Source organism: Paenibacillus aceti (assembly GCF_003614185.1).
Taxonomy (GTDB): Bacteria; Bacillota; Bacilli; order Paenibacillales; family Paenibacillaceae; genus Fontibacillus; species Fontibacillus aceti.
Window position 1 is genome coordinate 2,977,513 of record NZ_KZ987724.1, and the last position, 57,671, is coordinate 3,035,183.

Below are 57,671 nucleotides of genomic sequence, written 5' to 3' on the forward strand. Positions count from 1 at the left end.
GAAGCAGCCCGCAATCCCCAGCGTGCCCGCCATTTGACCATGCAATCTGGCTCCCGCCGCCTGCGCGCTATCTTCCACAATAGCGATATTCCGCGCTTCAGCCCAGACTGTTAATTCCGACAGATCCACCATCTGGCCATATAAATGGACGGGGAGGATCGCCTTTGTCCTTGGGGTCACGGCCTGCTTGGCCCGCTCCAAATCGATCAGATACGTATCGGGATCACAGTCTACCAAGACCGGTGTTGCCCCCGTATGATGAATAGCTTCGACCGTCGCAATAAAGGTATTGGCCGCGGTGATCACTTCATCTCCCGGTCCGATCCCAAGCGCTTTCAACGTTAAAAACAAGGCATCTGTTCCGTTACCGACACCGATCGAATAAGCACTGCCCGTGTACTGTGCAAATGCTGACTCGAAGGAGGTCACCGGTGTTCCGCCAACAAAGACACCTCTGCGAGCTACTTCCTCTACCCCTTCAAGCCATTCGTCTCGAATCACTTGAAATTCAACCTGTGGACTTGAAAACAATATCCCCATGAGATTTCCTCCCCTGTTATGATCGATGCGACTGACGGTTCCTCGATATTTCCTCCAATATGCGCATACTATCCACTGCTTCCGGCAATGTAACAGCCAACGGACCATCCCTTAGAAGATGATCGCAGACCGATTGATAGATCGGCAGAGCCGACTCTCGCGAGACAGGCTCCAGCACCAGCGGTTCAGGCTGCTTTCCTTTCTCCAGCACATAAGCTTCACTGGGAGATACAACGATCACCGTCCCTTTATCCCCTCCCACTACCCACATAGGGGCAGCTGCCAGAGAGCCGAAATTCACTTCCATATTCAAGATGATATTGTTGTCCAGCACTATATTGGCGCGAGCATAATCATCTACCTGATTCTGATCCCAGTCATAGCAATGCATGAAGGAGCTAATTTCGCGGACAGTTCCCAATTTCAGCTGCAGCAGTTGGTCGATCAAATGCACTCCCCAATCAAAAAGAGCGCCTCCGCCATATTCGGTAGTATTTCGCCATCCTTCATGGAAGGACTTGACCCCAAAGGTCGCCCCGGAACCGAACATGTGATGACGGCGCTCCACGAACAAAATGTCCCCGATTGTCCCTTCATCCAGCACTCGCTTGACCAGCTTGAAATCTGGATCATAACGCCGATTTTGAAATACCGTCACGAACCTTCCAACCTGTTCCGAGGTCTTCAATAGCGATGAGGCTTCCTCGTAGGTTACGGTGACCGGCTTCTCGATGATGACATGCTTGCCAGAGTGCAGCGCCTGATTAGCAATCGCATAATGTGAGTTGGGAGGTGTCGAGACCAGGATGATATCGGCATCGCTTGCCAGCAAGTCATCCAGGCTGTCCAAGGTATGAAATCCTCGTTTGGCCGCCAAGGCCTGCCGTTGTTCGGTTATATCATGCACTCCGCTCACTTCTATTTCAGGGAGCCGCTTAATTAAAGGCAAATGAACCAATTCTACAATTCTGCCGAAGCCGACGATTCCAAGCTTGATTTTACGCTCCATCATGTTCTCCTAAGCCGCATTCGCTTGCAGTTCTTCGATGAAGGTAACCAATGAGCCGAGCGTCTGAAATACCGCTGGATCTACGTCCTCTTCAGGGACATCTACCTGGAATTCCTCTTCGATATATACAACCAATTGAAGCACCATAATCGAATCGATGTTCAGATCCTCGTAAATGCGATCAGCCTCATGTATTTCCGCTGGAAGGGAATGCTCCAGGCTATCCGTAATCAGCTCTTTTAACTTATCCATAATCTCCGTTCTACTCATTAGGTCTTCTCTCCTTTTGGATTAATAGTTCTCGCTTAACCATTTTCTGCTGATCTTGCCTGATGCTGCTCTAGGTATCTCTTCTACAATGTCAAAAGCGCTGGGGATTTTGTACTGGGGAAGATGCTCTATGCACCATTGCTTTGCCAGCTCTGACGACAGGCTAGAGGTGCCCACGATCATCGCCTTCACCGCTTCCCCCCAAACTTTATGTTTAGTCCTGTAGACGACTACCTCTTGGATTTCTTCCATCCCGAGCAGTACCTGCTCGACTTCATAAGGAATGACCTTCTGCCCGCTGACATTAATCAGATCATCGATTCTTCCCTCAACCTGAATTCTCCCTGCGGAATTTATCCAGCCCAGATCGCGGGTAAACACAGGACTTCCGTCCATCATCACAATGATTTCATCCGGTGACTCCGCATGACCATCGACGGTTACTTCAAGATGCTGCAATGGCGTGCCCACATCTGCGTGGGTAGCCGGATCGAAGCCTAGCGAGATACAGCCGAGCTCAGAGCATCCGTACTGCTGAATGACCAGCTCAGAGCGAGCTTTCACGGTATCGAATACTTTTCCGGTAAAAGGGGCGCCCGAACTGATGATTTTATGGAATGCCCTTTCATTTCTCATGACGGACAGCAAAATATGAAACAGATAAGGCACACCATAAACGATAGATTCTCGTGTTGATTGAATAACATGGGCTGCGAATTTAGGGTTCTTGTCGGTCACAATCACCGGCTGCGCCTTTCGCTCCAAGGCTGCAAGTACACCTGTAATCAGACCAAAGGAATGTGAGACGGGAACGAGAATAATTGGCACTTCTGAGGAATTGGATGATAGTCTAGCATTATAATTGGCAATCTCTCTTTCTACTTGCTGCCAGGATCGCCTTATAATCTTGGGGGTGCCAGTTGTTCCGGAACTGAATTGAAGCAATGAGGGAGTATCGATCACGGTGCTGTCGGAGAGGAATTGGACTGGTTCTGACAAACTCCCGTATAACAGTGCAGTGCTGCCAGCTTCCTGAGCCAGCTTCAAGGCTTGTCCTCTTGGCATTTCGCCGTTGATTAGAAGAACGGAGCCGTGACAGAAAATCACTTGCCTGAGTACAGACATAATTTCTGGAGGATCCTTCAAGCATATGGCTGTGATCCGGTGCATCATTTGCTGATGCGGAATCATATCGGCAACATGCCTCCTGATCCGTTCCAGATCATCGACGGCGAAAAATTTCGAGTTTACAAATAACATAAATTTTCCTTTCGTGGAAGGATGTCATTTTTCGTCAATTTTCTAGTTGGTAGAATCAAGTTTATATTAATCTTATTTATCCAGACAGGAGCTGTCAATATCTGCCTGATAAATGACACGTATTTGTCGACAGTTCATGAGTTACAAATTGGGTTCAATATGGGTCCGCACCTGATCCGGCGCCTCTAATTCCTTGCCAGGGATTTCGTCAGCAGTATGGAGCATTAGCTCATTCGTCCCCCACTGCATGACCAGTGAAATAATCAGTACCTTCCCTTCATAATACATGCGAGAGAAATTATCGGCGGGCTTGGAGGCGCAAATCTGCTTCACTACCGAGGCTTTACCTCTGGGCATCGATACGATTGATGGTGAGACGGGAATTCAAGGAGCTGAGAACAGCAAAAACCGAGGAGTCCGAAGCAGCAGGGCAGCTTAGTTGTACTTAGACTAAGCTGGCTGGCGCTCGGTCTCCTCGGCCGTTGTGTCTTATAGAAGATAGAAGTAGTCGAAGCTTACAGTAATGAACTCAGTAGTTCCACATTCAATCCCGCGGTATTCGGGAGCACGATATCGGCGCCAGCAGCCTTCAATGCCTCTGCTTCACCGATGCCGACAGCCTTCATACCAGCGGCCTTGATCGCTTCGATTCCAGCGGTGGCATCCTCGATGCCGACGCAATGCTGCGGATTCGCTCCTACTTCTTCGGCGCCGCGCAGGAACAGGTCTGGCGCTGGCTTGCCCTGCTTCACGGAATCCGGGTGCACGACATAGCGGAATAGCTTGTCGATCTCCAGCGAGCGCAATATTTGCGGCGCATTTTTGCTTGCCGACGCGATAACGGCCGGGATTCCTTGAGCATTGAGCTCGCTCAATAACTCCGTGATCCCCGGATAAGTATCAGCCGGAGTAAGATTAACCAGCAAGGAGACATAATGCTCATTCTTCTGCCGAGCCAGCTCCGCCTTTTCCTCCGCAGTGTAGTCATTCTCCTTGCCGCCCAGCCGCAAGATGCGCTCCAACGATTCACCGCGGCTGATGCCCTTCAACGTCTCGTTAAAAGCACGGTCGAATGGAATGCCAATCGATTCGCCCAGCTGCTTCCAGGCTACATAATGATATTCCGCGGTATCGGTAATGACTCCGTCAAGATCGAAAATAACTGCTTCCAGCTTCATGCTCTCTCTCCAACTCCTCTAGTTCATTGAAATTATGTCTTTGCGTATGGCCTCTGTTATCCGAAAAGCCTGCAATTCTGCAGGTATTTCGGACATTTTCCGATCCAAGCTGGTAAATAAACTCCCACTCAAACTCGACGCAGGCTCATGTTCGTTCCCCTGCTAGGGTACGGTACCTTCGCCACGCAATTAAGATGATTGCCCTGACATAGTCAGTTCAATTAGCTTGTCTTCGCTCGATATAGTCTGTCCATTCCATTCCACAGTTACTTTCCAACCCGCTTCATTGCGGATATACCCCGTCAAGGCGCCTGACTTCTCAGTCAGAGACAGGTCGAACTCAGCGTCGGCGATCACCAGTTGCTCAAGTGAGCAAGCTTTACCGCTCCAAGCGGAAGGCAACTGCGGACGCAGCTTCAGCTCCCGGCGGGAGGCAAATGGCTCTACGCCGAAGAAATGGCGTACGAACGGTACGGCCAGTGCATAGATCGTCCAGGCCTGCACCACACAGCCATAGTCCGGCGACATCTCGGAAAATGAGCCCGGCAGCACGCGTGAGAAGCTGCGACGCATCCGGTTCAGAAGATCGAGCGCAGCGTTTGCATTTCCATTGACTGCCTCGGCCACTGCATGCACGCCGGTAGAGATCGTCATCGTACCTTGCTGGAATGTTCCAGACAAATAGGTCCCGTATTCCCCGATAAATGTGTCGTTACGCATATGATTCAGCGCTCTGCGCGCTTTATCAGGATCGGCGATCCCCGCTTCCATCGGGGTCACGATAACCCAGTTCTTGTTCAATAGCCAGCCGCGATCCTCGCTAGCCGTCCCGTTAGCGTTGGCCTCCGCCAGCAGGCCCTCTACATATTCGCGATAGCCCGTCACACCCTGTGCCTCTGCTAATGAAACCAGATAGTCGACCTTCGGAGCTACATCGCTGGCCGGGGCTACTGCATCAGCGTACAAGCCTTCCTCCTCTTGCCAGAACGAGCGGTTAACAGCTTCAATGCAGCGCGTTGCCAGTTCACGGTACTTGCTCTCTGCAGTAGCGTCCTGCAAAAAAGCGCTCATTTCCGCCATAGCTTGCAGCGCCTTTGCTGTATACACAGCACTGTCGACCAACTCCATATTTAGCCCGGCGATTTCAATTATGCCGTAGCCGGATGGGAATAGATCTTGATCCGGGTCCATCTCCTCTAGCAGCCAATCGATACCCTTCACACAATAGGCATAGTGACGACGAAGCAGTTCTTCATCCCCGGTCCAGCGGAATAAATCCCAGACAAAGGCGATATAATGCGCTGTCTCCTGCGTATTGCCCGGATTGGATACAGCACCGAGCGTTGTCACCTCATGAATGAAGCGGCCGTTGCCGTTCACCTCTTCGGACTTCTGCAGCAGTAAATTCAGTGTATCCTTGGCAAGCTGCGGGTCGCCAATCGCTAGCACACCTTGCAAGGAATACGTATTGTCACAGCCGAACCACCAAGGATAAGTCGGCCCACCAGCAGTCAAAGCCCGTCCGACCCCGTCTACCTTCTGGATCAGCCATTGATTATTCCATTTGGCCCAGGTGAATACCTCGTTCCAAGCGTCTTCTCCTTCGATGGTAAGCCTGGCTCGGTCAGCTACAGCATGGTATACCGCCAGCTTCTCGGCAAGCAGCTCTTGATGCCCCACAGCAAGCTGGCGGTAAGAAGCAGTGCATTCCTCTGCGGAAACATAGGAACCGGCGACGAACAGATTGAAGCGGCGGCTCTCGCCTGCCGGAATCGTCAACTCCGTGTGGAAGGCGATGCCACAGCCCACACCGGTCGTAAATTCTGGCCCGTACAGCTCGGGGCCCACCTCCAATTGATCTCCCGGCAAATCTGTGCCAACCTGCACGAACCAGTCATTCTCAGGATCGCGAACCAACACTTCACGCGGGTTCAACACCTTAGCCTGATCTCCGCTTCCCTTGTGAACGCCGACTTCATCCGAGAACCAGACCGCCCGCAGATCGGTACGCACGAGCAGTTCCACCTTCAGATGAAGCTCACCCTCACCGTAATGACGAAGCTCATAGCCCGCGGTCATGCCTTTAACTTGCTCAGGTGCAAACTGTGTCCGCTCCATCGCAATCGGAATATGGCTGAGACCATGGTCATACTGGAATCGGCTGCCCCACGGCTCGCTTGTAAAGCCGTCAGCCCGGGACCAGACGGAAATATTCCGTTTCGTGTCGGTCAGCTTCAGCCAGAAGCCATCCAGCAGCTTGATCGGATGCAGCCAGATCCCGCCCATTTCATTCGCCACATGATGGCCGAAATCCGGAAAATAACCGTCCTGCGAGCCACAAATTTTAACGTATTCTCCGCCGTTATAATACAAATTGAATGGATGTTTGCTAGTGATGCCAGCCATCAATATTTTCTCCTCCATTTATAAGAACATGAACGCATTTCGCCGCATCAGCCTTTCACAGCCGAAGAGATCGAGATGCCTTCGATGAAATATTTTTGCGCAATAAAGAACAGGATCAACGCCGGTAGCATGATTAGAATCGTCGCCGCCATCAGCATGTTCCACTCGACATTATACATCCCCTTAAACATAGATAGTCCAAGCGCCAGCGTATATTTCTCATTGGAGTTCAAATAGATCAACGGTCCTTGGAAGTCATTCCATACCCCCATGAAGGTGAAAATGGAAACCGCGATGAGCGGTGCCTTCGAGAGCGGAACCATAATCCGGGAGAAAATCTGCCACCGGTTCGCCCCGTCCACAAACGCCGACTCATCCAGCTCACGTGGAATACCGCGCATGAACTGACGGATCAAGAAGATATTAAACGCCCCACCGCCGAAAAATGCAGGTAAAATCAACGGTAAGAAGGAATTGGTCAAGCCGACCTGTTTGAAAAGCAAGAACGTCGGGATCAGGGTGACCTGGCTTGGCAGCATCATCGTAGCGAGCAGGATGAGGAACAAGGTTTGCTTGCCGCGGAAATTAAAGCGCGCGAAGCCATAGGCACTAAGCGCCCCTGTAAAGACGGTCCCGATCATCGTAGGAACGAGAATAATCAGTGTATTGCGAAGAAATAAAAAGAACGGAATGGCCTGAACTGCATCCGAATAGTTAGACCAGATCCACTTCTGTGGAAAGAAAGAATCGCCGAATACTTCGGCTGGTGTCTTCAATGAAGTTGATACCGTCCACAGCAGCGGTACCAGTACAATAGCCGAGCCCGCGATCAGAATAAGAAGAGCGAGCCACTGGGATGGATTGAATTTTCTCTGTGTTGCTTGCATAGTAGGGCCTCTCCCTTCCTTTTAGTCTCGATCATCGCCCTGGTAATATACCCAGAAGGACGAGCTGCGGATAACCAGAAGCGTGAATAATAGAATGATAATGAACAAAATCCAGGAGAGCGCGGAGGCATACCCCATATCGAATTCGATAAATGCTTTGTTATACAAATACAGATTGTAGAACAAGGTAGAGTTGAGCGGGCCCCCATTCGTCATCACGAATGCCTGGGTAAAGTATTGAAATCCGCCGATAATCCCCATAATCAGGTTGAAGAATACTGTCGGCGTAATCAGCGGCAAAGTGATGCTGAAGAAACGGCGGAATACGCCAGCGCCGTCCAGCTCCCCGGCCTCATACAAGTCCTCAGGCACGCCCTGCAAACCTGACAGATAAATAATGATCGTATTGCCGATGCCCCATAACCCCATGACGATCAGCGCGCCGAGCGCATAGTTAGGGTCCTGCAGCCAAGCCGGACCTTGAATGCCGAACCAGCTTAACGCTTGATTCAGAATCCCGTATTCCGGATTGAAGATCATCACCCACATCATCGAAGTGGCAACAGCTGGAATTACAGATGGCATAAAGTAAATAAGGCGGAAGAACTTCATTCCGCGTGAACGCATATTAAGCAGTACGGCGATCAGAATCGAAGCGATCTGGAACAGCGGCACCGACACCAAGGCGAAGATAAAAGTAACTTTTAAAGATTGATAGAACAGTGGATCGTGAAAGATAGCTTTAAAATTGTCCAATCCTACGTATTGAATGGATTCAACGCCGGTGATAACATCCCATTTGCTGAAGGACAGGATCAGCGAAAAGATCATCGGTCCAAGCGTGAAAATGATCAGTCCCAGCAGCCACGGGAGAATAAACCAGTATCCCGCCCGATCCGATTTGGTATTGTTCATGACAGCCTCCTTGATGGGAAGCGGGCGAGGCACTGATAGTAGCACCTCACCCGCAACTATTTTTACTTAACTTTGGAATCTGCGGTTTTAGCCGCTTCATCGAGTGCACTCTTCACGTCCACCTTGCCAATCAGGATCTTCTCAAGAGCTTGAGTGAATGCATCCTTGAAGATCGGACCGTTAGCAGAGCGCATAGTTACCGGCTTGCGGGCAAAGCTCATCATCTCAATGACCGGTTTATCCTTCTCTTCCGTCGCCTTAACTTGATCCAGTTCTGCTGTAGTAGCTGGCAACACTAGACCGTCTTTGGAACGAAGCTTCTGAGCGTCGGTACCGGATAACCATTTCATCAATTCGAAGGCTTCTTCTTTATGCTTCGTCTTCGAGTTCATCGCCCAGCCTGCAGCTGCGATAATACTTGCGCGGTCACCATTCGGGCCCTCTGGAATTAGCGCGGAACCATACTCTACATTCGATTTATCCAAGTCAGACTTGATCCAGCGTCCCGTAATCATCATAGCCAGCTTATCCGTCATGAACATCGAGGAGTCGCCGCCCATCGTCTCCGTATCTTGCGGAGTCGGGGAGACTCTGTTCGCGCCGATGGACAGGTCTACGTATTGCTCCATCGCTTGAACCGTCTTATCGCTATTCATGAAGCCTTCCGCCTTAGTGCCTTCTTCGTTCGCAATATCTGTTCCATATGCCCACAGATAAGTGTAGATCGGGTATTCCCAAGTTCCTGCGTTAAAGCCGAATTGGGTGTACTTGCCGTTCTCTTGCTTCGTCAGCTTCTTCGCTGTCGTGATCAGATCATCCCAAGTCCAGTCATCGCTTGGATAAGCTACGCCCGCTTCGTCAAAGATACGCTTGTTATACCATAGAGCCAGCGGATTGAAGTCCTTCGGCAGGTAGTACAATTTGCCGTTGATACGCTCCATATCGATCAGATCCTGCTGATACATGTTCAAATCGAAGGATTGATCCTTCGCAACATAATCATCAAGCGGCTCAACCACGCCTTTATCTACATAAGCGTAGAAGTCGCCTTCGCCGATCAGGAACACGTCAGGAGCCGTACCACTAGCGAGCGAAGTCGTCAGCTTGGTCGCATAACCGTCGCCAGGGACTGGCTCGAACTTCACTTCGATATTAGGGTGAGCGGCATTGAATTCATCAGCCAGCTTTTGTTCACTGGAGCTGCTGTTTACGTCTCCCCAAGTAGTGAAGGTAAGCTGAACCTTCTCTTTGCTACCGCTGTTGCCCGCAGCCCCATTGCTTCCTGTATTAGCTGCATTGCCACCTGAAGAACAAGCGGACAGTAACAGAACCGAGCTTAGAATCGTTGCCATTGCAATAGACCATTTCTTTTTCATTTCAATGACCTCCCTTAATATTTGAATATATGATTAAAAAATAGCATGACCTAGAACTTCCTGGAGTTCACCGTTAACGAATAGTTGTACCGGCTCGCTGGCCGTATTCATGATGGAAATCTCCTGGGGCGTGATGCTGATCTCCAATAGCTTGCCCTGCCAGTGCAGCGGGAAGCTCAGTTTCTCCCAATGCTCTGGCAGCTTAGGCGCCAGATGAAGCTGGCCGTCCAGCATTCTCACTCCGGCAAAGCCCATCACGACACATTCCCAGATTCCACCGAGAGATGCGGAATGAATACCGGCATCTGATGAGTGCACCTTCGGCCCCAGATCGATTTCAGCCGCTCTCTTGAAGAGATGATAAGCCAATTCTTTGTCACCGAAGTCGCTGGCCAGAATCGAGTGGGTCGACAAGGACAAGGATGAGTCATGCAGCGTCTTCTCCTCGTAATACTCGTAGTTTGCCAGCTTCACTTCAGGGGGGAATTTATTTTCCAGCAAGAAGAACAGCATCATGATATCCGCCTGCTTCGAAATCTGCATATTCCCAACCTGATCCAGGTTGTAATCATTGAATATGCTGCCCACTTTTTCCTGATCCTAGTAAGGCGTAAGATCTATAATTTCTTTTTGCAAATACGTATCGTCCTGCGGAATAATCTTGTTCTCATTCGGCTGTGGCAGATAGATCAGATCCAGCTTGCTCTCCCATACCTTCCGCGCCTCCTGCAAGTTAAGCAGCTCATCATAACGCTGGAACAGCTCAGGGCGTTCTTCTTGTAGCTTGCTGTAATATTCCAACGCCAGCTCGATATTGAAATGTGCCATGTAATTCGTGAAGGCGTTGTTGTCCACATGCTCTTTGTATTCGTCCGGACCAACGACCTCGTTAATCTCATACCGTCCTTCGGCTTCGTCCCACTCCAAGCGACTAGCCCAGAATATCGCCGTATCGAAGATCATCTCGTAACCGTAGCGCTCCATGAAATCCTCATCCCCAGTTGCCCGGAAATAATGCCATACGGCATAGGCAATATCGGAGGTAATATGCTGTTCGATAAAGCCGGACCAGATCTTCGTCTGCTCGCCTGTGACAATATCCACCGCGCCCCAGACCGGCGTCACTTCACCATCGGATGGCCAAGCAGCTTCCCAAGGATACATCGCTCCGGCATAGCCGTTCTCCTTCGCCTTGCGACGTGCCCCTTCAAGACCCAGATAACGGTATTCCAGCAGCGAACGTGCCGTCCTCGGATTACTGTAAATGTAGAATGGCAGGATGAAGATTTCCGTATCCCAGAAGGAATGTCCCTTGTAGCCTTCACCGCTCAGCCCCTTCGCGCCGATTCCCATTCTCCGATCATGGGCTGGCGTCATAACAACGAGATGGTACAGAGCGAAGCGTAGGGCCAAAAGGTCAAAGGAATTCTTCGATTCGATCATAATTCCGTATTCCTTCCACACCCTCGCCCAAGCGGCAGCATGATTACGGAACAGCGCATCATAGCCTGTAGCATACATGCTCTTCAAATCGTTAAGCGCATGCTCTCTCATCACTGGCAAGCTGTATTCTTGCATATAGGCTTGATCACGACTGGTATGAACCGTTGATATCTTCTCGAAGCTGAGGGTCTGTCCTTCTTGCAGCTCCACGCTGTAAGCGACTGCCACCTTGCGGCGCTCGATCTCCATTACCGGACTAATCTCAATTTCTTGGCCGTCCAGCTTCAAGCGATGGGCAGTACCAATGACAAAATCAACTTTGGATTCGGTCGTCGTCTGGATCAGTTCCAAGTATTTCTTATCATAGATCCGTTTCTCACCCTCATGGAAATGCTGGCTGCCGCTGTTCGTGAGCTGGGCATCGATGCCGGAGGCGATCGATAATTTCACCGCTCCACTTAAAGCCTTCACTTCTACCTTCATGCCGATCAAATGTAGATGATCCAGAGATACGAATCTACGGAATGTAAATTGCAGCTGCTTGCCTTCCTCATTGCTCCAGATCAAGGAACGAACCAGCTCCGCATCACGCAGGTTCAAGCTACGGCTGTACTCGGTCACTTCTCCCTGCTCCAGAGTGAACCGTTTACCGTCAATCCGGATATCCAATGCGGTTACATCCGCCGCATTCGGCAGCTCACTCACTTCAAACTCATCGAAGCGATTAAAAGTACCGTTCACGAACAGATTGCGCTTCTCTCCTACATAGGATTCTTCGGCGGCGGAACGCAGTCCCATATAGCCGTTGCCTAGAGACATTACAGCTTCGCACTTTCCGAGCGCAAGAGCCTGAAAGCTCTCCTCTGTAACTACCCAATCCGATGCTCCGTCCGGCAGTTTCTTGTTGTATTTTAGCATGGCGTAAATTCCTTTCTACTCCGAAATTTCTCTTTAAATTTTCTGTAAACGTTACCGAAATCGTTTTCGAAACTCAAAAAAATTCGAAACGATTCCGAAAAATATCCTTTTGGCTAGATTTTTATGCAAAGGTTTTCGAAAACGTTTTCGAACTTATTATAAAGTCTTAATAGACTCCCTGTCAACTATTTTGAAGGGAAGAATTTTATGATACCCTGGCAAATTATCCTCCAGCATCTTGACGACCTGCTCCAGAGCCGTAAATCCGATACTCGCAAAATCCTGACAAACCGTGGATAGCTTGGGCGTTGTATAGCTGGACAGGACAATATCATCAAAGCCCATAATGGAAATGTCCTCGGGAATGCGCAAGCCAAGCTCCTTGCAGCGGTTCATAAAGCCGATCGCCATCAAATCACTGGCCACGAAGACCGCGGTTAATTGCGGATTGTCATTCAAATAGGCTTCCGTAAGCTCATAAGCCTTCTCTTCACTAAAGTTAGCTTCTATCACTCGGTTAGCAATGAACGGCATTCCCGCCTGCTCTAACGCTTCACGATACCCCTGCTCCCGCGAAATACTGACCGTCGCATATTTATGCCCGTTCACCATGCCGATCTCACAGTGCCCTTTGCTGATCAAATACTGCACCGCCTGCCTTGCTGCCAGCAGATTATCGGTAATTACAGAGCCTGTATGTGGACCGACGGTGTGAGCATCGATGACAATACATGGAATATCGCTCTCCACCAGTTCCTCAAAATAAGGGTCTGTCGTCCGCAGACCTGAAATCACGACGCCCGCTATTTTATGATCTTTGCAGAATTGCCAGTAGGATCGATCCTGTTGCTCAGATAAACTGCGCGTATAAATGACAACCTCATAATCATACTTGGTAGCCGCAGCGTATACTCCGCTCATAATTTGGAACATAACGCCGTCCTTACCGCTCGTCTGCTCGAAGTTGGAAATGATCAGCGCGATCGTCCTCGTTTTTTTGTGCTTGAGATTCTTCGCCAGCATATTCGGAGAATAATTCAGCTCCTGCGCTGCCTTGAGAATCTTCTGTCTGGTTGCCTCACTAACATCGCTATACCCGTTCAAGGTCTTGGAGACCGCCGAAATAGACACATTAGCATGCTTGGCCACATCTTTAATAGATACCATGTTTTCTGCACTACCATCCTTATTCAATTTTCATTTACTTTCTGATTCGTTTTCATTATAGCATATAGGTCAAAAGCAGGAAAAAAAGCCGGTAAAGCTTTATAGGGAGTAATTTAAAAGGTCATATTATTCCAAACAACATGAATCCGATCGCGTTGATCGCAAGATTAGCAAACATATGGACCATCCTTTAAGCGGCTTTTGCGATTCGATATATTAAATTTCTATACTCGCCCCTTAATGACCTCCAAAAAAAAGAAAACGCCCCGGTGTTATTACAACACCAGAAGCGATTTCCTCATTCATAAGCTTTATGATGCATAACGGGTCAGCGCTGCTTGATACGCGCTCTTTGGCCGCAGTCCAATCAGTTTATCCTTAGGTTCTCCGTTATAAAAGATGATTACCGTCGGCATGGACATGATGCCGAATTGAGCAGCAAGATCTGGGGATTCGTCACAATCCACCTGGTAAACATCGAGACGCCCCGCTTCCTCTTGACTCAGCTCTTCCAAAATAGGAATCAGCGCTTTGCAGGGAGGGCACCAGCTAGCCCCAAATTCGACAAGCGTGGCTCCATTCTGTTTAATCGCATTTTGAAAGCTGGCTCCATCTATTCGTTGTAAACTCATTTTTATTCCTCCATTTCATCCCATTGTCGTTCATCCAGAATCGATTGCATGCGCTCCTCCAGATTCATCTTGATATGATTCAGCTGGTTTATTTGCGCCTCGATCTCAGCTATTTTTTGGCGGAATATCGGGAAAACCTCTGTGCAAAACGCCTCTTTGTTTTTCATAACGCAATTCAGGAAACCGGCAATCTGCTCGGTCGTCAATCCAAGATTCAGATATAACTGGATCGTGCGCACCTGTTCTTCTGCGAATATGGAATAGTCCCGGTAGCCGTTCTCGTCTCGAGCAGGCTTAAGCAATCCTTGTTGCTCATAATATCGCAGTGAACGGACGCTGACGCCAGTACGGGCTGCAAGTTCTCCGATTTTCATGCTATCTGGCCTCCTAGATGAACGATTCGATTTCATTGTAAACCCTGACATTAGTGTCAAGGTCAAGGGGATTTTGACTATTTTAATTTTCCATAATTTATAGTTGATAGTTGCATCCGTTGAATCTTATTTTCTTCTCTTGGATTTACCTTTAGAGCTCTTACCCCATTGGGGCCAGCGATGCGGCGGCACATGCTGGAGCATCGTATGGAACACCGTTCCCCACTGCTCTTCATTCAGTCTACCTATGGGATATTCCTGATTCACCTTCAACATTCTAACCAGCCTCGCAATCTGGGGAGGAGTAAACACACCCGATAGAGCCGCAAATAACGGTAGCCGTGGATCCCGCAGTCCGTAAGCTGCCAACGACGTAAACTTCGGCTGATGCTGTGTAAGAACGAAAGGCTCCTCCCTTCGCTGGATGAGAAGGATGGCGGAATCCACTTGGGGAGGCGGTGCAAAATGATGAGGAGAAACCGTTCGCACAAGCCGGATTTCATATTGCATTCTCCAGCTCAAAATGCGCGGATCTATAATAGGAACTGCTGTAAAACGTTTGGCTGCCCCCTTCTCCACAAGCAGTACGGCTCGCTGCAGCGGAACTCCGGGATGATCCAATAACTTCCCCAAAATCGGAGTAGTTATTGAATAAGGAATATTGGCGACAACAGTAAAAGGACTTCTAGGGAGAGAGACCTCCAAGAAATCAGATTGCTTGATGCGAATGTTGCTTCTATCCTGCATCTTGCTGAAGAGTCTGTCAATAAATGCCGAATCTGTCTCTATGGCAAGTACATGTGCCGCTATCTCTGCAAGCGGATAGGTTAATGCCCCCGTCCCGGCCCCGATATCGAGAACGGTATCAGTAGGGCTAATCTTAGCCAAAGCGATCATATCATGAATCAGCCGTTTGCTGATTAATAGATGCTGCGCGGAAAAGTTGGATTCTTTCTTCCAATTTTCACGATGATTTTTATTATTTTCAGACACCAAAAAGCACCTCATTCATTCGTATAGTAATGAAAAAGGTACAGCACAAATAATCCTGCGCATTTCATAAGAAAATGCCTGGATTTAGATGTTCTGTACCTTCATTAACGAATACGTATGAATGCGATGCAATACATGTAAGGACAATCCTCCCTTATATGAAACGGATCCTATTACAAGTACAGTATAGCATAGCCCCTCCGCCGATCTCATGGGGAATCTTCAATATAACGATTCTTTACCATCAGCAAACTTGTGAAAAAACCTCTCAAGAGGTTTTTTCACAAGTCCGTATTGACTGCTATTCGTACACACGTATCTCTATAATCTCTGCCCGGGGGCAACCGTTGGTAGCATCCACCACCAAGCGGAGCCGTTCCGAAGAAAGCCAACGATCCAGTGTATGTACTGCTCTGCGCTTCCGGTTATTTCGGACTTCGGCAACGGTGACCCATTCACCATCTATATAAGCCTGCAATCGGTAATCCTTGACCAATTCTGGAATTGCCTCAAACGGTGTGCGGTGATGATGTAGATTGATCAGATCCTCATTCACATCATCGTTAAATGTGAGATGCACCGTGCGAATGGTGACCGGTGCCGGCCAACTTAGCTCCAGCCACTCCGACGAGTCCTCCTGCAACAAGGCGGACGACCACAGATGCGGCCCCGCATACGGCCGATGATAACCGTCGATCACCTTATCGGGCGCAAAGGTATGTGTCGGCGAGAGAAGACGGAAGCAGATGGACTTGCGGACAAACGGTCGCATATTCCACTGCACAACCGGCTGAGCTGATTGTTGATCGCCAAAGTCCGGAGAAACGATAGGCTGCGGACCTTTCTCGAACACAAGTACCCCGGATTGCGGCTCATCAGACAAATGCAAGGTAATTCGCTCATTTGCTTTAATGATAAGAAAAGCGTTCTGTGAAGCGCCCGGCTTCCAATGTAAAAGCAGCTTAGCCCACTGCCCCACTCCTTGCTTAATCGGAATCGAAGCCGCCGTCTGCATCGTATGCGGGACATAGTTCTCACCGCGTCCGGTATCCCATAGCTCCAGCTCCAGTCTCGTGTCCTCCGCCGCATCGATGAGTAGTTCAATCCCCCTCAGCTCCGGGTCAACAGGCAAGAGCAAGCCGATATCGGAAGCAAGTCGATAGGATTCAACCGACTTTTGCACAGCTAGCTGCGTCAATGTGCTGGAAGCCGTTGTTTTGGCGTTCCGTGCCAAATCGTCCGGATCCTCATTGCGGAAACCAATGATGGACGCCCCCTGGCGAAGCAGTGTTTGCTGAAGCTCCCGCATATGAGTCTGGTAGAGCTCACGCGGGAAGATCCCCTTATCCGCGCATAAAGCCGCCCCGGTGCCAGCGGCTTCACCAATAACGGCACATGTCGCCATCACACGGGTCGTTCCAAACGCTACATGCGAAGCGCTGATGTCACGTCCGGCCATCATCAAATTGTTCACATTAACGGAGTACAGGGAACGGAACGGAATATGATAGACCCCATCCGCATGCAGATGCTTCGAGCCGTTTTCCGTCGAATACATCCCTTGCGGAGGGTGCAAATCAATAGACCATCCGCCGAAGGCAACGCCGTCTTCGAACTGGCGCTGCTCCACAATATCGCTCTGGTTAAGCACATAATCGCCAAGGAAACGGCGGTACTCCCGTTTGCCCGGAATCGAGCCCACCCACTCCAGCGTCATATTATTGGCATCGAATTTGCCCGAATTTTTAATATAGTCCCAGATGCCATAAATCACCGCCCACAATTCGTCGCGAATCCGCTCATTATCGTGAACCGTATCCATTTTCCCGCCCCACTCGATCCACCAATAAGCACATCCGTTATCCCCGCTGCGGATAACACGCTTCAATGGAATCGTCGTCTTCGTGATATCCTTTGCAAAGCTTGGCGGTATAAATTTTACCGGCTGTCCCGCATCCTTCGTATAGAAGAACATCGTGCTTCCCAGCGTGATGTCATCTGCAACTTGCGGTGCCCAATCCTCGTTATACTCTTCCTTCGCCTCTCGACCAATGCGATACCTCGCCCCAGCCAGAAAACCGACCAAACCATCGCCTGTACAATCTAGGAATATACCGCTTTCAAAACGAATATGCCGCTCAGAGCCCATCATCCAACCGGTAACAGAACGGATGATCCTGCTGTCCGTATCGCCTTCGGCCTCCACTTCATGGACATCGGTATTCAAAAATAAGCGGATATTAGGCTCCGCGCGTACAGTTTCCAGCAAAATCATGTCCCAAATATACGGGTTCCCGTCGATATTACGATATTGGTTTTCAACGAATAGCTCGCCCATGATACCAGTCTCTCGTGCATAACGATTCGTTCCATGAGCGGTAGCTCCGCACACCCAAACTCGTACCTCGCTGCTCGAATTTCCGCCTAGTACAGGACGGTTCTGAATTAGTGATACTGTCTTGCCCAAACGGGCTGCGGCAACAGCTGCGCTCACTCCCGCCAAGCCACCGCCAATCACTGTAATATCTGACTTGATAACTTCCTTCCTCATGATTGAACCTCTCCTTAAGGCAGTATTCAATATCCTTGATTTCATCTTATACTGGACACTTCCTTAAATACATGCATCATGTTACGATGGGACATATACTTTATTTCATATATCGGTGGCGATAAGATGAGAAGTGACTTTGCGATCCGGCTGGTGACGCATCTTTATTGGATCAAGAAAGAAGCATTTGCTCTCGAACGGGATATTTACTCTTATTGGACAATATTTGCAGTGGAAGACGGCAGGTTTATTTACCGCATCGAAGATCGGCAGGGTGAAGCTGGACTTGGCAGCTTGGTGGTCTGCCCTCCGAACACCTGGTTTCATAGAAAAACACTTGAGCCTTTGAGCTTTCACTTTATTCATTTCATGTGGAATGCGGAGCCTTCCCTTGAAGAAATACATTCATTGAGCGGGAGTCTGAAGATCATCGACATTGAGCGGCTGCGTTCCAACTATCACTACCTGCGCCTGCTTGCGTTAGAACAGGATGAAACTGCTATGGAGCGAAAACAACATCTGGTAAGCGATATATGGCGTTTATACGAACTGGAGACGAATATACCCAGGGAAATAGGGTTAAATGGAATGCTGGCAGATGTGGAGATGCGAACGGCTGCCCAATTTATCATCGACAATGCATTTGGTCCGATCGATTTGAAAAGTCTGGCGCTCTCGCTGCAGCTTACCCCGGTACAGTTGACCAGACGCTTTCGCGCAGCTTATGGAATGACTCCCTCTGAATATACAACCCGGCTCCGGCTGGACAGAGCCAGCAAATTGCTGTTAGAAACAGAGCTTAGCATCGACAAAATTGCACAGCTCTGCGGATATGAGAACGGCTTCTACTTAAGCCGCATATTCCGGAGCAAACGGGGAATGCCTCCTTCACAATATCGCAGCATGCCTCGTGTCTAGCTACTTCTCTACCATGATTCCTATAAAAAAAGCTTGTAGAGTTGTTGGTTCAACTCTACAAGCTCCCATGCTTAATTGATTTGTGTACCGGTTTTCAGTTGCTCTAACGGCATATCAACAATCGGCAATAGCGATTCTCCTCGCTACAGAACCGTGACGGATACATTAAAGTTATTTCCTGCGGTGCCAGTCTTCATGATTCTTAATATATGTGTAGTGGTATCAAAAGTATAATCCGCTCCCGGAATCAAAGAGACTCCGTTCAACTTCACATTCGATAAATCAGACAGCCCCGTATAGACGTCCAATTCCTCAAAAGGATGATCAAAGCTCATATTGAGTGTCTTGGAGCCAGTATCCCAATTCATGGACTTAAGGTTAATATCCTGATAGGAATGTCTGGTGTCCGTTCCTATTAGAATCGGGTAGACTCCCCCATAGCTCTCCTCCAGCTGGTTGAACAGGATTTGCCCCCAGGCCTGGGATTCGCCCATACCGGCATAACCCAGCTCATTTCGGATAACGAGCGCATCCTCTGTATCCCATTGCGGAAGCTGCAAGAAATAACTCAAGGCGCTTAGCGCCTTTGGGCTCTGCTTGTCGCTATATCCCAAATAAGTTTTGGTAGTGTAGTAGCCCTTATTATTATTGGCATTAATGTCCTGCAAATGAGATTCATAGTTTGCCGCTTTGGGATCATCAATTCCTTTGAATTTCCTTATACCAAAAATCGCATTCCCCAGCCCATCATTGTCATTAGCAAACAATCCGGAAGCTTCCGCAGGCAGCAGGTCATATATATATTGAGCGATCTGCGCATAAGTTTTTCCTTCTATAGTTGTTGTATTGTCCAGATCCGCCATAACGGATAATCCATAAAGAAGCGGCCCCAGCTCGCCCCAATATAACGAACCGTTCGACTTGTCATCATATGACGTCCAGTTATGCTGCCCGTAATTCATTAAATTCCGATAATAAATACCGATCGCCTGATTCAATACTTCCCTTGCATCGTTATCCGATGGATGGCTGCTGCACCATGAAGCTAAGCCCATGATCGGGTAGCCGTAATTCATAAGCCTGCCAAACAAGTAATTATCATACTTGGTCGAGTTATATTCTGTCGGTTCATAGCTGTTAGCGGTTCCTCCCAGCATATGAGAACCAAATCTTATTTTTTCAAGGTATTCGCTCCAGGTTTCACCCTCAGCAATTGTTCCATTGTATTTGAAGTAAGAGCTGCCGTTGGACTGCAAAATCCCCTCGAATCTGTCCGGGTTATTCTTCGCAAGGTCTTCTCCCCTTACAAAGCCTTTTCCGTCATCATAGAGCAGCCAGGCATCGCTTCCCCATTGTTTGACAGAGTCGAAAAATTCCGGTTCCCCAATGCCGTCGTCGCTCAACGCTTTTACAATTAAGCGCGGATTGGTAATCGACCCGCTGGTAGGCGTAATGGAGCCCTCAATCTCGGCTACACCGCCATGAATGCGGACCTTAAAATACACATGGACATTGTTTTCGTCTTTAGTGAACTCGACGACCATTGTATTGGTATCTTCATCAAAGGTAACCGATCTGGTCGTCGGATTGGCAATTTCCACGGGAGTCAAACCATCATAACTATAAGCAAAGCGAAGAGCTCCCAACGGATCGGAACCATAAGTGCTCTCCGCAAAGGTTAATCGAGGAACAGATAGATCACCCGTTACATAATACAGACCATTATCAAACTTTAGCTGCGGATCCACAAACATACTTGGACCCTGTCCGTACCTGAAATCAGACCATCTGTGAGTTGGCAAGCCTCTTGGCATGCTCTCCTTCACGAAATCAACCAGATTTTGCGTCGCATCCTGCGCATAGGTTTCAGGCAATGTCTGCAAGCTCAGCAATATCTCGGCGGAATCCGTGCTCCATCTTATACTACTCTCAATATAACCTCTGGTTTCCGTATTCCTGTAGTCCCCTAATTGAGGATCATAATAAATTCTCTGGCCCCTCTCCTGAGGCTTGACGGCATAGCTGGATACATTTCTGACCTCCGCCTGATTTGATCGCGCAATGGTGTCCCCATTTAAATCGCAGACATCAACAATATAGACATAAGTTTTTTCTGCTTCAAGAGAACTCACGTAGGACAGCGTATTTACATCTGTAATTGTGGCATCAAGGTAATAAGGATGCATTTGGGGCAAATATTGAAAATTTTTATTCCAATCTCCCCCCGTGTAATATCTAAGGCCCGGATATGTCTTGGGAAATTTATAGACTTTATAAGACCCGAAATCATCCCCCTCATACTTCACCCAGTTGATCGTTGCTTGGTTGGAAGCGGGAGCACCCGCAGACAGGGAAAATTCAGGGTATGGGACCACATTAATATCAAACCATATCCCCAGATCAGGCAAAAAGGTGCCATCCGCCTTAATAGGACGCAGATAGATTCTGCTTGTCCCAAGCTCCTCCTGGCCTGTAAAGCTGAACATAAACCTTCCTGTACCTCCGGTTTCGATCCCGGAATAGTTTGGCGCAGCCGGTCTGCTGAACGTAAGCCAATTATTGTAGCCGGTAAATATAGAGCTTGTCTCATAAGAATAGCTGGCGTCCGTATTTGCCAAGACGACTTCATTGCTTGGCCATCCGAATAGCCATGGCTTGCTGCCGTTATTTTTGAGGTCAACCCAAAACTCTCCCGTCTCACCTGGATGTACAGTAATGGACGAAGAGCTCTCTTGAACATACTGGGCGCTGAAATTAGCATTCGCGTAAGCTCCTGGCACGAAGGCGGATAAAATCAAAAGGATCAATGAGCTTGCAAACAGAACCTTCCATCGTTTTCTCCCTTTTCTCATGTTAGCTAATCATCCCTTTCGGATTGAATCAGCACGGTTTCTCCCTCATAACTCTATTTTTCTCTATCTATTCCTTGGCGGCAGATAGGAATGCGTCGACCTGCTTCTGATACTCCTCAATTACTTTATCCAGTCCGGCCTTTTTAAGTTCAGCGCTGTATTGGGCAATCGCTTTTTCCGGCTCCAATACGCCCGCTGCAATTCCGTATTTGTATTTATTCTCTATCGTACTAAGAGCAGCCAGCTCGGTCTTAACCGGTGTTTGATCGAAGTTAAAGCCCATAATCGGACTCAACAGCTTGGTATCCTTATCGAAGTTCAGCAATTGCTCCATAAAGTCCGGAGCATCGGTAGCCTTCGGCTTCAGGAACTTCGGATTTTGCCACATCCACTCCGGCGGTGCATATCCAATCGTCGAAGCATCTACTCCATCGGGAGTAACAATCTTGCCGTCCTTAATATCAAAGTGAGTGCCCTTCAACCCATTGGTCATCATATCGTAATTATCTTCGTTTTCCTGAATCCAGTTCAGAAACATAACGGCTCTGTCGATATTTTTCGATGTTGCGGCAATGCTTTGGAAGTTCCAAGTGGTCGTTGGCATATAAGGCTCATCGGTTAACAGTATTTTTACGAACTCGACCTCGGCTCCAGGTACGGAAATATTCCGATAATAGTTGTTATATTCATAAACATCCCCGCCGCCGATCGCTGCTTTCCCTGAGTTAAAATCTGCCCGGATGTCACGACCAACCATGACGTCTTTATCGATATATCCTTTTTCATAAAGCATCCGCAAATATTTCGCATCCTCCAAAGTGCCTGGAAGGTCGTATTTAGCCACTGCTTTCAGCGTCTTGAAGTTAAATACAATGCCATCAGAAACTGTGCTTTGCAGCACTTCCCCTGTCTGGTATTGGGCAGGCGGTTCGTTAAATACGATCATTTCCGGATTATTCTTCTTCACCGCTTCGGCATAAGCTAACAGATCATCCATAGTCTTGATCTCAGGCAGGCCGTACTTTTCACGCAAGTCCTTGCGAATTGTCGCCGTATAGTAGCCCTTGGTCGTACCTAACGCCCCTGCCGGCACGCCGTACTTCTGACCGTTAATCGTCACCGGAGGCCAGTATTTGCTGTCAAGCGCATCCATTATGGCTGATCCATATTTGGAGAGAGGCTCATCCAGCGAGGCAAGCGAGTTGGATTTGCCGAACGTACCCAGAAGTCCCGGGTCCGTCCACATAATATCTACTTGATTTCCCGTGGCCAGCATAATCGGCAATTTTTGATAGTAATCCCCCCAAGGAATGTATTGATACTTCAATTTCACGTTAATGCCGTCCTCGGCCAGCTTCTTCTCCAAGGCCGCTGTTACTGTATCCTGATCCGGTTGCGGATCACCCGGATATACGATGTTCAGGGTAACTTTCGGCAAAGACTCCGTGCCGCTGCCCTGAGCTGGTTCATTCTCTTTGCCAGCGTTTGTTGCCGCTCCATTTCCCTCATTGGGTGAGCAAGCGGCCAAAGCGGCTATCAGCAGTACACTTGCCAGAAAAACCCCAAACGTTTTACCAAATAATTTTTTCATGACCAGACCTCCTGTTTATTATGAGTGCTATCTATACAAACCCTTCCGGGGTGTATACAAAAGGAACTTGCGCAAGCAAACCCTTTCTCAACCTTTTACACTTCCAATAGTCAAACCTTTGACGAAATAGTGCTGCAGGAACGGATACAGTAAGATAATAGGCCCGATGGTCAGAACTGTGGTTGCCATCTTGACGCCCTCCTCTGGAATAGATGCAGCTGCAATCGATGAATTGGCTCCGCTTGAGGTCGCGTAAGAAATATTGGAAGTAATCGCCCGAATGAGCAGTTGCAGCGGGTAAAGCTCCCTTTCGTTGATCAGCATAAGCCCGAGCCACCAATCATTCCAATAGCTGATTGCATAAAACAGGCAGATGGTGGCCAGCCCGGGCAATGCGAGCGGTAATGCAATCCGGAATAATAGCTGAAATTCATTTGCTCCATCTATTTTCGCGGCTTCAAAGATTGAATTGTCAATGCCAGATATGAAGCTTCTCAGCACAAGCAGATTAAATGCGTTAATGGTGTAAGGAATAATCAAAGCAAGCAAACTATCATGCAGCCCCAGATACTTCGTCGTTATGATGTACCATGGAACAAGACCTCCATTAAACAGCATGGTGAAATAGACAAGAAACGAGATTGGCACCGCCATTTTCCATTCCTTTCTCGACAAGGCGAATGCCATCATGGTGGTAATCAGCATGCTGAACAGCGTTCCAACCACCGTAACAAAAGTCGTGACTTGGTAAGCGTCCAGAATGGTGGAGCCTCTTCCAAGCACATATTTGTATGCCGCCCAGGTTACTTCATGCGGGAATATATCGAAGCCGTTCGCACGAATATATTGCTCATCTGTAATCGATGTGGAAATAATGGTCATGAATGGAATAATGGCGACGATAACAAACAAAATCATATAAATATAGGCAAAAGCAGAAATGATCTTATCACTAGCAGACTTGGTTTTCATTCATTATCACACCTATCTGGATTTATCTTTTAGAACAGCGCGGCATCCTTGTCATACTTTCTCACTACGGCATTGGCCGTATAGACAAACAGGAAGCCAATAACGGATTGCAGCAGTCCGATGGCCGAGGACATCCCTACGTCATTCAAGGTTCGAAGCGCCCGGAAGACATAAGTATCAATGACATCCGTCGTGGAGAACAACAGGCTGTTATCGCCAACCAAGCCATAGATCATGCCGAAGTCGCCATAAAAGATCCGGCCTATAGCCAGCAGAAGCAAAATAATGATCGTCTTGGAAATACCGGGAATGGTAATATGCCAGATTTGCCGGAACTTGTTGGCACCGTCAAGTGCAGCAGATTCATATTGCTCCTGATCAATTCCCGTGATGGCGGCAAGGTAAATAATACTGTTGAAGCCAACCGACTTCCAGGAGTACAACAGCACGAGAATGGCCGGCCAATACCCGGCCTGGTTGTACCAACTGACCCCTTCCAGGCCCAGGTTCTTTAACCAATTGTTCACGATGCCGAAATCCGTATTCAGGAAGTTGTACGCAAATACAGCAACAATCACCCATGAAATAAAATTAGGGAGTATTACGAGCGATTGGGATATTTTCTTGAACCACACCAACCGGATTTCATTAATCAGAACTGCGGTCATTACGGCTAATGCAGTACCTATACCAATGAATAAAACATTTAGGAATAGAGTGTTGAAGACAACCCTCAATACGGAAAGCGTATCTACGGTTAGAAATTTAAAATTGTTCAGTCCATTAAACGGGCTCCCGAAAATCCCCAGATCCATACGGTATTCCTTAAAAGCTATGACAATACCAGCCATGGGCAAATAACTGAATAACAGGAAGTAGATTAATCCGGGTAACACCAACAAATATAAAAATTTGTTTTTGACTAAATCGGTAAACCTTACATGCAGGGCTCTCCTCATTTTTGTACACCTCATTTTCTCTATGTCGATTCTCTTGCCTCAGGGCCAAAATATAGCGCTTTCAATATCAAATCACAAGTTTAAAAACTAAATATTCCTTTTAATAATGTAGGTTGGACACGGCAAAAAAACATACATAAGGCCGATCTATGCATTTCAAACCTTAATCTGTGTAAATATCCTCAGTATCTTCCAGAAAATCGCCATTAAAAAAGACGTCCCTGGGGAACGTCTCAAACTCAAAAGCTAGTGTTTCTTCCGGTATTCAGTTGGAGCCAAACCCGTATGCTTTTTATACCAGGTTACAAAATAAGAGGAATTCAGGAACCCTACTTTTTCCCCGATTTCCTTGACCGTTAGCTTAGAATCCTTCAAATATTGATTCGCCTTCCGTATTCGCAGCTCCGTAACATACTCAAGAAACAGACAGTTAAACAATTCCTTGAACAGCCTGCCGAAATAAATGCCGTTGTAGTGAAAGCGTTCGGCAACCATTTCAATAGATAGCTCGGGATTACCATACTGCTCCTCAAGAAAAGCGGCAACCTTCTCCGCTAAATCCGACTTCTGCTGCTTTTTGTTTTCCTTTGAGCGGCAAATGGTCGTCCTAATGAACTCAACAAACCAATCCTCGATTTGCTGCAAAGATTCCTTCCGCTCCAGGCTCCCCAGCATTTCAATAAAATTGGAGGAGGTTGTCGAAACCGAGGGATTAGCAGAGGTAGCTGTAATCACGGAAAATAATAAATGATGCACCGAAAGCCGTATCTTATGATATGGCGCGAGTCGCAAGGAAGCAAAAATGTCTGCTACAGCCGCTTCAACCTTATCCTCCCTGCCTGCCTTGACGATCTCAAAGAGTGTTTTCTGTTTGGCATTTGGATAGTCAAAATCGTTATTCAGCCGTGATATCGCATCTTCGTAAATAATAATGCTGCCCTCTCCGCGAACAAGCCGATAAAGGGAAGCTTCTTTCGCACTTAAATAGGAGTCGCTAATCTCTTGAGCGCTCAGAGCAGCGCGTCCAATACCGATGGTTACAGTGATCCCATAAGTCCAAGCAACCTCCTGCTGAAGCTCCAGCATCGCGCTCATCACGGCATCAGGCAGAGCCGCTTCTTCTCCGCTGAATATAAGCACGATATCATGATCTACCTTAACCATTTCACTGAGAACCCGGGATAGCATAAACTGCTCGGTGAAGCTATACAGGACCGTGCTGATGGTATGGTCAATCTCTTCCTTCCGTTCGGCCAGTTCACGAATGTTATCCAGCTTCAGAACAGCCACATACAAAGCGGCGCTTTTCAGTAGATCGACACGCAGCTTATACTCCTCTGTATCCTCTGGCTCCGGATTCCGTACCCCATGCAGCAGTTCCTTAAGGTATTCGGCCTTTAGTGATACTCGCGATTTTCGGCTAGAAGCTTCCAACTGTTCAAATTGTGTAGCAATATTGGAATAAAACCTTGTCAATATCTCCATTTCACTAAGTTTCCCTTCCGGCAGCTCCCCCGTATAGGCCTGGAAGCGAAGCGTATTCCGGGCAAGCCTGGATAACGGTGAAGACAGCAGCCCACTCAGGAGCGCAGACACGCCCATGGCCAGAACAAGCAGCACCAGGCAGGTTATAATCGCCACCTGTCGGATTGCTGCGATCTGCTCTGTAGCCGTATCGTATGGAATGATAGAGACAAAATACCATCCAAGCTGCTCCGAATAAAGGGAAGACACCATGGACAGGGACTGATCTATCTTATCTGTAAAGCTTTCATTTCGATCTGCTTCTATAATACGCTGTACGTAATTCCGCTGGGAAATATCAGCAAGGAAACCGCTCTGCTCGAAGCCGAACACGATATGTCCTTTCTGGTCCAGGATCATAAGACCATCATTGCTCTTCATCTCATCCTCTTGATGATTAACAAAGCTGTCTATGGTCAAATTGACAATAATAGCACTAGTGATTTCGTTGGTTTCTAGATTTTTATCATAGTAGAAAATAGTATATACGTTCTGAACAGACCGCGTCGCTCCCTCAATGGACAGCTTGCGAGGGACCGCCCGACCCAGGCTCTGGACGGGAGCCTCCTTCAACCACTCGATCGTTGCGGCTTCGGCGTAGGCTTTATCGCGATCCGTACCGATTAATGTTTTACTTTGTCCGTTATATAGCGTTATAGAATAAATATTTTTATTGGTCAGCATCAGGTCATTTATTTTTCTTAAGGACGCGTTGTTCAGATAATAGTCGTCCGCCGCTTCACGGCTGTTGATGGATCTTATAATGTCATTATCCACAGATAATTGCAGCGTAATCAGTCTGGCCTGATCGATGATAAACTCGAACATGCTTGAGCTTTGCTCCAGCCGTTTTTGCGAGATTTCATTGATCTGTTCCGTCGAGCTCTTGGAGAAAGCATGGTACAGCAGGACGGTCATTGTTAAGGTAACAGCGACAAGCAGCACAACGAAAGAAAAAAAGAACTTGACAAACAGCGACCCCAAATGGATTTTCTCTCTGATATACTTCATCCCAGTCCCCCTTGTGTTGTTACCCGCCACAATCGTTATAAAGCGCTTTCATAATAATTGTAATTAACGATGTTAATTATACCACACCTGTAAATTCATGCTTCCCTCGATTCGTATCCGGGCCCGGATAGTTGTCGATTTAAACTCATACCGTAGAATTACTTTAAAATGATGCTTCCGTAACCAGCAAAGGGGTAGTCGATCACGATTCTTCCTGCCTCTGTATCTCCTATTCCGCTATACAGGTCGCATTTTCCGTCCTCGCGCATCACGATGCCTGAAGAGAAGGCGCAGTCCGTCAATTCCGGCTTTTTAGCCGCACCGTCGGGATAGCAGGTTCGGGTACCAATGATTTTCTGATCCATAGCAACATGATGAGCCACATCCAGAACAAATGAAAAATTCATATAGACCTGCTTCATCCCGCCGTCTTCCTCAGTAGTCTTGTAACAGATATGACCAATGACGCCAATATTTCCGCTGTCCAAATAATAGGCCTGGTTACAGCCCCCCCACTCATTTTGCTCAAATAAACCATAGATGTAAGGCGCATTCTCGACTACCTCCATCGTGAGCTCGTCAAGACTGTTAATGACGGTAAAGCCGATCATTGATTCACTGCCGAATGTCCTGCGGATCTCCTCGCTTCGTGGTCTGGAGAATACCCCAATCCTTCCCCCATCCATTTCAACCAAACGTATATCCTTCATATACTCGGGTCCTGTGGTGAAATAATGCAAATCGTCGATTTCCGTACCTTTGTAAAAATATCCGAAATACGTATCTACGCTATTTTGCTGGTAACGCACATGTGTTCCGCCCATAACCAGGGTATCGCCGATCAGGCTGATATACGGATCTTCCAATGGATAGATCATAGAATCAGGAACCAGCGTCCATTGGTCCTTGCCAGTCTTTTCAAATAGCCGTACCCAGGATCGGGCCCATTCGCTGCGTCTTTCCATTCGACCGAAAATATATTCCCGCCCTTTCCACTGGAACGGTATCGAGACATTATATACATCGTAGCCCTCTACTCCATAAAATGTAAGCTTTGCACTTTCATAAATAGACTTATTCATCTCAAAATGCTCTCGCCGCTCTATCAAATTCATTGACTATCATCCTTCCGTTTGTCTTCGTGACTTGTCGATTACTTGTCGATTAGTTTATCATGGACCGGCATCGGAATCTTACTTATATTTAGCCACAGACTACGCTATTTTCGCATTTATACAAACACCTATCGAACAATATACCAACAGTTCAGGCTTTATCTAATCCAAATAAGCTATACATTATTAAATAGAATATGCTATTTTGATGTAAGGAAAGGAGAGAGCCGAAGGAATGAACATTCAGATTCAGAAGCTGACCGCAGATGGCGGAATTGACGCCGAGTCGGAGGGACATTACAGAGACATAACGGGGATTGAAAATACATCAGGACCACACACCCATGATTTTTTTGAGTTTTTCGTCATCATTGAAGGAGCGGCTTATCATTGCATTAATGGTAAAAGAGAACTGCTGAATGAAGGCGCGCTTGTGTTCATGCGTCCGCAGGATGTCCACTATTATGAACAATTGCCCGACACAGATTGTCGGCTGATCAACCTGTCATTTTATGAAAAAACGCTGCTGGATTTGCTTGCCTATCTCGGTCCGGGATTTCCTAAGGAATCGTTCCTTAGTGCGGCTTTTCCCATCGTCATCCAGCTATCCCATCAAGAAAAGCGGCTGCTACAGCATCGCATGGAAAAGCTCTATCGGATTCCCCAGTATGAGAAGCAGTGGTATCGGGCCGAGCTTCGAGCTCTTTTAGCCGAAGTATACTGTCATTACTTAATGCATTCCGTTATTCCGGGAGTTAGCGAAAAGCCCGCATGGTTTCTCGATCTTTGCAAAGAAATGAAAAAGCCGGAGCACTTTATTGAAGGTGTCCCGGCGATGATTCGGTTATCGGGCAAATCTCACGCCCATTTATGCCGTATGTTCAAAGAATGGGAGCATGAGACGCCTCTGCAATATTTGAATCGGATTAAACTGCAATATGCGGAAAATTTATTACTCCATTCCGACTGGAGCATACTGGATATCTCATTAGAGGCGGGGTATGGAAATCTGGGACATTTTTATAAATCGTTTAAGAAGCTGTTTGGTAGAACACCCCAAGCCCATCGAAAAATGCATCATACCAAGCTCACTCCATTGATATGAGTTTTATAAATCGTGTTCAGTCTCGGATTTTTCAGGTTAACTATTCAGCTTGTACGATCGTGAGGCGGACACAAAAAGCGCAAAGGCTGCTTGCCTTCGCGCTTCACTTTTTGGTCTTATTCCAGGAAAAATTGCATCGTCCTGTCCGACGACTCCGGCAGATACTCATGTCCGAAGTCAGGATAAATAACGAGCCGCTTCTTCGTATTCATTTTATTGTAGGCTGCAAATTGCGTTGAAGGCGGACAGATGGTGTCCATTAATCCAACGATCATCATCACTTCGCCTTTTATCCGTTCAGCCAGGAACTGTATGTCGATATAGCCGAGCTTCTCGAATATTTCCTGCTCGCGCTCATGCAGCAAATCATAATAACGGAAATATGTGCGCAGTTCACTGTAGGCTTCCTGATCCAGATCCATGTCCCAGGTGCGTTTGTAATCGCTAAGGAAAGGGAAGATCGGCGCCAGTTTCTTCACCCTTGGCTCCAATGCGGCACAGGCTATTGTAAGCCCGCCTCCCTGAGATCCACCTGCTGCATATACGCGATCCGGGTCAACTTCCGGCAGTTCCATCGCTATCCCAGCAAGCTGTGCCGTATCCAAGAATATGTGGCGGAATAGCAGTTCATCCGGACGATCATCCAGACCGCGGATAATATGTCCATGGTGGGTATTGCCCTTCACCCCGCCTACATCCTCCGAGCTTCCCCCTTGGCCGCGGCAATCCATAGCAAGCACAGAGAATCCTAGCGAGGCATAGGCCAGTTTCTCACTCCAATCTCCGGCATGGCCAGAATAGCCATGAAACATAACTACTACCGGGTGAGGCGCCATTGTATGCTTGGGTCGCACATATTTCGCGTGAATCCTCGCTCCCTTCACACCGGTGAAATACAGGTCGAAGCATTCTGCATTCGGTGCTTGAAAGCTGCTAGGAACAAGCTCAATTTGCGGGTCCACCGTACGCATCTCCGCCAGAGCACGCTCCCAGTATTCATCAAAATCCGCCGGACGCGGATTGGTTCCTTGATAGGTCCTTAATTGCTCCAAAGGCATATCGATAATTGGCATATTTCCTCTCCTCTTCCCTTCACATTCGGCTCTCCTAACTTAACCTTGAACCGGCAACACTGATGCAGTTATTGCCTTCCTACTTTCTTCAGTTCACCCTCAGCTTCCCTATGGCTTATCTTCGTGTATCGGGAGGATAATTGTCACCGTGGTGCCTTGAAATTCCTCGCTCTCTATCGAGAGCTTCAACGGCTCCCCATAATACAATCGCAGACGCTGATAGACATTTATTAGTCCCACACCGCTGGAACGGCCCGTTGAATTCCGAACCCGAGACCGCTGCTCAGCCGCTGCCTCCGGCTCCAACATCAGCGATTGTCTGACCCGCTCCAGCTCCTCCTCGCTCATGCCGATGCCATTATCTTGTACGGTTAGTATCAAGACAAGACCAGACAACTTGGTGCGAATAAGCAGTTCGCCTTCGCCATATAAATCCTCGATTCCATGCTGCAGTGCATTTTCAATGATCGGCTGTAGAATGAATTTCAGAACGGGCAGCTTCATCGCCTGATCATCCAGCTCCCAGCGCACAATGAATTTGTTCTGGAAGCGCAGCTCCTGAATCGTCAAATAATTACGCGCATGCTCAAGCTCATCAGATAGGGCTACAACCTCACTGCCTGTATTGATCGTGAACCGGAATATTTTGGCCAGCGATTTAACCATCGTGCTTACTTCCGTTGCTCCATACTGACGGGCCCGCATATTAATCGCTTCCAACGTGTTATACAGAAAATGCGGATTGATTTGTTGCTGCAGCATGCCTAGCTCAGCCTTCATCCTGGACGTAACAAGCTTCTTCTCGCGAATTTCTTTATCTACATTTTCCTGCATTAGCTCGTGAATTTGCCGAAGCATTTGATTGAAACTGGCAACGAGCCGGCCGATTTCATCGCGAGGCTGCGCTTCATCGGTATCCGTTCTTCCCACCAATAGCGGTTCCTCATTCTCGATAGCCTGCTTCAACCGCTCGATCGGTCTAACGAGCAAATAAGCGATCTGTCTCATTACAAGGAGTATGATCATTATGATGAGCACAAGTAGAAGGCCGAACCGATAGAACATCGAATGGATCTTCAGATAAACGTCATCGATGGTCATGAAGATATACGAATACCAGCCTGGCTTCTCAAGACAGCGTTGAATAACCACTTGGTTGCTGCCTTCCACCTGTTGAATCTGCACGTCTAGTTCTTCCTTATCTGGAACGCTCCATTGACTGACCGCAGCTTCCTGGAATGATTTGGGTGTAAGATGCGAGTAGATTAATTTACCCTCATGATCGAGGATAACGAAGCTCTGCTTACGGTCTGTCGTCGCATACGAGAAGGCATCCTCCTTCAATACCACCTGTAGGAAAGCCGTAGTCGGCCTGTCCGCCACACCGGACGAAACCTCCAGCTTCTTCACAAGCATTAGAGCCGGGTGGCCGTATACATCCTTGAGTCCAGTCAACCAGACCATCTCTTCCGCTTCAAGCTGCTCCAGCACACTCTTCTCATAGGAATGCAGCTTGAACAAGGTGCGATTATTATTAAAGACTGAGGAATATTTGGCTACTCCGCTCACATCATAGATTACAAAATAAGAAATATCATTGAGTCCCGGATAGCTTGATACCGTGAAATCATCCATATTTCCTCTATACACATAAGGTGAGGTCAGGTTCGTCAGCCTGCTGTCCGTGGACAAACGATTTGTTAAATTCTCATACCGTTCCACTCGGCTCTGCAGCTCAGTAACTACATGATCCGAGGACTCTACGGATAGATCCACCGCTTTATCGAATACGTATCTGTACATTAAAAAAGCGTACATGACGATAGCAAGCAGCACGGGAATCAAGACCGAGGAGAGCAACATAATGAGCATCTTCTTGCGGATCGTAAACCTTGATAACCAGCCGTGCGAGAAGCGCTGTTCCGGTATGCTCCGAAAATCAAGATCATTCTCCTTCTTCCATACTGCTCGCGCCAAGGCCTGATAGGGATACATCACCGCATTGGCCAGTCGGTAGGCGATCACCAAGCTAAGCAGCAGACTGCAGGCAAGGAAGATAATAAAAGTATAAGTAGTGCCCCACTTCCCGATTGAATCATATTGCATCTGCTCGAAGATAATGACACGTATGCCATAAGGGGGAACGGGAACCGTCCTGACATAGTAACGGCCGTCCAGGGACTGCTCCCATTCCGTCTCGCCGGAAGCGGCCAGCTTGACCGCCTTCTCCATAGCTTCCCGTTCAGGCACATTGGTCCACAAAATCTGCTGATTCTCATCCAGAATCCCCGCGTACCCGCTCCAGATTCGGGATGAAGGCAGCTCGGCCGTAAGGATACGTTCGTCGAATACTATGACTGAGAGCACATTAAGCGCATTGACTCCGTTATTAATAATTAAATGTCCTTCGATGCTGGAAGCGAATTGATTTAACCGTTCCCATGTCTCCGATGGCAGTAATCCCCTCTTCTCCTCCAGCACGCTGGAGAGCATTCCTTCTGGAATATAAGCCGGCATACCGTAATAACGAGTCAACAAATCTAACAGCCCGGCATCCTGCAGATCCTCAATCCACGGAATTTGACTGTCATCAATCGATTCGCCTGATTTCATTGACTTACCGAAGTTTTTCTGGTTGATGTTATCGCCTATGAAATAGATACGTTCCACCATCTCCGGCGGCAGATGAAGCTGTTCCAGACGCGACGACAGCTCCTGCCGTGCGATCAGCTCTTCCTCAGGAGGGCGAAGGCTATAGAATGAACGTGCATACAGAATAAAGTCGTTCTGCTCCAGCTGCAGAGCCAGCGAGTTCATTTCATTCAGCTTCGAGATCATTTGGCTCTCGATATGCCGTGCAATATTCTGCTCGGATGCCCTTCTAATCTCGGAGCCTGTATCATTAATATTCCAATAGCCAATTCCGAATATAGTGATCTCAGATAATAGTGTTAGCAGCAGCGCTACACTGATAAGCATATTGCGGTGATAGCGGAACCTCACGACAGTTCTCTCCCATAAGCCGCATTGCGGTATTCAAGCGGAGAGAGCTGATTATATTTTTTGAATACTAATGTAAAGTATCTTGGATTCTCATAGCCGACCATTTCACCCACCTCATGCACCTTGTGATTGGTATGCCGGAGCAGGCTCTTGGCCTTCTCAATCCGGAAAGATGTAATATAATCGATATACTTCTGACCCGTCAGTTCCTTGAACAGGAAGCTTAAATAGCTGGCGTTCAGGTGTACATATTCGGCTACGTCATCACGCGTTATCGTCCGGTCATAATTGTGCTCAATAAATTGCTTAGCTTCTTGAATTAAGCGCTGTCCGTTGTTAATCTGCTCCACATTACACGCAGCCTCTTCCGGGTCTGCCGCCTCTATGCCCGGCAAATCCCTAAAGGATGTATCGTCCTGCTGAAAAAGCGCAGCTGCCTCCTGATAGGATCTGCAAATTTGGTTTGGCTGTTGTACAACTGTCCCAATGGTATAGATCAGCTTAGATTTAAACAGGCCTCGGAATCGCTTCAGACGTTGTATCACCTGCTCAAGCTCAACAGCCAGCGACTGCGGATCTTCCTTATAGCCGTCAATCGCCGCCCGATCCGTCCAGATCAGCGCACATTGCCCGTCGACATCGACATAGTGGTAGCCCTTACCCCATAGATCCTGCATCAAATTATCCAACGTAAATAAAATAAGGGCCCAATCCTTATCTCCAACCCCTCTCGGCCGTCTCGGATATTCTGTAAAACGCAGCAGGCACACAACATACTCTGTGTATTCCTCAAGCATAATTTCCGCAGCGCTGCTCTCCAGTTCAATCGTATCCTCTTTCATCTCGCTATACAGAAGATCCCGTAAAAAGCGCTTTCGTAAATGCTGTACCGATAGCTTTGCTTTGCGTTCCCAGGCTGCACGCTGCAGCTCATGCACCCGCTCCTGCTCGACCATCCGCACCGCCCTGGCCAATATTTTTCCGTAATCCTCGAAATCGAGCGGCTTCAGCAAATAATCGAGTGAGCCATGTTTCATACAGGTTCTCGCATATTCGAAATCATCATAACCGGACAATACGATAATCTTCATATGGGGATATCGGGAGGCAACCTTCTCCGCCAGCTCCAAGCCATCCATAAGCGGCATACGAATATCTGTCACCAGCAGGTCGATCTGCTCATTCATCATCGTCTGCAAGGCAAACAAGCCATTCTCACAATCTGCAACAACGTCAATATGATAAGAGGAATAGTCAAAGCTGCGCAGGCCTTGTCTAATTTCATATTCATCGTCAACGATCATCAATTTATATCGGTTGTCACTCATAGCTGCCCTTCCTTTCTTGTCTGCCATGCTCTGGATGCTGGTATATAGGATCTACAATCAGGAAACCGTCAGATTTTTTACAAATTCATTCACTTTGAAAGGCAGATTCTCCAGCATTTCTGCCTGCTTCCCGCCGATAACCAATCCTTCAATATGGACGCCATCAACGATATGCGAAGCATCAGAACCGTGAAATAACGAAGCTGTCCCCTCTGGAATCTTAATATTACGGAATGTAATATTAAGAATCTGTCCCGGCTCCTGATCGATCGACCAGCGGTCCTTGAAAATAAGACAAATCATCGCATGCTGCCGTTCTTCCTCAATGGTTATATTCTCAAAGCGGATATTCGAAATCGTTCCCCGATCACCAACGACAATACAGAGCGAACCGACCTCCTCCGTCCATACTGCTGTCATGTGAACCACATTGCAGTTTTCGAATATGACGTCTGAAATATCTGTTCTCGTCTCTCCGGCAATTCCGAAGCAGCGTACTTTATCGTTCCATACTGTGCAATCGGATACATAAATATCACGACCTCCTATCGCTGGCGGCGCATCCATCGCCTTTACAGCAACGGCATCATCGCCAGTACGAATGAAGCAATCGGTCACCTGAATCCGCTCGCAGTTCACAATATCGATTCCATCACTGTTCTCACGATAACCGATCAATGTCAGATCGGCAATGGAGGAATCGACACAATTGGACAGATGTACTGTCCAGTGTGAGGTTCCTACAATCGTCAGACCTTCTATCGATACATCTCGGCAGCCTGTCAGCAGCATCGCCTTGCGTGCATGCCAGTCCAGCATCGACATATCAATAATGCCTCTGCCATGAATTCGTATACTCTCAGCTTGCTCAGCAGTAATAAAATCAACGTAATTCGGCTTATTCGCCCAGTCGCTGGCAACAACAGGTGCTTCATCCTCCGGTACATACAGCTGCAGCACCGCTCCACCGGCAATATATAAAGATTCGCCGGACTGCAGTTCAAACGAGCTTACCTTATGCAAACCCGGACCATAATATTTCACCTTGCTATCCGTCGGATCGGCTGCCCCTTCTTCCTTGGCGTGCAAAGTAATAACTAGAGGACGCTCCGTATTCCCATTAGCCTCCACAATGATTTTCGCGGGTCTGTCTACAGGAATATGAATCTCTTGCCCAACCAACTTCGCCTCGATCCCTAAAGAGAGCGGGCGGATCACAGCCGAATCGGTACTCCCTCTTCTCTTGGCAATCAGATTGAAGCTTCCTGGATCACCGACGAAGCTTAAGGAGGCAAAAGAGAGCGGCCCTCCATTCGTAATTGGCGCAGCATATACAGGCACTGCCTGGCCTTCTACATACAACTCCCAATCACGGGACAGCACAAGTCCTTCCGGATCAGGTGCAAATGCGTCTTCGCCCTGCGTTCGCAATCTTTCCTCATCCGCGGCATAACCTATTCCAACAGGTGCACGATCTATTTTAATGATTGTTCCATTACTATTTATGATAATTTCTGCTTCCATCTTGATCTCTCCTCTGTAATTCTGCAACTCTCGCTGCGGTTTAAGACATCAGCATTAAGCTCCCCGCCTGATAGGCTGTCTTAAAGAAGGCCGGACGTTCATAAGGATGTGTATTCGGCAGATGCAAGGAGACAAGCAATTGTCCCTCAAAGGTTCGAAACAGCATGCCATGACCGCCGTTCTTCTCGAACAGCTGCTCACGCTCCTGAACCCATGGCCCTGTAATGCTGCCGCTCTCAGATCGGGCTATTCCGATTGCGTAGCCGTCCTTACCGTGGCTGGACCAGATCATCAGCAGCTTGTCGTCAGGTGCATGATAAAGGAAGGGACCGTCGGTTACAAAGTTCCCAGGCCCTTCTTCCTCCACTGGCCAATGTGCATCGGCAGCCCGGAACAAGACGAGCGGATCACTTGCTGGCTCAGACAGATCCGCCGCAAGGCGCATCGCACACATCTCGCCATTTCCCACCTGCGTCCATTCATGGCAGAAGATCATCCACGGATCACCATGCTCATCCGTGTACAGTGTACCGTCAAGGCATTCCCAATTCGCCGGCGTAACCGGCCCTTCCCCCATAGGCACAAATGGCCCTAGCGGAGCATCCGCTTTTAGAATCTGAGTCCCCCGGCATTTGCCCTCAGCTTTAAAGCTGGCGAACATATAATATCCGCCCTCATAATAATGCACCTCTGGCGCCCAGAAATGATGGTCCGCCCAGAAGCCCTCAGGCTTCCGGAATACGGGGAAGGGGCCTTCCCAATGGTGCAAGTCGCGGCTGCGGTAACCGTCAAAGCCAATAGCAGCGCCGCCCCATGAAGTCACACCCATCGTTCCGTACATGTAATAAAAGCCAGCGCCTTTATCGGCAAATACGAACGGATCACGGATGTGTATATCGCCAAGCTGCAGTAGCTTCTCTTGCGCTTCCTGATACGGCAAGCCTCCCGGCTGCATAGTATCCTGCTTCATCATATCTCGATTCAACCTACCCGCCCCCTACTTCACTTCGATATTCTTAACATAATCGTTCACGGTAAATAAAGGATCGTCTTTCTTCAGCTTCTCGCCGTTTACTCTTATATTCTCGAACCGGACATTTGAGATCAGCCGATCCTTGCTCCAGCCCTCAAGCTTAATTTCATTAGAACCGTCAGAATAGGATTCGATATTCCGATATGTGATGTCGCTGATCTGTCCAGGCCAAGTCCAGTTGCCCTGCAGCGCACCGAAATAGAACGTATCTGCCATCTGAATATTGATTAGGCGCTTCGCCTTTTCAACCCGGATATTCTCAAAAGTTATTTCACTGATCTCCGTCCCATGCAGCGCAAATATGTTGATGGCCGACCGGTCCGGCAATACATCAGGATGATCCCGATCATCATAATTGTGCAAAATATCAATATTGCTGAAGGTGATATTCCTGAAATAAGGCGCTACGGTCTCTGCACCAATACCAACCGCATTATTCGCATCCGCCCAGAGTTGGGCATTTTTGTACGTAATATTGTAGATAGGCAGTGCATCCTTTGGCTCCTCATGGGACAATCCCTTAATAGCTACCGCATCATCAGCGGAATGAACAAAGGCCCCGTCGAACACAATGTCATGGCTGCTGTTAATGTTAAATCCGTCACTGCTTGCAAACCGTGGACTTACCGCCTTATAGTTAGTCACCTCTATATTGCTGCTGCCATGCATCGCCGCTGTCCAACTGCTGGCATCCCGGTTGACAATAATATCCCGAACGACAGAATCGGTTACAAAGCCTAAAGTCAGAGCTATATCATCATATTCATCATTGGAACGGTAATCATTAAGCAATATGCCTCTGCCGCGGATCGTAATATTGCTGGCCTGATCCGCCCGTACTCTGCCACGCACCACAGCTCCACCGCTAATATAGAGCGTCTGCTCCGATTGCAGCATCAGCGGTGGTTCACCGTAATCTCCCAGATCATAAAAGCCCGGTTCAAAAAATATGACATTCGGATCATTCTTACCAGGGATATCCTCTTCCGGCTTCTGCGCGAACAAGTGCAGCACCTTCCCCTGATAATCGCCGTTGAGGACAAGCGTAACTGGAACCTGTCTATTTAATTCAAAGCGAATGGTATTCCCTTCACGTTCCCCCTTAATCCCTAATGATCTTGGAATAATCTCAAAGCTCTCGAATGGAAAATCCGGTGTAATCGCCATTTTACTGCGGCCCGGCATGTCAAAGTAACCGTAAGAAATCGGCTCATTCCAGCTATTAAGACCCGCGTTATACAAATCTATCTCCTGCTCTCCGGCAAAAACTTTGAAATCATAGGAGCGATAATTAGCAGGTAGGTCCTCAGGTGCTTTATAGTTGATAATCGGCTGGTCCTCCTTCAGTTCAGGAGGCAGGAGCGCCTGCTGTCCCTTAACGCCTGCTGAAGTGCAGCCCGAGATCATAGCTGTTAATAGACCGATCAACAGAAGTACAGTCACCACACTGTTACCGTGAGCTTGTGGACAGAAAACCGCTGGCTTCTTATTTCCCATGACATGTCACCTCTCAGCCTTCAATTTCTTTTTACCAGTCAGACACTTAGGCCCTTATAGGTGTTTAGCCTTTTACAGCAGAGGCTACTACTCCTTCTACCAAATAACGCTGGCCGATAAAGAAAACAACAATAATAGGCAGCACGAACATGACCAATCCAGCGCTCTGTACCTGCGTCATTGTAATATCCTTCTGTCCCGGGAAGACATAACCGATCGAGAACAATGCGGTGGCCAGCGGATATTTATTGTCCTGCAGGAACATAAACGGTGTAATATAGTCATTCCCCCATGCACCGTTGAAAGCCAGGATCGATACAGTCGCAACTACAGGTAAAGAGATCGGTAGGAATATATTCCAGAAAATACGGAATGTCGTGCACCCGTCAATTCTGGCCGCCTCCTCCAGATCACGCGGAAAACCCGCGAAGAACTGGCGGTATAAAAAAATGCTGAATGCACTACCGCCCAGGCCCCAGAAGAACCAAGGCCAAAATGTATTAACAAGACCTAGCTTAAAAAAGATGACGTAGGTCGGAATTTGAGTTACGATCCCCGGCAGCATCATCGTAGATAGCATGAGTAGGAACAGTACATTTTTGCCGGGTCCTCTTAATCTGGCGAAGCCATAGCCGACGAACGCGCTGGTTACTGTAGGAATAATGACCGAGAAGGCCGTAATAATGATTGAGTTCTTCGCATATCCCCAATAATCGATAAATGTGAGGGCATATTTATAGTTAATAAAATGCAGGCCCGTCGGTAGGAATGTTGACGCTGCTCCTACCTGCTGCAATGAATTCGTAACCAGCCAATATAGAGGCATCACGAACAATACGGACAAAGCAATGAGCAAAGCATATACCGTTATTCGGAAAGGCAGTCTCTTCATCCCCGCGTTTACCATGTTATTTGCCCTCCTGATCTACTTCATAAAATACCCAGAACCTGCTTGTCGTGAATACAACAATGGTTAGAATAAGAATCATTACGAACAGCACCCATAACAGCGCCAGACCGTAGCCAAACCGGCCGTAAGCGAAGATTTGCTGAAAAGCATGCACCGAATAAACATAGTTCGGCCGAAGCGGCGTCGAGAGCAAGCTGTTCGAATTGGCCGCAAGCAGAATTGGCTGCACGAAGATCTGCAGCGAGCTGATAATGCTCATAATAAATTGGAAGAACAGCACTGGCGTCACTAAAGGAATCGTTATTTTCACAAAACGCTGTATTGTCGTTGCTCCGTCAATCGCTGCCGCCTCATACAGATCCTTGGACACCCCCTTTAATCCTGCCAGATAGATAAGTATCCCTCCGCCAACACCCCACAGGAGCATAATAATCAGCGGATAGATCGCGTAATCGTATCCAAGCCAATCCACCGCCTCCAACCCCAGAGCTTCCAGCATCTTATTCACAATGCCATCATCGACGAACAAGGAACGCCACATCGTCCCTACAGCGACTACGGGAATAATCGACGGAATAAAGAATAGAGTACGGTAAATGCCGATGCGCTTAATATTCTGATTCAGCAGAACAGCTAACAGAAAGCCTAATATAATCGTAGACGGCACCATAATCACCGTAAAAAATAAAGTCCTGCCCAGCGAATACATCGCATCATTATCCGTAAAAACCTTGCGGTAATTGTCAAGACCGACAAACACCAGACGGTCCATATTGAAGCCTGCATAATTGGTAAAGCTCAAATACAGGCCATATAAGAGCGGAATTAATCCGAGCACAATAAATACGATGAACCATGGAGATATGAACAAATAAAACTCTATCGCCTCTTTAAAGCTTCTTCCGCGAAACCTGCTTCGTTTGCTGTGGAAGGCAGCGTCTGTCCCATGCACAACCTGTCTGTTCACCAAAAGCCCTCCTTGCTTCCGAGTTAAATTTAAGAAGGGCTGCCGAAAGCAGTGCTTCCACCAACCCTTCTGTGATTCCCTTATGGGCTAACCAGCTGCTTGCCTTCCGTAATGAGTGTGTTCAGCTCCTCTGTCATTTTCTGAACAGCTCCGTCGACTGTGTCCTTATCGAAATATACAGGTGTAAAGTATTTATCGATAATGGAGTTCACGGCTTGATAGTTCAAATAAGGGTTATAAGGCAGACTTCCATCTGTATACTGAAGTTCATTTTGAATAAAGTCATAGTTCATCTTGTCAAACGCCGATTCCTGAGGGAGCATTTCCGTCAATGTCTTCGTGCCTGGCAAGCCATAACCTGCTTTAGCACGTTCAACGGCAGGCTCTGCTCCGAAGAACCATTCAAACACTTCCCAAGCTTCCTTTGGATGCTTCGTATTTTTATAAATAATCGCGCCTGTGCCTGCGCCTGTCGGCGAGATTCGCTTGCCACCTTCCACTACCGGAGCTGGTGCTACGCCAAAGTCATCCAGACGGTCCTTTGTCAATTCATTGGTCTTCAGGAAACCAGAGAACCAATAGCCTGCAATAATAATCGCTGCCTTGTTATCTACGAACAATTGGCCGCCCCAGTCTGTCTCCTGCTGCAATGGGCTAGGCCCGATTCCCGATTTTGCTGTATCTACCCAAAAGTTCAGCAAATCCTTCGTTCCCGGTTTATCCAGCTCAGCTTGGCTGAAATCGGTGCTGAACATGCTGCTGCCCTGCTGGAGCAATTGCAGGTTCAACAAATCCTGATTCGCTGCGATCGTACTGTTGTAATAAGCAAGACCGTACTGTGTTGTTTTCTTGCCATTTTTTACAGTCAGCTTATTAGCAAGCTCAACCAACTCCTGCCAGGTCATAGCTTCTGTACTGCTAGGGAACGGCACTCCGGCCTCTTCAAACAACTTCTTGTTGTAATAGATCGTATAATCCGGCGACCAGTCTTTAGGGAAACCGTAGATCGCTCCCTCGCCATGCTTGCCGGAGGCAATATCATACTTAAATTGATTCACTACCGGAAGGAAATCTTCTATGTCAAACACTTTACTGGCTTGGAAATTTTCAGTCAGATCCATCGCCATTCCTTTAAGTACAAAGCCTGGAAGCTCTGTAACGGAATTGGTACGAATAATATCCGGGCCGTTGCCCGCAGCCATCATAGCCATCAGCTTGTTATAGTCCGCCGAGACAATCTCGACCTTAATATTTGGATGCGTTTTCTCAAATTCAGCTACGAGCTCACTAGTAAATTCCGTGTCGTACATCGTATGACGGATGACCACCTGTTCCCCGCTCTTCGCCGTATCCTTCGACTCTCTGTCTGCAGCGTCGCTGCCCCCGTTATTGCCCGGTGAATTAGCCCCATTACCTCCGCCGCATGCGCTCATCAAGAGCAGACTTGATATTACAAGTACAGACAAGCATGCAGTCCACCAAGATCTTTTCATTGAAATCCCCCTCACAATCACTTCTGTTGTGTTGTACACCTCAAATTATAAAATCGATCTATACCTCCAACAACGTCGTATCTTTTTTGATTCGTTCATATTTATTTGGGATTTGCCACTCCCATTAAAAAAAGCCCGCTTCTCTCTAACTAAATTAGAGTAGAAACGGACTTAGTAATAATATATAGCGATTCCCGGCCTTATTTAGGCTGGATATATCCTTCCGCTTTCAGCAACTCAGCGATTAGGACAGCACCGCCAGCGGCGCCGCGCAGGGTGTTGTGCGACAAGCCGACGAATTTAAAATCGTATAATGAATCCTTGCGCAAACGGCCGACGGATACACCCATACCGCGCTCGATGTCGCGATCCAGCTTCGTCTGCGGTCTGTTCTCTTCTTCAAAGTACGTAATGAACTGCTTCGGCGCACTTGGCAGACCAAGCTCCTGCGGACGTCCAGCAAATTGGCTCCAGCGCTTAATGATCTCTTCTTTCGAAGGTTTATTCTCAAACGAGACAAACACTGTAGCCAAGTGACCATCTGTTACAGGAACGCGAATGCATTGAGTTGTAATCAACGGCGAGCTGGCCTTAACGATTTCTCCGCCTACAACATGACCCCAAATTCGCAGCGGCTCCTGCTCGCTCTTCTCTTCTTCCCCACCGATATACGGAATTACATTATCCAGCATATCCGGCCAATCTGTGAAGTTCTTACCTGCTCCAGAGATGGCTTGATAAGTGGAGGCAACAACTTGGGTTGGCTTGAAATCAAGCAAGGCATTCAGCGCAGGGACATAGCTTTGGATCGAACAGTTTGGCTTCACCGCGATAAATCCGGTCTTAGTACCAAGGCGCTTTCTTTGGGCAGCGATGACCTCGATATGCTCTGGGTTAATTTCAGGAATCACCATCGGAACGTCTGGCGTCCAGCGATGAGCTGAGTTGTTGGAGATGACAGGCGTACCTGTCTTGGCATAAGCTTCTTCCAAGGCAAGAATCTCATCTTTTTTCATATCTACAGCACAAAATACAAAATCCACGTCAGCCGCAACTTCTTCTACCTTTGCAGCATCCTGTACGATAATATTTTTCACTTGTTCCGGAATGGGGCCGGCCATCTTCCATCGATCCTGGACTGACTCTTCGTAAGTTTTGCCCGCTGATCTGCCGCTAGCTGCAATACTTACCACCTCAAACCATGGATGACCGTCCAACAGCTGCACAAAACGCTGCCCGACCATGCCCGTTCCTCCGATAATCCCCACTTTAAGCCTTTCTGCCATGTTATCTCCATTCCTTTCCTCATTAGCTTAATATTTTGTTTATTACATCCGCCGGCGTGTTCCGAACGGTAAATCCCATCACTTTTAAACACGTACTATTAGTAGATGCTTATGCGAATCCTCTGTAACAGGTACCACAGCTTTATTATACAAAAAAATCTCACCCCTAAGACTGTAGTCTCAGGGACGAGATTTGGATTCTCGCGGTACCACCCTAAATTTACCGATATGTCGCCATATCAGCCTCTTCAAGTACAGCAGAAGTGCATATACTTTAGCTCTGTAACAGGAGCTCCTGGCACACCATCTCCTGATGATCTCAGGTTTCGGAGTGCTGCTCAGAGTCTTTTTTCGGATAAGCGATTCTTTGCTCCTTTTCACCGCAGCGGAGCTCTCTGGAAAAGAACCAGTTTACCTACTCTTCTCTTCATCGCATTTGGTATTACTGTTTATAATATATAAAAATCGGCCGGAGGTAAACCATTTTCTATTCTTTTATTCAATCTCCGGCTACCCGATGTTCTCAAATGCCTCTAACCTTTGGAAGCCCCTGCAGTTAGACCTTCGACCAGGTTGCGCTGAAGGAGCAGGAATAGCATCGTTATAGGTACCGCGACGAGCACGGCTCCGGCAGCGAACATCGTAAATTCGGTCGAATTCCTCTGGCTCACCATTCTGTATAAACCGACTGCTAACGTCCGCTGATCTTCCGTCCTCAACACCAGATCCGCGAAGATAAAGTCGAGGAAGGCACCGTTAAAGATCATGAGGCTCGCATAGGTCAGCATCGGCTTAGCGAGTGGGATAATGATGGAAAAGAACACTTTCAGGTGGCTGGCTCCATCGATTCGTGCCGCATCTTCTAGGCTTTTCGGGATCGTATCAAAAAAACCTTTGGCTACGAATACATTCGATATAATCGCACCCGAGCTATAGACAAGAATCAACGCCCAATGAGAATTGAGCAGTCCCATCGTATTCAGCAGAACGTAAATAGCAATCATAGCCATGAATCCTGGAAACATCTGAAGCACAAGTAAAGTGTTCAGGGCGAATTTACGGCCCGCGAAGCGGAATCTTGAGATTGCGTACGAAGTAAGCAGCAGTAGAAACGTACCGAAAAGGGTTGATAGTACCGCGACCTTCAGCGTATTCAAGAACCACAGAGGGTATTTGGTCTTCTCGAATAAATCCCGATAATGTTCCAACGTAAAGCTGCGTGGAAATAAAGTATCGCTGTAAAGACTGTTGCCTTCCTTTAAGGAAGACATGATAATCCATAATGCGGGAAACAAGCTTACGCAGGATAAAATGATAAGCAGCATATAGCTGATCCCAAGCTTGACCCGAGCGGACCGGCTGTTCATGCTATCATATCCTCCTCTTTATAAGATCTGGTGCGGCGGTAGCTAATAATTGATAAGGTAGCGATGATTAGGAAGATAATGATACCGATCACCGACGCGAAGCTGTATTGCGATTGATTCAAGGCCAGCTTGTAGAGCCAGGTCACCAGCAAATCCGTATGCCCAGCGTATTGGTAATTCGAATTGACTGGGTTGCCGTCCGTCATTAGATAGACGACATTGAAATTATTTATATTGCCAGCAAATTGCATTATTAGAATAGGCGCCGTCGAGAACAACACCATCGGCATCGTAATGGAGCGGAATTTCTGGAACGAGTTCGCTCCATCAACATCAGCCGCTTCGTACAGATCCCTCGGAATCGTCGTTAGCACCCCAATAGCCAGTATCATCGTTACCGGGATACCGATCCACATATTTACAAGAACGAGTGTGACCCTTGCCCAGATCGGATCTGTAAGCCAAGGTATTCCATCAAAGCCGATCCAGCGCATGATTTCGTTAACCGGGCCAAACTTGTTGTTAAACATATTCCGCATCACGAGCAGAGAGATCATGCTTGGAATCGCAAACGGAATGATCATAATCGTACGCCAGAACATCTTGAAGCGAATCCGGGGCTGTTGAATCAGTACTGCGATTAGGATGCCGCCAATATAAGTCGTCACCGTAGCCAGAATGGCCCATATAACTGTCCATAGCAGGACGCCGAAAAACGTGTTGCTCCACACCTTCAGGCTGACCAGCTTGACAAAATTGCTGAAGCCAACCCAGTCAATCAGATTGGCAGGCGGGAGGATCGGATCTGCATAATTTGTAAAGGCCAACAAAATAGAGAAGATTAATGGAAGAATCGTCAAGAACAGAACCGTGACGGCGGGTAGCGCAAGTACGAGATAAGCAAAGTTTTTCTGATTTATTAGCTGCAGCGACTGTCGGAAGTTATTCGGGGCAACACCCGCATCTCTTTCCTTCCCCACTTTGTAGGCATCCCTGATATTCAGGACGTATATCACACCGACGAGAAATAAAGATAAGGCCGCCATTAATCCTTTGATCATAAGAAATATCGAGTGGTCGCCTTCGACCATCTTCGTAATTTTACCTACCTTCACCAATCCACTAGGTTGTTCTCCCAATGTAATAAGCCCCTTCAGATAAGTAGAAAGTCCAATCACCGAAGATAAGTATATCGCAGCGAGGCCTGTCGCCAAGAACAAAATCCCTTTCATCCATTGCCGATTGTACAATTGCCCGAGACCCATAAAAAGAACCGACAGGGTGGTACTTATTGTCTTTCTTTGCATGCGTTAAACAACCTCTTTTCTTGCGATTTGACCGACTTCACCCGACCGCTGGGGCGATCGGGTGGAGTCTTTTGAAAAAAGATCGAACTAATTGGATGAAATACTTGTCTTGATTGTATCGACCATCGTATCCAGTGTGGTCTTGACGTCCGCCTTCGGATCGTCCCAGATTGTTCTAAACGCCGCTTGAAGCGGATCCCATACCGCATTAATCTCCCCGATAGTCGGCATCGGCGTGGAGTGAGAGAACTGCCCATAGAACCCACTGATAACAGGATCATTCTTGATTGTAGGGTCCTCTCCTGCTTCCTTGTTCGCTGGAATGGCTCCCGTCATCTGGTAGTTCAACAACTGGTTCTCCTTATTAGCCGCGAAGTTGGAGAAAAGGCGAGAAGCAATCGGATATTCGGTGTAAGAGTTAACAAAGTAAGCTTTCACGCCAGAGAAAGAATGAGATACTTCGCCGTTTGACATCGCTGGCAAGGGAGCAACTCCGAAGTTGACTTTGTCTTTGAATGCCGCTATCGACCATGGCCCGTCGATATTCAAAGCCAACTTACCTTCCTGGAACAACTGCGTCTTCACGTCATAGGACACATCTCCCGCATTCATAGGCAGAATTTTTTTAAGGCTCTTCAGCAGCTCAAACCCTTGAACCGCTCCTTCGTTATTCAAACCGATATCGGTTGGATCGGTGTTATCATTACCGAAGAAGTAGCCTCCGAGCGTGCTGACGAATGGATAGGTATAATACCCAACGAACTCCCACATAATGGCGTATTTATTTTGCTTGGTATCCGTGTAGGTCTCCGCGAAGCTTATAATTTCGTCCCAAGTTTTCGGAGCTTCAGGGAAAATGTCTTTGTTATAGTACATGGCGTACGTCTCAACCGATTTTGGATAGCCGTACAGAACTCCATCATAAGATACTGCTTTGATTGCGGAATCCTCCATGACAGCGCGTGTCTCATCCTCGAACAAATCGTTAGGCAGAAGAAGACCTGCTTTAACCGCTTGAGCGATCTGATCATGAGGCATTGTAAGGACATCTGCTGCAAGCTTCGATGGTCCGTCAGTCGCTAGACGAGTGCCCTGATCCCCGCCGGCTACGACTTCCAGCTTGACCTGTACTCCATACTGCTTCTCGAATTCGGCCGCGACTTTCTCCATATACTCCATTTGCTCTTGTGATTCCCATACCGTCAACTTGGCTCCAGGTTCCGGTAAATACTCCTCTTCGTTCTCGGTAGAAGCCGGAGGCGTATCGGATGTGTTAGATGGTTGTGCACTGTTCGGGCTTGAATTGCCTCCGTTGCTGCCCCCGCATGCCGCCAGACTGAGAACCAACATTACACTAACCAGACCGATAACCCATTGTCGCAACTTCGCTTTTTGTTTCAACCTCACATTGTCCACCCTTTCTTGATTGAGTTTCTTTTTCTTTGTGCAAACGTTATACCAATTCTGTAAAAAATACCTCTACCCACTAACTCCTTGTGACTATAAAAAAAAGAGTACAACTCTCTACAAATCGAATGATTGTCGAGGTTGTACCCTTGGGGTAGCAGCGCCTTTAAATTGTCTCAAGCGGTTGTATTCTCCACTAGAACTATTAAGACACTTTCATTATAAGATTTACGAGAAAACGTTTGCAAATATTAAAATTGAGGGAATTTATCGTAATATTACTTAAATTCATTGAAATCATTAACTTTTCCTCTGTTATAGTCCAATATCTCCATTTTCTTCTTCATTACTCACTAAAGAATAATTATTTTAAATAAATACCTGTCCTCCAAGCCGACTTATTAAAGCTGTTGCCAACATGGAAACCATGTGTTAAGATGGGGGAAATTTAAAGGCAATGAAACTTTCGGGTTCAACCTCGGTTTATTCAGAGGTTGGACCCTTTTTGCGTTCTCTTGCCTGAAGGAGGCCATCATTAATGATTGAGCTGGAAGCGGTATATCATCGCAGCGGACTGAATTGGTCCTATGCCTATAACGAATCGACCGTACACATCCGTCTCCGCACGAAACGTGGCAATGTGACGCAGGTACGGCTGGAGTGTGGCGACAAATATAACTGGGATAAATATAACGAATCCATTGCCATGGAACGGTTCGGTTCAGACGGCCTGTTCGATTACTGGCAAGCCACTATATCACCACGATTTCGGCGGGTTGTCTATTATTTTGCCCTCTATGGGGAAGCGGGCGAGACCGTCTATTTTCTGGAGAAGGGATTCTTCAATACGCCTCCAACGATTCTTTATGAGGGGCTGTTCGATTTCCCATATCTGAGCCCTGAGGATGTTCACTCCCCGCCAGAATGGGTCAAGGAAGCAGTCTTCTACCAGATCTTTCCCGAGCGATTCGCCAAGGGCGATCCATCCATCGACCCGGAAGGGGTGCTGGAATGGGGCGATGTGCCGAGCCCAACCAATTTTTTTGGCGGCGATCTGCAAGGCGTGCTTGATAATCTAGATTATCTTGTTGAGTTGGGAATCAATGCGATCTATTTCAATCCATTGTTCGCCGCGACCACTAATCACAAGTACGACACGCAAAATTATATGCTTGTCGATCCACAATTCGGCACGAATGAGAAGCTGAAGGAACTGGTTAACGCCTGTCATACCCGGGGCATCCGGGTACTGTTGGACGGCGTCTTCAACCATTGCGGGCACACATTTCCGCCCTTTGTTGATGTTCAGCAGAACGGACCCGCCTCCCGCTATGCCGACTGGTTCCATATCAGGGATTGGCCGCTCAAGGAGGAGGACGGCATTCCGAACTATGCCACCTTCGGCTTCGAGCCGATTATGCCAAAGCTGAACACGGGCAACCAGGAGGTCAAGAACTATCTGCTGGAGGTCGGGCGGTATTGGATCGACGAGCTGGGGCTGGACGGCTGGCGTCTCGACGTGGCCAACGAGGTGGACCATACATTCTGGCGCGAGTTCCGGCGCGAGATCAAGAAGGCGAATCCAGACGCCTACCTGCTCGGGGAAATTATGCATGATGCGATGCTGTGGCTTCAGGGCGACCAGTTCGATGCTGTGATGAATTACCCGTTCACCAACATCGTGCTTGATTTCTTCGCTAGAAGACGCATTGACGCCATTCAGTTTGCTCAGAGCATCAACGCCCAGTTGGCCAACTTCCCGCAGCAGGTCACCGAGGCCGCGTTCAACCTGCTGGGCAGCCACGATACCGTCAGGTTGCTGACGCTGTGCGGCGGCAATAAACGGCTGATGAAGCTTGCAGTGCTGTTCCAGCTGACCTTTCAGGGGACGCCCTGCATCTACTATGGGGATGAGATCGGCCTCGACGGAGAGCATGATCCCTACAACCGCAAATGCATGGAGTGGGACCCCGGTAAGCAGGATCGCGAGCTGCTGGGCTTCTTCCGCCGCCTTATCGCCATGCGCAAAGCTCACCCTGCATTACGCGGTAGCGGCCTACGCTTTCTAACAGTCACTGGGCACCCTCAGTTGCTCGCTTACGAACGACGCGACGAACAGGACCGCTTTCTGCTGCTCCTGAACAATAACGAGAACGAATGCTCCGTCACCCTGCAGAGCAGCGGGATGAACAGAATGTGGCTGGATGCCTGCAGCGATGCCGATGTCCAGAGAGACGAGGGGACGATGCAAGTGGTACTCCCTGACTTTGGATACGCCATCCTGCATATTTCTGCGGATACTGGCAGCGACGCAATCCTTCTATCCGCTCGTTAGAGCTCGTTCCAGACCCGGTGTTGCCCGGCACTGTAGTCCAAAACTTTTTACTGTTAGTATTTGACAAAAATAGAATGGCCATTTAAAATGAAGGCGCATTCTTGTTTTTATTCTGCAAAGCTGGGCAAGGGTGCCGATCTACAATTTGAGGGCGCTGCTTTCCTGATCATATTCCGAATCAGGAACAACCCCGTAATCTTCAAGAGAAGATTGCGGGGTTATTTGCATTGGCGTCGAGAAAGGAGGAGGCCGACTACATTCAGCGCTTGGCTTGGTGTCCATGGTAGTGTGTACGTGCAGAAACAGTATAAAAAGCTTGAAAGGCGGTTTGATCAATGAAACGGATGATTAAAAAATCAATTATCACACTGCTTGCTTCCACCTGTCTCTTTACAGCATGGCTCGCTCCGTCTTTTGCTGTTCCTACGGCAAACGCCGCTCCCGATACATCGGTTCTGAACAAGCAAGGGTTCTCCACCGATGTCATCTATCAGATCGTTACCGACCGCTTCGCGGACGGAGATCCTTCCAACAATCCGTCCGGTGCCGCATTTTCTCCGGGCTGCACGAATCTTAAGCTATACTGCGGCGGAGACTGGCAGGGAATCATCGATAAAATCACCGACGGCTATTTTGCGGGAATGGGCATCAGCGCGCTGTGGATCTCCCAGCCTGTAGAAAATATATACAGCATCATCGACTACTCCAGCGTAAACAACACGTCTTACCATGGCTATTGGGCTCGCGATTTCAAACGGACAAATCCGGCGTTTGGCAGCATGAGCGATTTTCAGGAACTGATCGACACCGCTCATGCCCATAATATTAAAATTATTATCGATTTTGCGCCGAACCACACTTCCCCGGCTTCCGAGACGCAGCCCTCCTTCGCCGAGAATGGGCGGCTGTACGATAATGGCAGCCTGATCGCCGGTTACACTGGGGATACGAACGGAATTTTCCATCATAATCAGGGAACGGATTTTTCATCGTTAGAAGATGGCATTTATCGTAATCTGTATGATTTGGCTGACATCAATCACCACAACAACAAAACAGACGCCTACTTCAAGGAGGCCATCAAGCTTTGGCTGGATATGGGCATCGACGGCATCCGGGTAGACGCGGTAAAGCATATGCCGGAAGGCTGGCAGAAGAACTGGGTAGCTTACATTTCGGGATATAAGCCGGTGTTTACCTTCGGCGAATGGTTCCTCGGAGTCGGCGAGAATGATCCGAGCAACGTCAGCTTCGCCAATGAATCGGGCATGAGTCTGCTGGATTTTCGATTCGGACAAAAGGTTCGCCAGGTATTCCGCGACAACACTGACAATATGTACGGCTTGAACAGCATACTTGCAGGAACCGCAGCCGATTACACGCATATTCAAGACCAGGTCACATTCATTGACAATCATGATATGGACCGCTTCAAGCTCGGTAACAATAACCGCCGCCTGGAGCAGGCACTGGCCTTTACGCTTACCTCGCGCGGTGTTCCGGCTATTTATTACGGTACGGAGCAATACATGGCAGGCAACGGTGATCCGGCAAACCGCGCCTTCATGAGCAGCTTCTCGACGGCTACCACAGCCTATAAAGTCATCGGCAAGCTGGCTCCGCTTCGCAAGTCCAATCCGGCTATTGCTTACGGCAATACCCAGGAGCGCTGGATCAATAACGATGTTTATGTTTACGAGCGGAAATTCGGCAGCAGCATCGCGCTGGTGGCCATTAACCGCAGTGAGACTGCCGCCGCATCGATTACCGGCCTACAGACATCACTTCCTGCCGGCTCCTACGCGGATCTGCTGGGAGGATTGCTCGATGGTAACGGCATAACGGTCGGCAATACGGGCTCCGTAACGGCCTTCAACCTTCCGGCCGGAGCCGCTGCCGTATGGCAATTTACCACTGACGAGACGGCTCCGATCATCGGCAATATCGGACCGGATCTGGGGACAGCCGGGACGACACTGACGATCGACGGGCGGGGCTTTGGCAATGCCAAAGGAACCGTCTACTTCGGCACAACGGCGGTCTCTGGAAGCCAGATCATTCAGTGGGAGGATTCCCAGATTCAAGTGATCGTTCCGGCGGCTACACCCGGCACGCATAACGTGAAGGTTCGTAGCGCCTCCTCCGTAGACAGCAACAGCTACAGTAGCTTCAACTTACTGACTGGGGATCAGGTATCGGTCCGTTTCATCGTGAACCATGCCAGCACCGTATACGGCGAGAATGTTTACCTGACAGGCAATACTCCCGAGCTCGGCAACTGGGACCCGAACAAGGCAATCGGCCCTTTATTCAATCAGATCATTGCCGCCTATCCGTCCTGGTACTATGATGTCAGTGTGCCTGCCGGAACGGAACTGCAATTCAAATTCATAAAAAAGAACGGTAGTGCTGTCACCTGGGAAGGCGGAGCCAACCACAGTTATATAACACCAGCCAGCGGTGTCGGCACTGTTGTAGTCGACTGGCAGCCGTAATCCCCAGCTCAAGAGCACAAAGGTCCAGCCGGGGCATCCCCTCGGCTGGACCTTAATTGGAATCAAATGATTAAACGGATTGTTTAACTACTTCAAGACCTAAAGTAAAAATCAGTTGGCCAACGCTTTAGCGGCCGCACGATCGCCGCCAAGACGACCGGAAGTAAATGAATAACCGATTCCGACGCCGTTGCCGACATAGGTATCATTAAACAGTACACCTTCCGATTCCAGACCTACCGCGAACAATCCAGGGACCGGGACGCGCTTGTCATTCAATACCTGAAAATCGGTATTAACGAGCAAGCCGCCTACTGAGCCGAGGTTGTTGATCTCAGCGATAATGGCGTAATATGGACCGCTCTCTCCCATCAATTGCAAATAAGCCTTGGATTTGCCGAACTCGACATCCACCCCGGTGCGAATAGCTTCTTGATATTTGTTGAAGGTGTTCTTAAATACATCAGTATCCATGCCAGCGTTCTTCGCCAACTCCTCGATAGTGCCGCCCTTGTATCCGTCTCCGTTCTCCACCATCGAATCAAAGACTTGCTGTGCATTTTTCCAAGGCGTATCCAGCTTGAATTGATCCTGGAAGTCGGCATAAAATTCCGGCGGCATGCCTGGAAGTCTAGGCGCTTTCACGCCATTCATGCCTTGTGCGGTCAGTGCATCGATTTGTGATTGAGACACGATAACCAAATGATAAGGGCCATTAAAAGCACTTGTATTAGCGGCAGCTACCGCTTCCAATGTAGCCGCCTCGTCGCGGAATCTTGCCCCGGATGGCCCGACATTGATAAAGTTCGGCAAATAGCTGAGCATCAGCGGATAGCTGGCTTCAAATGAAGAGTATTGCTCCTTCAGCTTGCCAGTAGCTCTGGCAAGCGTTTGGTGCAGCATTTGGCCTCCGAGGTTGTCTGGAACCTTGGCTCCAGCCGCCCATGCCATCTCCAGCCCTTCGCCGATATTTTGTCCCAGCCCCCCATTGATGCCTTCGAATCCAAAGACTTCCTTAACCATCTCTTTGTTGGCCGCATAACCACCGGTTGCCATCACAATGCTCTTAGCTGTAACCTCAAGTGTAGTTCCGTCCTTCTTCTCTGCTATAACTCCTGTAACTTCGCCATTCGTTCCAGTCATCAGCTTCTTAGCGGTCGTCTCGGTAATCACCTGGCCCCCGTTCTTCTCAACGGATTCCGCCAACATGTTCCTCAGTAATTCCTGACGGGTATCATAAGCAGGAAGCACGTGCAGCGGCTCGCCAGCGAAATTCATGAACATGGTCTTATAACCTTTATCCGCCAGCCAGTCATACGTTTCTCCGGACTTCATGACATATTGCCGGATCGCAGCAGCGTCAACGCGCCAATGATTGTTATAGATCCAATCGGCTATTTCCTGCTCTACGTTAACTTTCAAGCCTTCATTCAACGATGCGGAAGAATTATAAAATTTACCGGCCCAGGACAAGTTGCTCGCACCGCCGATCGTTGCCGTCTTCTCAATAATAATGACTTTGGCCCCTTTGTCTGCCGCCGATACGGCTGCCGATACGCCTGATGCGCCTGCGCCTACGACAACTACGTCCGCCGCAAGCTGCTCCGTTAAACCTTCGCCCGGCTTCTTTACCGCATTTGACTTAAAAGCTTCAACGTCCCCTCCTGCCTGTTTCACGGCATCCTCCACCGCGGCCAGCAAACCGGCACTTGTCTCGGATGCTCCGGATACGGCGTCTACGGCTAACGTCTGGCCATCAATAATTTGCTCCTTTAAGGTGTCGAGTGCAGCATCACCAATTCCTGCGGTTTCGCCTTGGCTCAGTACTTTAATATCCGTAAGTTGATCCTCCGTAAAGGTAACTTCGATCTGAATCGTCCCCTCTTTCCCCTTGGACTCCGCTGTATAGATTCCGGGTATAAAGGACATCTTGTTTACGGTATTTTCTTTTTGCGGCGTTAACTGTTCCGAATTGCTGTTCGCTGAATTTTCTGCTTGCGGCTTGTCTGAATTCCCTTTGCATCCCCCTAGCATCGACAGAATCATAACCAGGCATACTGAAATAATCGCAAATCTGTAAACGGATTTTCTGCGCATTTCTAATTCCTCCTCCTTTTGGTTTACGCAGCCCCCTCTTCTTTTGTCCCTAAGGCTACAGCCAAAGCTTAAACATTGGTGCAGCTCCAAGGTCAATGAAGATCTAGAGTAAAGGGCTGAAAATTTCAGCCCCTCCTCATCAAACCGTACGTGAGGTTTTCCCTCATACGGCTTTCCGATGTTCGTCATTCATGTGCATGCAGTTTACAAGAGCGTTTTAAGTCCACATTGATTGGCTATAAGCCTGACCTCGCGAACGGAACTCATCCATCGCGCACGTTGCCGCTTCTTCGCATACCATCTCGCAAGTCTTTGCGTGATGTACCAATCCAACTTTGCCATTTTCCGCTGGCTGTAGGCGGTGTAATAGTAGTTCCGCCATCCTTGAATTTTGGGGTTTAGCCATTCTACGTGTTCTAAAAATGACTTATGCCGCATATTCGGTGGTGCCAAACGGTCCCTCACGACTTCCCGGATACGCTCTTCTGCTTTCCGTGTCAGCCATTGCTGGGTTGTGTAGTACGCTTTTCCTTTTGAGGTTTCAGCCCTCATCTTGCGATGATGCATGCCGAGAAAATCGAAGCCTTCTTCTCCAGTCCAGAGTCCAGCAATGCGCGTTTTGGTCGGATGCAATGTGAGTTCAAGACGCTCCATGATCGCTCGAATAAGTTCGTACGATCGGTCTGCGTCCTTCTTCGTCTTGCACACGACTACGAAATCATCTGCGTATCGCGTCAGTTCTCCGTATCCACTGCCATGTCTTTCCCACAGAATGTCAAAGTAGTTCAGATAGATATTTGCCAAAAGCGGAGATATGACCCCGCCCTGTGGCGTTCCCAAATCTGAGCACCTGACCGTTCCTTCCTCCATTACTCCCGCTTGTAGCCACTTCCGTACCAGTTTCAAGATACGTCTGTCGCTGATTCGCATTTCTACCAGCTTCATTAACTTCTCTTGGTTGATGTTGTCGAAGTAGCCTTGGATGTCGACGTCGACCACCCAATTCCCTTTGCGATTGCATGCTTTCCGGATTCGGTCGAGTGCTTGCTTCGCGCTTTTCTTCGGACGAAACCCAAATGAGCTATCCTGGAAATCCGCTTCAAAGATCGGTTCCATAACCAGTTTTGTTGCCATTTGTATGACACGATCTCGAACGGTGGGGATGCCCAGCGGTCTTTGCTTCCCGTCTTTCTTCGGGATGTAATGACGGCGGACAGGTTGTGGCTTGTAGTGTCCTTCCTTAAGGATCCGGTGACATTCTAGCAGGAAGTAACTCTCTCCTTGCTTCTCAATGTCCGAAAACGTTTCACCATCGACTCCCGATGATCCTTTGTTAGCCCTTACCCTTCGCCATGCCTCCCACAAAATATCCATTCGGTAGACCTTGTCGTACAGCGCGTGGAATCTGCGCTTCTTGTTCTCCTTGGCCGCAAGACCTAGTTTCTTTTGGAGTTGTTGAACGTTTTCCTTTGGTGTTGTTAGCCGTTTGGCATTCACTAACTCGTACCTCCTTAAGAAACATGAACAAAGTAGGGCTCCTTTCCTCCCGCAGGTTGTGTTGTCCTGCGGTTCTTCGGTAATATGGGCCCTTCGGACTCCCTTCCTGCAGACGACTCACTTCACCTTTTGGGCTTATAGAGTGCCTCTTTACGATTTTTTTTCGTGCAGGGGAGGGTCTCCCCAGTTCACTGCATCTTCTTTCATACCATGCCGCTCCCTATACGCCGGAGGATTCTTCACTGTCGCTCCAAGTTCTTAACAGCTTCCATGGCCTTCGTCCATACATACGAGACTCGGCTTCCTCTTTTCCCTCTTGCGAGGCCTTTTTGACGACGCGGCAGGATTCACTTCATGTTACGGCCTGGTATGTCGCTCGCCCTGTCTCTGACAGGTACTTTTGTCGATACGCTTTTACGTACAGATTTCGCCGTCCGCAAGTATCCTAGCTACACAGGGACTTGGCTCCTCCCGTGGCCGGACTTTCACCGGTTAGAAGATGCGTGCCTCTGGGCACGCTATGTGAAAAAAATCTCAAAGCAGGTCAAAAAAATGACCTACCTTGAGATTTAATCATTCGCTAAATATGATGATGCATCAATCACAAACTGGTTAGCGGAATTAATAAATTACTTAAAAAGGAATATTAATTTCGAGATAAGAGCCCTGGGCCTCCTGAATATATTCATTTAGCAATAATTTCCCCGTAATATCTCCTGTAACCTTATGCCCTTTTGCAGCCAATTCATCCAGCATAAACCGGAAAGCATCAGCCGAGAAGCTATCCTCCGCCGAAGTCCGGATTACCGAAGACAGACAGCGGACAGGAGGAAGGTATTCCACGCGATCGCTAACCCCGACATTCAAATTCAGCAAATCGTCTTGCGTCAAAGTCATTCCCCAGCTGTATTTAAGAAGATGATTGCCCGGCGTATCATTCCAGTTCTCAATCCGGAAGCAAAAGAATGTGAAGGGCAGCAGTTCCATCCATTCGTTTACCATTTCTTTTAAATACGGCTCCTTCAATAAACGGTCCTGACTCGTTTGCTTAAGCCGGTATCTAGCCGTTAATTGCTTGATCCGGCA

Annotated in this window: 41 protein-coding genes, 1 pseudogene and 1 other annotated feature (2 of these 43 only partly in view); of the genes and pseudogenes, 4 read left to right on the forward strand and 38 right to left on the reverse strand. The window is 48.2% G+C overall.

All coding sequences use genetic code 11. The features are described 5' to 3' along the window. From BFJ94_RS13280 to BFJ94_RS13355, 16 genes and pseudogenes are all read right to left on the reverse strand, one after another. Positions 1 to 540, reverse strand: partial view of a DegT/DnrJ/EryC1/StrS family aminotransferase gene (locus BFJ94_RS13280; RefSeq protein WP_162944277.1) — the start only. The gene continues 582 nt to the left of window position 1, outside the view; 540 of the gene's 1,122 nt are visible here — the first part of the coding sequence; the start codon lies at positions 538 to 540; the stop codon falls past the left edge of the window. A gap of 16 nt (positions 541 to 556) precedes the next feature. Further along, positions 557 to 1,552, reverse strand: coding sequence for a Gfo/Idh/MocA family protein (locus tag BFJ94_RS13285; RefSeq protein WP_120463103.1), 996 nt, complete (start codon positions 1,550 to 1,552; stop codon positions 557 to 559). Positions 1,553 to 1,558: 6 nt separating this feature from the next. Beyond that, the gene (locus BFJ94_RS13290) at positions 1,559 to 1,819 is read right to left on the reverse strand and encodes a phosphopantetheine-binding protein (protein ID WP_120463104.1); all 261 of its coding nucleotides are present in this window, start codon (positions 1,817 to 1,819) and stop codon (positions 1,559 to 1,561) included. Positions 1,820 to 1,840: 21 nt separating this feature from the next. Next, positions 1,841 to 3,079 (reverse strand): AMP-binding protein, encoded by a 1,239-nt coding sequence (locus BFJ94_RS13295; protein ID WP_120463105.1) that lies wholly within the window; start codon positions 3,077 to 3,079, stop codon positions 1,841 to 1,843. 141 nt (positions 3,080 to 3,220) lie between these two features. Next, the gene (locus BFJ94_RS13300) at positions 3,221 to 3,412 is read right to left on the reverse strand and encodes a hypothetical protein (RefSeq protein WP_120463106.1); all 192 of its coding nucleotides are present in this window, start codon (positions 3,410 to 3,412) and stop codon (positions 3,221 to 3,223) included. A gap of 182 nt (positions 3,413 to 3,594) precedes the next feature. After that, positions 3,595 to 4,257: a beta-phosphoglucomutase gene (gene pgmB / locus BFJ94_RS13305; RefSeq protein WP_120463107.1), complete on the reverse strand. Its 663-nt coding sequence runs from the start codon at positions 4,255 to 4,257 to the stop codon at positions 3,595 to 3,597. A gap of 189 nt (positions 4,258 to 4,446) precedes the next feature. After that, entirely contained in the window at positions 4,447 to 6,663 is a 2,217-nt protein-coding gene (locus BFJ94_RS13310) for an alpha-L-rhamnosidase-related protein (RefSeq protein WP_120463108.1), read from the reverse strand. 47 nt (positions 6,664 to 6,710) lie between these two features. Next, complete coding sequence (locus tag BFJ94_RS13315; RefSeq protein WP_120463109.1) at positions 6,711 to 7,550, reverse strand: carbohydrate ABC transporter permease; 840 nt, start codon at positions 7,548 to 7,550, stop codon at positions 6,711 to 6,713. 21 nt (positions 7,551 to 7,571) lie between these two features. Continuing rightward, positions 7,572 to 8,465, reverse strand: coding sequence for a carbohydrate ABC transporter permease (locus BFJ94_RS13320; protein WP_120463110.1), 894 nt, complete (start codon positions 8,463 to 8,465; stop codon positions 7,572 to 7,574). Between the two features lie 62 nt (positions 8,466 to 8,527). Continuing rightward, a complete protein-coding gene (locus tag BFJ94_RS13325) occupies positions 8,528 to 9,841 on the reverse strand; it encodes an ABC transporter substrate-binding protein (protein ID WP_120463111.1) in 1,314 nt (437 codons plus the stop codon). A gap of 33 nt (positions 9,842 to 9,874) precedes the next feature. Next, positions 9,875 to 12,202 (reverse strand): annotated as a pseudogene (locus BFJ94_RS13330) (glycoside hydrolase family 65 protein). Between the two features lie 156 nt (positions 12,203 to 12,358). After that, a complete protein-coding gene (locus tag BFJ94_RS13335; RefSeq protein WP_120463112.1) occupies positions 12,359 to 13,369 on the reverse strand; it encodes a LacI family DNA-binding transcriptional regulator in 1,011 nt (336 codons plus the stop codon). 311 nt (positions 13,370 to 13,680) lie between these two features. After that, the gene (locus BFJ94_RS13340) at positions 13,681 to 14,001 is read right to left on the reverse strand and encodes a thioredoxin family protein (protein WP_120463113.1); all 321 of its coding nucleotides are present in this window, start codon (positions 13,999 to 14,001) and stop codon (positions 13,681 to 13,683) included. A gap of 2 nt (positions 14,002 to 14,003) precedes the next feature. Beyond that, the gene (locus BFJ94_RS13345; RefSeq protein WP_120463114.1) at positions 14,004 to 14,375 is read right to left on the reverse strand and encodes a MerR family transcriptional regulator; all 372 of its coding nucleotides are present in this window, start codon (positions 14,373 to 14,375) and stop codon (positions 14,004 to 14,006) included. Between the two features lie 126 nt (positions 14,376 to 14,501). Beyond that, positions 14,502 to 15,368, reverse strand: a complete 867-nt coding sequence (erm, locus tag BFJ94_RS13350) for a 23S ribosomal RNA methyltransferase Erm (RefSeq protein ID WP_120463115.1) — start codon at positions 15,366 to 15,368, stop codon at positions 14,502 to 14,504. A 301-nt stretch (positions 15,369 to 15,669) separates the two neighbouring features. Continuing rightward, positions 15,670 to 17,919 (reverse strand): FAD-dependent oxidoreductase, encoded by a 2,250-nt coding sequence (locus BFJ94_RS13355; protein WP_120463116.1) that lies wholly within the window; start codon positions 17,917 to 17,919, stop codon positions 15,670 to 15,672. Positions 17,920 to 18,045: 126 nt separating this feature from the next. Between BFJ94_RS13355 and BFJ94_RS13360 the strand changes: the two genes are divergently transcribed. After that, the gene (locus BFJ94_RS13360; RefSeq protein WP_162944279.1) at positions 18,046 to 18,837 is read left to right on the forward strand and encodes a helix-turn-helix domain-containing protein; all 792 of its coding nucleotides are present in this window, start codon (positions 18,046 to 18,048) and stop codon (positions 18,835 to 18,837) included. Between the two features lie 143 nt (positions 18,838 to 18,980). Here BFJ94_RS13360 and BFJ94_RS13365 read toward each other — a convergent pair whose 3' ends face one another. The 6 genes from BFJ94_RS13365 to BFJ94_RS13390 form a co-directional block, all read right to left on the reverse strand. Next, complete coding sequence (locus tag BFJ94_RS13365) at positions 18,981 to 21,689, reverse strand: hypothetical protein (protein WP_120463118.1); 2,709 nt, start codon at positions 21,687 to 21,689, stop codon at positions 18,981 to 18,983. A 67-nt stretch (positions 21,690 to 21,756) separates the two neighbouring features. Next, entirely contained in the window at positions 21,757 to 23,280 is a 1,524-nt protein-coding gene (locus tag BFJ94_RS13370; RefSeq protein WP_120463119.1) for an extracellular solute-binding protein, read from the reverse strand. Positions 23,281 to 23,367: 87 nt separating this feature from the next. Then, a complete protein-coding gene (locus BFJ94_RS13375) occupies positions 23,368 to 24,252 on the reverse strand; it encodes a carbohydrate ABC transporter permease (protein ID WP_120463120.1) in 885 nt (294 codons plus the stop codon). Between the two features lie 29 nt (positions 24,253 to 24,281). Further along, entirely contained in the window at positions 24,282 to 25,067 is a 786-nt protein-coding gene (locus BFJ94_RS13380) for an ABC transporter permease subunit (RefSeq protein ID WP_240431911.1), read from the reverse strand. 390 nt (positions 25,068 to 25,457) lie between these two features. Continuing rightward, on the reverse strand, positions 25,458 to 27,746 hold the full coding sequence (locus tag BFJ94_RS13385) for a helix-turn-helix domain-containing protein (RefSeq protein WP_120463122.1): 2,289 nt from the start codon (positions 27,744 to 27,746) through the stop codon (positions 25,458 to 25,460). 158 nt (positions 27,747 to 27,904) lie between these two features. Then, positions 27,905 to 28,861 (reverse strand): DUF1861 family protein, encoded by a 957-nt coding sequence (locus BFJ94_RS13390; protein WP_120463123.1) that lies wholly within the window; start codon positions 28,859 to 28,861, stop codon positions 27,905 to 27,907. Between the two features lie 235 nt (positions 28,862 to 29,096). Between BFJ94_RS13390 and BFJ94_RS13395 the strand changes: the two genes are divergently transcribed. Next, on the forward strand, positions 29,097 to 29,966 hold the full coding sequence (locus BFJ94_RS13395) for a helix-turn-helix domain-containing protein (protein ID WP_120463124.1): 870 nt from the start codon (positions 29,097 to 29,099) through the stop codon (positions 29,964 to 29,966). Between the two features lie 116 nt (positions 29,967 to 30,082). Here BFJ94_RS13395 and BFJ94_RS13400 read toward each other — a convergent pair whose 3' ends face one another. The 13 genes from BFJ94_RS13400 to BFJ94_RS13460 form a co-directional block, all read right to left on the reverse strand. Continuing rightward, positions 30,083 to 31,039: an acetylxylan esterase gene (locus BFJ94_RS13400; RefSeq protein ID WP_120463125.1), complete on the reverse strand. Its 957-nt coding sequence runs from the start codon at positions 31,037 to 31,039 to the stop codon at positions 30,083 to 30,085. Positions 31,040 to 31,147: 108 nt separating this feature from the next. Next, complete coding sequence (locus tag BFJ94_RS13405; protein WP_120463126.1) at positions 31,148 to 34,042, reverse strand: sensor histidine kinase; 2,895 nt, start codon at positions 34,040 to 34,042, stop codon at positions 31,148 to 31,150. After that, positions 34,039 to 35,370: a response regulator gene (locus tag BFJ94_RS13410; protein WP_162944280.1), complete on the reverse strand. Its 1,332-nt coding sequence runs from the start codon at positions 35,368 to 35,370 to the stop codon at positions 34,039 to 34,041. The genes BFJ94_RS13405 and BFJ94_RS13410 overlap by 4 nt, the downstream gene beginning before the upstream one ends. 57 nt (positions 35,371 to 35,427) lie before the next feature. Continuing rightward, positions 35,428 to 36,894, reverse strand: coding sequence for a glycosyl hydrolase family 28 protein (locus BFJ94_RS13415; protein WP_120463128.1), 1,467 nt, complete (start codon positions 36,892 to 36,894; stop codon positions 35,428 to 35,430). Positions 36,895 to 36,934: 40 nt separating this feature from the next. Continuing rightward, positions 36,935 to 37,879, reverse strand: a complete 945-nt coding sequence (locus BFJ94_RS13420; RefSeq protein ID WP_229716845.1) for a glycoside hydrolase family 43 protein — start codon at positions 37,877 to 37,879, stop codon at positions 36,935 to 36,937. 12 nt (positions 37,880 to 37,891) lie between these two features. Next, a complete protein-coding gene (locus tag BFJ94_RS13425) occupies positions 37,892 to 39,424 on the reverse strand; it encodes a glycoside hydrolase family protein (RefSeq protein ID WP_120463129.1) in 1,533 nt (510 codons plus the stop codon). A 64-nt stretch (positions 39,425 to 39,488) separates the two neighbouring features. After that, complete coding sequence (locus BFJ94_RS13430; protein WP_120463130.1) at positions 39,489 to 40,331, reverse strand: carbohydrate ABC transporter permease; 843 nt, start codon at positions 40,329 to 40,331, stop codon at positions 39,489 to 39,491. Position 40,332: 1 nt separating this feature from the next. After that, positions 40,333 to 41,301, reverse strand: a complete 969-nt coding sequence (locus tag BFJ94_RS13435; protein ID WP_120463131.1) for a carbohydrate ABC transporter permease — start codon at positions 41,299 to 41,301, stop codon at positions 40,333 to 40,335. Positions 41,302 to 41,381: 80 nt separating this feature from the next. Further along, positions 41,382 to 42,794 (reverse strand): ABC transporter substrate-binding protein, encoded by a 1,413-nt coding sequence (locus BFJ94_RS13440; RefSeq protein ID WP_120463132.1) that lies wholly within the window; start codon positions 42,792 to 42,794, stop codon positions 41,382 to 41,384. Between the two features lie 200 nt (positions 42,795 to 42,994). Continuing rightward, complete coding sequence (asd, locus tag BFJ94_RS13445; RefSeq protein WP_120463133.1) at positions 42,995 to 44,080, reverse strand: aspartate-semialdehyde dehydrogenase; 1,086 nt, start codon at positions 44,078 to 44,080, stop codon at positions 42,995 to 42,997. 179 nt (positions 44,081 to 44,259) lie between these two features. Then, positions 44,260 to 44,520 (reverse strand) — a binding site (T-box leader). Between the two features lie 93 nt (positions 44,521 to 44,613). Next, positions 44,614 to 45,447, reverse strand: a complete 834-nt coding sequence (locus tag BFJ94_RS13450) for a sugar ABC transporter permease (RefSeq protein ID WP_120463134.1) — start codon at positions 45,445 to 45,447, stop codon at positions 44,614 to 44,616. Further along, positions 45,444 to 46,754, reverse strand: coding sequence for a carbohydrate ABC transporter permease (locus BFJ94_RS13455; RefSeq protein ID WP_120463135.1), 1,311 nt, complete (start codon positions 46,752 to 46,754; stop codon positions 45,444 to 45,446). Before BFJ94_RS13455 ends, BFJ94_RS13450 begins: the two co-directional genes overlap by 4 nt. An 87-nt stretch (positions 46,755 to 46,841) precedes the next feature. After that, entirely contained in the window at positions 46,842 to 48,161 is a 1,320-nt protein-coding gene (locus BFJ94_RS13460) for a sugar ABC transporter substrate-binding protein (protein ID WP_338044294.1), read from the reverse strand. Between the two features lie 538 nt (positions 48,162 to 48,699). Here BFJ94_RS13460 and BFJ94_RS13465 point away from each other — a divergent pair. Both BFJ94_RS13465 and BFJ94_RS13475 read left to right on the forward strand, forming a co-directional pair. Continuing rightward, entirely contained in the window at positions 48,700 to 50,496 is a 1,797-nt protein-coding gene (locus BFJ94_RS13465) for a glycoside hydrolase family 13 protein (protein WP_120463136.1), read from the forward strand. A 335-nt stretch (positions 50,497 to 50,831) separates the two neighbouring features. Then, positions 50,832 to 52,991: an alpha-amylase family glycosyl hydrolase gene (locus BFJ94_RS13475; RefSeq protein ID WP_120463138.1), complete on the forward strand. Its 2,160-nt coding sequence runs from the start codon at positions 50,832 to 50,834 to the stop codon at positions 52,989 to 52,991. Between the two features lie 111 nt (positions 52,992 to 53,102). Here BFJ94_RS13475 and BFJ94_RS13480 read toward each other — a convergent pair whose 3' ends face one another. The 3 genes from BFJ94_RS13480 to BFJ94_RS13490 form a co-directional block, all read right to left on the reverse strand. Then, positions 53,103 to 55,088, reverse strand: a complete 1,986-nt coding sequence (locus BFJ94_RS13480; RefSeq protein ID WP_120463139.1) for an FAD-dependent oxidoreductase — start codon at positions 55,086 to 55,088, stop codon at positions 53,103 to 53,105. Positions 55,089 to 55,292: 204 nt separating this feature from the next. Beyond that, positions 55,293 to 56,585 (reverse strand): group II intron reverse transcriptase/maturase, encoded by a 1,293-nt coding sequence (gene ltrA / locus BFJ94_RS13485; RefSeq protein ID WP_120463140.1) that lies wholly within the window; start codon positions 56,583 to 56,585, stop codon positions 55,293 to 55,295. 633 nt (positions 56,586 to 57,218) lie between these two features. After that, positions 57,219 to 57,671 carry the 3' portion of a MerR family transcriptional regulator gene (locus tag BFJ94_RS13490; protein WP_120463141.1) on the reverse strand. 354 nt of this gene lie beyond the right edge of the window, so the window shows 453 of its 807 coding nt (coding positions 355-807); the start codon falls outside the window, past its right edge; the stop codon is at positions 57,219 to 57,221.

Coding starts and splice junctions, on each gene's coding strand:
- BFJ94_RS13440 (WP_120463132.1), bottom strand. CDS start 42,794: ATGAAAAGATCTTGGTGGACTGCATGCTTGTCTGTACTTGTAATATCA.
- BFJ94_RS13450 (WP_120463134.1), bottom strand. CDS start 45,447: ATGAACAGCCGGTCCGCTCGGGTCAAGCTTGGGATCAGCTATATGCTG.
- BFJ94_RS13325 (WP_120463111.1), bottom strand. CDS start 9,841: ATGAAAAAGAAATGGTCTATTGCAATGGCAACGATTCTAAGCTCGGTT.
- BFJ94_RS13455 (WP_120463135.1), bottom strand. CDS start 46,754: ATGCAAAGAAAGACAATAAGTACCACCCTGTCGGTTCTTTTTATGGGT.
- BFJ94_RS13360 (WP_162944279.1), top strand. CDS start 18,046: ATGAGAAGTGACTTTGCGATCCGGCTGGTGACGCATCTTTATTGGATC.
- BFJ94_RS13425 (WP_120463129.1), bottom strand. CDS start 39,424: ATGGGAAATAAGAAGCCAGCGGTTTTCTGTCCACAAGCTCACGGTAAC.
- BFJ94_RS13290 (WP_120463104.1), bottom strand. CDS start 1,819: ATGAGTAGAACGGAGATTATGGATAAGTTAAAAGAGCTGATTACGGAT.
- BFJ94_RS13430 (WP_120463130.1), bottom strand. CDS start 40,331: ATGGTAAACGCGGGGATGAAGAGACTGCCTTTCCGAATAACGGTATAT.
- BFJ94_RS13285 (WP_120463103.1), bottom strand. CDS start 1,552: ATGATGGAGCGTAAAATCAAGCTTGGAATCGTCGGCTTCGGCAGAATT.
- BFJ94_RS13480 (WP_120463139.1), bottom strand. CDS start 55,088: ATGCGCAGAAAATCCGTTTACAGATTTGCGATTATTTCAGTATGCCTG.
- BFJ94_RS13410 (WP_162944280.1), bottom strand. CDS start 35,370: ATGAGTGACAACCGATATAAATTGATGATCGTTGACGATGAATATGAA.
- BFJ94_RS13310 (WP_120463108.1), bottom strand. CDS start 6,663: ATGGCTGGCATCACTAGCAAACATCCATTCAATTTGTATTATAACGGC.
- BFJ94_RS13380 (WP_240431911.1), bottom strand. CDS start 25,067: ATGGATCTGGGGATTTTCGGGAGCCCGTTTAATGGACTGAACAATTTT.
- asd (WP_120463133.1), bottom strand. CDS start 44,080: ATGGCAGAAAGGCTTAAAGTGGGGATTATCGGAGGAACGGGCATGGTC.
- BFJ94_RS13465 (WP_120463136.1), top strand. CDS start 48,700: ATGATTGAGCTGGAAGCGGTATATCATCGCAGCGGACTGAATTGGTCC.
- BFJ94_RS13415 (WP_120463128.1), bottom strand. CDS start 36,894: ATGGAAGCAGAAATTATCATAAATAGTAATGGAACAATCATTAAAATA.
- BFJ94_RS13315 (WP_120463109.1), bottom strand. CDS start 7,550: ATGCAAGCAACACAGAGAAAATTCAATCCATCCCAGTGGCTCGCTCTT.
- BFJ94_RS13295 (WP_120463105.1), bottom strand. CDS start 3,079: ATGTTATTTGTAAACTCGAAATTTTTCGCCGTCGATGATCTGGAACGG.
- BFJ94_RS13345 (WP_120463114.1), bottom strand. CDS start 14,375: ATGAAAATCGGAGAACTTGCAGCCCGTACTGGCGTCAGCGTCCGTTCA.
- BFJ94_RS13355 (WP_120463116.1), bottom strand. CDS start 17,919: ATGAGGAAGGAAGTTATCAAGTCAGATATTACAGTGATTGGCGGTGGC.
- BFJ94_RS13365 (WP_120463118.1), bottom strand. CDS start 21,689: ATGAGAAAAGGGAGAAAACGATGGAAGGTTCTGTTTGCAAGCTCATTG.
- BFJ94_RS13375 (WP_120463120.1), bottom strand. CDS start 24,252: ATGAAAACCAAGTCTGCTAGTGATAAGATCATTTCTGCTTTTGCCTAT.
- BFJ94_RS13475 (WP_120463138.1), top strand. CDS start 50,832: ATGAAACGGATGATTAAAAAATCAATTATCACACTGCTTGCTTCCACC.
- BFJ94_RS13335 (WP_120463112.1), bottom strand. CDS start 13,369: ATGGTATCTATTAAAGATGTGGCCAAGCATGCTAATGTGTCTATTTCG.
- BFJ94_RS13340 (WP_120463113.1), bottom strand. CDS start 14,001: ATGAGTTTACAACGAATAGATGGAGCCAGCTTTCAAAATGCGATTAAA.
- BFJ94_RS13370 (WP_120463119.1), bottom strand. CDS start 23,280: ATGAAAAAATTATTTGGTAAAACGTTTGGGGTTTTTCTGGCAAGTGTA.
- pgmB (WP_120463107.1), bottom strand. CDS start 4,257: ATGAAGCTGGAAGCAGTTATTTTCGATCTTGACGGAGTCATTACCGAT.
- BFJ94_RS13385 (WP_120463122.1), bottom strand. CDS start 27,746: ATGAAGTATATCAGAGAGAAAATCCATTTGGGGTCGCTGTTTGTCAAG.
- BFJ94_RS13400 (WP_120463125.1), bottom strand. CDS start 31,039: ATGCCAATTATCGATATGCCTTTGGAGCAATTAAGGACCTATCAAGGA.
- BFJ94_RS13395 (WP_120463124.1), top strand. CDS start 29,097: ATGAACATTCAGATTCAGAAGCTGACCGCAGATGGCGGAATTGACGCC.
- BFJ94_RS13320 (WP_120463110.1), bottom strand. CDS start 8,465: ATGAACAATACCAAATCGGATCGGGCGGGATACTGGTTTATTCTCCCG.
- BFJ94_RS13390 (WP_120463123.1), bottom strand. CDS start 28,861: ATGAATTTGATAGAGCGGCGAGAGCATTTTGAGATGAATAAGTCTATT.